The organism is Streptomyces sp. NPDC002499 (genome assembly GCF_053595415.1).
The window spans coordinates 227,262-284,101 of the sequence record NZ_JBSFXO010000017.1 but is presented as its reverse complement, the minus strand read 5'-3'; the positions used below and the strand labels follow the sequence as shown (position 1 = coordinate 284,101).

Below are 56,840 nucleotides of genomic sequence, written 5' to 3'. Positions count from 1 at the left end.
TGCGCGACAGATCGAGATTCCCGACCGGCTCGCGGCCATGTCCTTCCACGTCCACCAGCAGGTCCGCGGCCTCCGGTCGCCACCGGCCCACCGCCCCGGCCAGCGTCGACAGCAACACCTCGTGCACACCGCAGTGGAACGCCACTGGAGTCCGGCCCACCACCGTCGCCGCCGTGTCGGCGGGCACCACCCACTCCCGGCGTCGCAACGTGCCGGCCACATCCACCACCGGATCAAGCGACCGACGGCCCAGTGCCGGGTGCTCTTCGCCCAACACTCGCAACCAGCCGTCGAGTTCGGTGGTCCGCTCGGGGCTGACGGCCTGCTCGGCGAGAGCCCCGGCCCAGCGGCGGAACGACGTCCCCACCGGGTCGAGCGTCGCCTCCCGCCCGGCCACCAGAGCCTCGTACGCGCCCTGCAGATCCGGCAGCAGAATCCGCCACGACACCCCATCGACCACCAAGTGGTGCACCACCAACACCAGTCGACCCACCCGGCCAGTACCGGCGTCCACCCACACCACCTGGAGCATGACCCCGGCCGCGGGATCCAGCCGCCCCACCGCCTCACGAGCCGCACGCCCCGCCACCGCGTCCAGATCCTCGGCAGCAGCCGCATCAACCCGGGTGATCAAACCCGCCGCATCCACCGAACCCGGCTCGCTCACCAGCAGCTTCAAGTCATCGCCGGCCACCCGCGCCCGCAACATGCCGTGACCGTCGACCACCGCTCCCACAGCCCGGCCCAGCACCGCCAGGTCGAGGTCCGCCGGTGCACCGGCCACCACCCACTGGGTGAAGTGCGGTCCGACGATCCGTTCGCCCAGGGCGCGCATGACAGGCGTCCAGGGCACGTCGCCCACACCCGTGTCTCCCGTGGGTTCGCCGTCACCACTGACCAGAGACTCCGCGACGGTCGCCAGTCGCTCGACGGTCTTCTCCTCGAACACCTGCCGGGGTGTGATCACCAGCCCCGCGCGGCGTGCCCTCGACGCCAACTGCATCGACATGATCGAGTCGCCGCCCAACTCGAAGAACCCGTCGTCGGCGCCCACCCGCTCCAGCCCGAGGATCTCGGCGAACAGGCCGGACAGCAGGTCCTCGACGGGGCCCACCGGCGTCCGCCCGGACACCTGGCTCGCGAAGTCCGGCACGGGCAGAGCCGCGCGGTCCACCTTCCCGTTCACGGTCAGCGGCAAGGCGTCCAGGACGACCAGTAGCGCCGGGACCATGTACTCCGGGAGGGCTTGGGCCACATACCCCCGTACCTCCGCCGGCTCGACGTCCGGGTCCTCGGGGACCAGGTAACCGACGAGCCGCTTCTCTCCGGGACGGTCCTCCCAGGCCACGACCACGGCCTGGCCCACGGACGGATGAGCGGTCAACACCGCTTCCACCTCACCGAGTTCCACCCGGAAGCCGCGCACCTTCACCTGCGCGTCCACCCGGCCGACGAAGACCAGCTCGCCGCCGGTGGTCCGGCGCACCTGGTCTCCGGTGCGGTACATGCGCTCGCCGGGGACGAACGGGCAGGCCACATAGCGTTCCGCGGTCAGCGCCCCGCGCCCCAGGTAGCCGCGCGCGACCCCCGCGCCGGCGACGTACAACTCCCCTGACACGCCGGCGGGAACCGGTCGCAGGAACGTGTCCAGGACGAAGGCGCGCATGTTGTCCAGCGGACGTCCGATGGGCATGGCCGGCGGCACCGGTGCCATCGGGTCCAGGCGGTGGGAGGTGGCGAAGGTCGTGGTCTCGGTGGGGCCGTAGCCGTCCACGACGACCAGGCCGGGGCAGGCCTCGCGCACCCGTCGGACCGCTTCGGACCGCACGGCGTCCCCTCCGGTCCACACCTCGCGCAGTCCGCGCAGGCAGCCGGGGTCGTCCTGGGCGAACAGGTGAAACAGGGCGGCGGTGAGCCACATCGCGGTGATCCCGTACCGGTCGATCCACTCGCGTGCGAGCGCCGGGGTGAGGACACCGGGCGGGGCGATCACCGCACGTCCGCCGTTGAGGACGGGTACCCACAGTTCGTATGTGGAGGCGTCGAAGGTCCGCGCGGAATGGATCAGGACGGTCTCGTGCCCGTGTGTGAATCGGCGGTCGTGTGCGAGGGCCACCACATCGCCGTGCGTGACCACAACTCCCTTGGGAACACCGGTCGATCCGGACGTGTACATCACGTACGCCGCGTCCTGAGCGGTCAGGCGTATGTCACTGGTTCCGGTTCGGGTGATCGCGTCGGTTTCCGCGAGCAGCGTTGCGGCCGGTACGACGTCCACGTCCTCGTGGGTGTACGCGTCCGCCGGGTCCGTCTCCGTCACGGTCAGGACCGTGTCCCGCAGCATCAGCCGCAGGCGCTGCTCCGGCCAGTCCGAGTCCACGGGTACGTAGGCCGCCCCTGCCTGGAGGACGCCCAGCACCACGGCCATGAAGGCGGGTGAGCGCTCCAGTGCCACCCCGACCAGGTCGCCGCGGCGCACCCCTCGCGCGGTGAGTCCGCGGGCCACCCGCTGTGCCGTCGTGGCGAGTTCCGCGTACGTCCAGTCGCGGTCCGAACCGGTCACGGCCACCGCGTCCGGAGTTTCCGCCGCTCGCGCGCGGAACAGCTCCGGCAGGGAGTACGAGGGGATCGGCCGGGTTGTGGTGTTCAACTCCCCCGTGAGCGTGTGCCGTTCGTCGTCGTCCATGAGCGTGAGGCGGCCGACGGGTGCGTCCGGGTGGGCGGCGAGTTGTTCCAGAGCGTGCAGGAAGCGGTCGAGCAGGGAGGTCGCGGTGGGGTGGTCGAGGACGTCCGTCCAGTAGGTCAGGCGTGCGCGGAGTCCGTCGAGCGGGTCCACCACCAGGCCGAGCGGGTAGTTGACCGACTCGCGCATCCAGGCCTCGGTGAGGGACACGCCGTCGGGGGCCTGTCCGTCGGTGCCCGTGGCCGTGGCGGGGTTCATGCGGGAGGGGTAGTTCTCGAAGGCCAGCAGCGTGTCGAAGGCGGCGCCCGGTCCGGCGAGGCGGTGGATCTCGCTGAGGCGGAGAGTCTGGTGGTCGAGCAGGGCCGACTGGTGCGCCTGGAGGGCGGCAAGGGTGTCGGCGACGGTCTGTCGCGGGTCGAGGCGCACGCGGACCGGGACGGTGTTGATGAACAGGCCGAGCATGGTCTGCATGCCCGGCAGGTCGGCGGGCCGGCCCGCCACGGAGGCGCCGAAGACCACGTCGTCGCGGCCGGTCAACTGGCCGACCACCAGAGCCCACGCGGTCTGGACGACGGTGTTCAGCGTCACGCCCCGGCCGCGGGTCAACTCGCCGAGGGATTCTACGAGGTGGTACGAGGCCTTGCGGGACACGGTCTCGGACGTGGCACCCGGGTCGCGGTCCGCGGGCGCGATCCGGGTGGGCTCCTCGAGTCCGGCCAGTTCCGCGCGCCATGCCTCCCGGGCCGCTTCCTCGTCCTGCCCGGCCAGCCAGGACAGATAGGTCCGCTCGGAGGTCACCGGGGGCAGGTCCGCCGCGCTGCCGCCCGCCGCGTAGCAGGCCCACAGCTCCCGGCGCAGCACGGGCAGGGACCAGCCGTCGAGCACCAGGTGATGCAGCGTCACCAGCATGCGGTGGCGATCGGGTCCCGTCCTGACCAGGAGCACCTTCAGCAGCGGCGGCCGTGTCACGTCGAAGCGGCGGGCACGTTCCTCGATCGCGAGACGCTCCGACTCCGCCCAGGCGTCGGCCTCGTCCCGTCCGGAGAGGTCCTCCTGTCGCCAGGGCAGCACGACCTCGTCCACCACGACCCGCACCGGACGCTCCGACCCGGCGACCTGCCGGAATCCGGCCCGCAGGCTCGGGTGCCGGCCCAGCAGGGCCTGCCAGGAGGCCCGCAGGACCTCGGCGTCCAGTGGGCCCTCGAGGCCGAGGACCATCTGCTCGACGTAGACGTCCGCGGCCTGTTCGTCGTACAGGGCATGGAACAGCAGGCCCTCTTGAAGCGGCGCGAGCGGCCAGACGTCGGTGAGCCCTTCGACGTCGGACTCCAGCGCCTCGACCTGATGCTGCCCGAGTGCGACCAGCGGGAAGTCGGACGGGGTACGGCCGCCGCCGCCGGAGCGGGTCACATGCGCGGCCAGACCGGCCAGCATCGCCGCCCAGCCGTCCGCCAGGGCGCGTGCCGCCGCTTCGTTGAGCAGCCGTCCCGGCGCGGCGACGGTGAGAGTGAGCTCGGGTCCGTCGGCGCGGTCGTGCACCTCGCCGAGCGCCTCGACCGCGTGCATCACGGGAAACTCCCCGTCGGAACCCGCGGTGAGCGCGAGTTCACCGGTCGGCGTCCAGGCGGTCGCATCGGAGGACGCCTGTGCCTGTGCGGGTGTTCCCGTGGGCGTCCGCGTGGCTGCCGTGGAACGGCCCAGGTAGTTGAAGCCGATCTGGGCCGACGGCAGCTCCGCCAGTACGGCCGCGGTCTCGGGGTTGAGGTACCGGAGCAGGCCGTGGCCGAGGCCGTCGCCGGGTATCGCCCGCAGCTGCTCCTTGACCCGCTTGAGCGCCTGCCCGGCCGCCGGACCGCCAGACCGCAGCTCGGCCGGATCGGTCGTGCCGAGGTCGAGCCGGACCGGATGCACACCGGTGAACCATCCGACGGTGCGCGACAGATCCATCCCCTCGGTCAGCGGCTCCCGCCCGTGGCCCTCGACGTCCACCAGCAGTCCGCCGTCCTCCGGCGCACCACGCCACTCGGCGACGGCCGCGCCCAACGCGGTCAGCAGCACGTCGTCGACGCCGGCGTGGAAGGCGGTCGGTACGGCGGTCAGCAGCGCGGTCGTCACCTCGGCCGGCACGGTCACGGAGACCCGCCGTACGGTGTTGACGAGATCGCGGCCGGGGTCGACGGGCCGCTCGGTGAGGAGCGGCTCCGCCGTGCCGAGCAGCCGCGTCCACTGCGGCAGTTCCGCCGACCGGGCCTCCCCGGCGGCCTGTTCCGTCAGTCGGCGCGCCCAGTGCCGGAACGACGTGGGCACCGGTGTCGGCACGGGCTCGCGTCCGGCCGCCAACTCCGCGTAGGCATGGGCGAGATCGGGCAGCAGCACGCGCCAGGACACGGAGTCCACCACGAGATGGTGCGCGGTCAGCAGCAGGCGCCCGGGAGCGTCCGGCCCGCAGTCGAGCCACACCACCTGCGCGACGGTTCCGGAGAGCGGGTCCAACCGGCTCACGGCGTCTCGTATCTGACTTTCCATCAGGTGGGTCAGGTCGGCAGCTGTCGCATCGACACGGCGGACCCACTCAGCGGCCGACACCGCGCCCGGCTCGGCCACGACCAGCCGCTGCGGCTCGGTCTCCAGCCGGGCACGGAGTACGTCGTGGTGGTCCACCATCGTCTGGACCGCGCGAACCAACGTGTCGTACCGCAGGCCGGGCGGAGTGGACACCGCGCCGGACTGCACGACCCCGCTCAGTCGGTCGAGGCCGACCCGGTCGATCAGTTCCCGCATGACCGGGGTCAGCGGTATCTCGCCCACACCGGGGTCCCCGCCGCCCACGTGGACGTCCGGCGCGAGGACGGCCACGGCGGCCAGAGACGTCGGAGTACGGCACTCGAAAACCTGCCGGGCAGTGATGGCCACCCCGGCCCGCTGAGCCGCCGACACCAGCATCATCGACATGATCGAGTCCCCGCCCAACTCGAAGAACCCGTCGTCCGCACCCACCCGCTCCAGCCCGAGAACCTCGGCGAACAGCGCGCAGAGCAGCTCCTCGACCACGCCCTGCGGCGCACGACCGGCGCCACCTCCCTCACCGCGATCGGGAGCCGGCAGAGCAGCCCGATCGACCTTGCCGTTCGGCGTCAGAGGCAGCGCGTCCAACGACACGAAGGCCGCCGGCACCATGTACTCGGGCAGGGTCGCACCGACGTACTCGCGGAGCTCCGGCACCTCGGCACCGTGCGTCTGTGGGACGACGTAAGCGACGAGTTGTTTGTCGCCGGGGCCGTCCTCACGTGCGACGACCGCGGCTTGGGCAATGGCCGGGTGGGCGGTCAACACGGCCTCGATCTCGCCGAGTTCGATACGGAAACCCCGCACCTTCACCTGGGCGTCCGCCCGGCCGATGAACGACAGCTCGCCGTCGGTGTTCCAGCGGGCCAGATCCCCCGAGCGGTACATGCGCCCCCCGTCCGCGAACGGGCAGGCCACAAACCGCTCCGACGTCAGATCGGCACGGGCGATATAGCCGCGGGCCAGACCCGCACCCGTGACATACACCTCGCCGGTGATCCCCGGAGGCACTGGACGCAGGAAGGAATCCAGCACGTACACACGGGAGTTGGACAACGGACGGCCGATGGCCGGTGCCTCAGCGGAAGACGTGACGGTCCCGGCCACTGCACCGGCCGTCACCATGACCGTGGCTTCGGTGGGCCCGTAGGTGTTCCATATCTTCGCCGTGGGCGCCCACTTGGCGGCCAGGTCGGCACTGAGGCGCTCCGCGCCCAACACCCAGGACTTCATGCCGGAGACCTGCTCCGGGTCGAGAACTCCCAGCAACGACGGCACGACACTGGCCGTGCTCACCCCATGCGCGGCGATCATCCCGGCCAGCGCGCCGGGCTCCGCCCGCTCTTCGCTGGTGGCGATCGCCAGCGTGCCACCCGAACCCAGCACCACCGCCACGTCCAGGATCGCCGCATCGAAACTGAACGATGCGAACTGCAACGTCACCACACCAGGACCCGCACCCAGAGCAGGCGCCATCGCCTGCACCAGGTTCACCACACCACGATGGGCGACCGCCACACCCTTGGGACGGCCCGTCGAGCCCGACGTGTAGATGACGTAGGCCAGTTGACTCGGATCCGTCACACCCGGCAGTGCACTCGCACGGGGTGCCTCAGGCACCTCTTCGAGCAGAACGACACGAGCCGGGCCGGCCGGCACCCGGGCGAGGGTCTCCGCCGTGGCCAGGACCACACCCGCACCACTGTTCTCGACCATGTACCGAAGCCGGTCCGAGGGATAGTCAGCGTCAAGGGGTACGAAGGCGCCCCCGGCCTTCCACACCGCCAACTCCGCGACCACCATGTCCACACCGCGTGGCAGGCACAGACCCACCACCCGCTCACGACCTACACCAGCACCCACCAGGAACCGCGCAAGACGATCCGACCGCGACTCCAACTCCGCATACGACAACACCTCGTCGCCCGAGCGAACTGCCACCGCCCCCGGCGTCGCCCGCACATGAGAACCGAACAGATCCAGCAGCGAACCCCCGACCACGGGTCGCCGCGTCTCGTTGAACTCCCCCACCACCAGCTCGCGTTCACGCTCCGCCAACGTCTCGACCCGGCCCACCGGCGACGACGGGTCCGCCACGACGCGCTCGAGGAAATGCAGGAACGAGGCGTGGGCGGAGCGGAGCCACTGGGCGTCGTAGAGGGACGAGTTGGCCTCGAAGGTGACCCGCATTCCCTCGGCGTCCGACCAACCGCTGACCAGGACGCCGAACTCCTCCACGCGTCGGCTGGACCGCTCGTGCACGACAGCGCGGTGCTCGCCGAAGCGGAGGGTCTCGCCGATCGGCATGATGTTGACGTACGGGCCGAACTGCCAACGGCTGCCCGTGGGCCAGCCGGCGCTGCGGCGGAGCCATTCGCCGCGGAAGCGCTGGTGCTCGACGGCTCCGTCGACCTCCCTCTCGGCACGGCGGGCGAGTTCCGCGAACGTGGTGTCGGCGGTCACGGGCAGGCGCAACGGGAGCACGTTGGCCGTCGTCACCGGGGTCCGTCGGGCCTGCGCGGTGGTGCGGACGGACACCGGGAGGCTGAGGAGCGCCTCGTCGGTGTCGGCGAGTCGGCTCGTGAAGGCGGCCACCGCGGCCACGACGAGGCGTGGCCAGCTGACGTCGGTGAGAGCGGCCGCCCGGTGCAGCGCCTCGACGGCGGCGGGAGGGAGGTGGCCGGTCTGTCGCAGCACTCCGTCGGAGCCGTCGGAGCGCCGTCCGGGGATGCTCGCGGGTTCGGGCCGGTCCGCGAAGTGGTCGGTCCAGTACCGGAGATCGCCGCGGTACTCCTCGGAGGCGCGGTACGCGGATTCCTGGCGGCGCAGTTCGCGGAGGGGGGCGTGGCTGGGGGGCGGGCAGGTGTCGCCGGTCAGGAGGGCCGTGTAGATCTTCGCCACGCGGCGGCCGATTAGGGAGCAGCCGTAGGCGTCCATGAGGAGGTGGTTGTAGCGCTGGAACCAGCCGTACCGCTCGGGGGCGAGGCGGAGGAGGGTGTGGGAGAAGAGCCGGCTCTCGGTGGGGTCGCCGACCTGGTGCAGTTCGGCGCGTATCCACGCTTCGGCGGCTTCGTCGGGGGCGCTTTCCGCGCTCAGATCCACGTGGTGCAGGGCTTCTTGGTGCAGCGGCTCGTGTCCCGCCCGTGTTTGTGGCTCGGCACTGAACCGTTGGGTGACCCGATCGCCGTCCGTCACGAGTTTCACGCGCAGGATCTCCGCCTCGGCGACGGCCTGTCGTACGGAGCGTTCGAAGAGATGCGGATCCACGGCCCCGGCGATTTCGACGTACTGGCCGACGTTGTAGAGCCGGCGCGATTCTTCCATGCGCTGCGCCAGCAGAATTCCCTCTTGAGAATCGAAGAGAGGCAGTTCGTAATCAGCCTGACCGTTCATCATTCCCCCGGGCCTGAAAATCCGAGCAGGGCGCGATTCGTGTTTCGCGGATGAGCAATCGATATCGGGTATCGACAACGGGCATGATCCAGCCCGCGTTCATGCTCTCACGGACATTTGATTGGCGACAGTGTGTGCGGATTCGGGACGGAGGAGTGTGTCCAACAAGCTGTTTTACTCAGTTGGACACATGAGAAAGCGCCCGGTCCGCGAGGGTTCGCGGGCCGGGCGCGTATGCCGGAAAGGGATTCTCCGGTTCAGGTCTCCTACAGGCGGGCGACCACTTTGCGGACCGGGTGTTGGCCGATGCCGGTCGGCGGGGCGGGTACGCGTCCTGGGAAGTACGTCTCCATGACCAGGCCGCCTCCGGGGCGGGCGCGGGCGACGAGTTCGGCTCCGTGGGCGGTGACGATGGCGCGGACTATGGAGAGGCCGAGGCCGTGATGGCCGTCGTCCGGGGTGCGGGCGAGGCGTTGGAAGGGTTCCAGGAGTCGGTCGACCTGTTCGGGCGGGATGTCGTTGCCGGAGTTGGAGACGGAGACGAAGGGGCGGCCGGCGGGGTCGGTGCCGGTGGCGATCTCGACGCGGCCGACGGGCACGTTGTAGTCGATGGCGTTGTCGAGGAGGTTGGCGACCAGGCGCTGGATGAGGGCGGGGTCCCCGGAGATGCCGGTCGGCCGGATGTCGGTCTCCAGTGTCAGTCCGCGCCGGTCGATCTCCGCGTCGAAGGACAGCAGGACGTCCTCGGCGAGTGCGGCCAGGTCCAGTGGTTCGGGGTGTTCGACACCGCGTTCGCTGCTGGCGAGGGTGAGCAGTGACTCCAGCAGGCGGGCCTGCTGCCTGCTGATGACGAGCAGGCGGTCGAAGGTGGTTCGGAAGGTGTCGGTGTCGTCGTCCATGAGGGCTTCTTCGAGCAGCGCGTGTTCCAGGGTGAGCGGGGTGCGCAGTTCGTGAGCCGCGTTGGCGACGAAGCGTTTGTGGGACTCCAGGGCGGTCTGGAGGCGGCCCAGGAGCCCGTCGACGGTGTCGGCGAGGTCCTTGAGTTCGTCGGAGGGACCCTTGGCGTCGAGGCGTTCGTGGACGTTGCGCGCGGAGATCTGCCGGATGGTGGAGGTCATCGTGCGCAGGGGCCGCACGATACGGCCGGCCACGAGCCAGCTGAGCACGATGGAGATGCCGACCATCATCGCCAGGGAGATGCCGGACTGCACCAGGAGGTGGTGCATCTCCAACGCGTGCTGCCGTACGGCCTGTTCGCGCAGTTCCCGGGCGACACCCTCGGCCCAGGGGGGAGGTGACTGGCCGGGCATGACCTCCATGCCGCCCCTGCCGCCGTCGGGCATGGGCAGTCCGCCGACGCCCTGATTGAAGATGGTGATGTTGCCCTTGCGGCGGGAGACGAGGAAGTAGGTGATGGCGAGCAGGACGGCGCCGGAAGCGACGAAGAGCAGGCCGAACAGCACCGTCAGACGCATGCGGACGCGTCGGGGCAGGAGGCGTGCCGGGACGCCTGCGGTGATCGGACGGAGTGGGCTGGGCAGGCGCATCGGCATCTCAGATCCGGTAGCCGCCGCGGGGGACGGTCTCGATCAGGGGCGGTGACCCGAGCTTCGGCCGCAGCCGGTTCACGGTGGTCTTGACGGTGTTGGTGAAGGGGTCCGCGGCTTCGTCCCAGACGCGTTCGAGGAGTTCCTCCGCGGAGACGGGCCGGCCCTGTGCGGCCAGCAGGCATTCGAGCACCGCGAACTCCTTGGGCGTGAGCCGCAGTTGGCTGCCCGCGCGGGTGGCCACCCGGCGGGCCGGATCCAGCCGCAGGTCGCCGTGGACCAGGACGGGAGGCAGTGCCTGCTCGGGGCGCCGGGCGACGGCGCGGATCCGCGCGACCAACTCGGCGTAGGCGAAGGGCTTGGGCAGGTAGTCGTCCGCGCCGCGGGTGAGGCCCTCCACCCGGTCGGCGATCGTGGCGGACGCCGTCAGCATCAGGACGCGGGCCCGGTGCTCCTGTTCCACGAGCACGCCGCACACCGCGTCGCCGTGGACTTTCGGGAGGTCCCGGTCCAGTACGACGACGTCGTAGTCGACGACCGTCGCGCGCTCCAGTGCGTCGGCTCCGTCGTAGGAGACGTCGACCGCCATCCCTTCGCGACGCAGCACGCGTGCCACCGATTCCGCGAGTTCGGCATGGTCTTCGACGACGAGAACCCTCAACTCTTCACCCCCGGCGCGGCACTTCATGACCGGAGAGCCGGGCGGGACAGGCTGTTCATGCCGGTCAGCCTGCCCGGACCGTGGTCACACCCCGGTCACAGCGTCCGCGTGTCGTGTCTGCGTGGTCGTATCCACGTGGTCTGCGCGGTCGTACCCACACAGTCGTCCCTGTGTGGTCCTGTGTGCGTGGCCACGTCCGTGTGTGTGGCCGGCCCGTACGTCGTTCAGCGTACTGCCGGGGCCGGTGCGGTGGCCCGGCTTTTCCTGCCGTGAACGGACCGTCACGGAAGGAAGGGCCGGGTCACGACACCGTGTCCGGAACGCGACGGGCGCGTTCCGGACACGGTTCCCGCGGGCGGGCGCGGCAGGGTTGCCGGTGCCGCTGGGGTCACCGCTGCGCCGGGGGTGGCCCGCCGAGGATCATCGGGGCGGGGCCGGACCCCGGGGGCGGGAGGGGCGGGAGGGGGTCGCCGCCTCCGCCGCCGAAGGACTGCGGCCCGACCGCCGGCTGCGGGACCGGCTTGGTGTGCCCGTTGGTGCGTCCGTGGCCCGCGAACTGGGTGCGGTAGAGCTCCGCGTAGAGTCCGCCGCGCTCCAGGAGTTCCTCGTGGTTGCCCTGTTCCTGGACCCGGCCCTTGTCGATGACGAGGATCTGGTCGGCGTCGCGGATCGTGGAGAGCCGGTGGGCGATGACCAGGGAGGTCCGGCCGATGAGCGCGGTCTTCAGGGCCCGTTGCAGGGCGGCCTCCGACTCCGAGTCGAGGTGTGCGGTGGCCTCGTCCAGGACGACGACGGGCGGGGCCTTGAGCAGCAGCCTGGCCATCGCCATGCGCTGCTTCTCGCCGCCGGAGAGACGGTATCCGCGGTCGCCGACGACGGTGTCGAATCCGTCGGGCAGCGCCTGGATCAGTTCCCAGATCTGTGCGGCCCGGCATGCCTCGACGAGCATCGCCTCGGTGGCGTCGGGGCGGGCGTAGAGCAGGTTCTGACGGATGGTCATGTGGAACAGGTGCGCGTCCTGGGTGACCATGCCGACGGTCTCGTGCAGCGATGCCAGGGTGAGGTCGCGCAGGTCCTGGCCGCCGATGCGGACGGTCCCTTCGACGGGGTCGTACAGGCGCGGCACCAGGTGCGTGATCGTGGTCTTGCCCGCGCCGGAGGGTCCGACCAGCGCGGTGAGTTTGCCGGCCGGCACGGTGAAGCTGAGGTTCCGCAGGGTCCAGGAGTCGTCCACGCGTTCCGGCGAGGGCAGGGCGATCGACTCCAGCGAGGCGAGGGAGACCTCGCGGGCACGGGGATAGCGGAAGGAGACGTCCTCGAACTCGATGTCCGGCGCGGTGCCGTTGCCGGTGCCCGTACTGAAGGTGGGCAGTGCCTTGGCTCCCGGCTTCTCGGAGATGAGCGGCTCGAGGTCGAGGACCTCGAACAGCCGGTCGAAGCTGACCAGAGCGGTCATCACGTCGGCCTGCGCGTTGGAGAGTTGGGTGATCGGGGTCATCAGACGGGTGAGCAGCGTCGCTAGGGCCACGAGGGTGCCGATGTAGAAGGACCCTTCGATGACGAGCTTTCCGCCTACGCCGTAGACCGCGGCCGTGGCCAGTGAGCCCAGGAGCATCATCGACAGGAAGAGCATCTTGCCGTGGACCGCGGTCTGGATGCCGAGGTCACGGCCCCGGCCCGCCTGCTCCGCGTAGAGGCCGGCCTCGGTGGCGGGGCGGCCGTAGAGCTTGGCCAGCAGGGCCCCGGTCACGTTGAACCGCTCGTTCATCAACGAGCCCATCTCGGCGTTGACCTGCATGTGGGCTCGCATGAGGCGCTGCAGCCTGCGCCCGATGATCTTGCCGGGGAGGATGAACAGCGGGACGATCACCAGGCCGATCAGGGTGATCTTCCAGGACAGCAGGAACATCGTCACCAGGACGAACGCCAGGGTCAGTCCGGCGGAGACGACGGTCGACAGCAGGGTGGTCAGGGCTCGTTGGGCTCCGACGACGTCGGTGTTGAGCCGGCTGACCAGGGCGCCGGTCTGGGCCCGGGTGAAGAACGCCAGCGGCTGGCGCTGCACATGGTCGAAGACCTCGGTGCGCAGTTCGTAGATGAGGCCCTCGCTGACCCGGGCCGAGTACCAGGTCTCCGCCCAGCCCACGACCAGTCCGACCACCGCGAGCGCACCGATCGCGACGGCGAGCCACATCACAAGGGAGGTGTCTCGCTTGGCGATGCCGTCGTCGATGAGGTACTTGAACATCACGGGGGGAGCCACGGTGATGGCGGCGTTCAGGGTCGTGATGACCAGGAGCAGGCCGATGCTGAAGCGGTACGGCCGGGTGTAGGGCAGAATGCGTTTGGCCGTGCCGGGTTTGACGCGTTGTTTGGCTCCGGACGGGTCCGGCCCCACTCCGCCGAAAGTCACCGGCCCGGAGCCGCCGATCATGGCCACGGGAATCTCCTCTTGTTCCGCGCCGTCAACGGGCGGCTTGAGCGGACTCGACGTCCTGGGTGTTCGCGGTGCTCTGCTTGTCCGCGGCGTCCTGCTTGTTCGCGGCGTCCTTGTTCATGGCGTCGATGAGACTTTGGGGACGCAGGTCCGTCCAGTTCTTCTCGACGTAATCGATGCAGTCCTTCCGCGGACTCTCACCGAACACCACCCGCCAGCCCTTAGGCACCTCGGCGAAAGCGGGCCAGAGGGAATGCTGGTTCTCGTCGTTCACCAGCACGAAGAACGATCCGTCCTCATTGTCGAACGGGTTTGCCATGACCACTCCCAATCAATTGGGGCCTGCCTGGACTCGCTCAAGATAGTCGCGGGTCACAGGGCACACAAGGTTGGACAAACCGAGGTCGCGCGTCACGAATTACGGGGCACGCAAAGGGCATTGGGATCGCGGTCAAAGGGTGCGGGAAATGATTTCCGGAGCACTGTCCAAGTGCCGGAGATGGACACTTGGACAGTCGGACAAAGGCTTTCGGCCGGCGCCTGTTTCCGGGAAAATGGTCAGCCGAGCCAGCCCGGGCGCACCAGCCCCGACTCGTAGGCCAGGACGACCAGTTGGGCCCTGTCTCGGGCGCCCAGCTTGACCATCGTGCGGCTGACGTGGGTCTTCGCGGTGAGAGGGCTGACGACCAGGCGGCGGGCGATCTCCTCGTTGGAGAGGCCGATGCCGACCAGGGCCATCACCTCCCGCTCCCGCTCGGTGAGTTGACCGAGCGCGTCCGCGGTGGCGGGTTCCTTGGAGCGGGCCGCGAACTCGGCGATCAGGCGGCGGGTGACGCCGGGCGACAGGAGCGCGTCGCCCTCGACCACCGCCCGTACCGCGCGCAGGAGTTCCTCCGGCTCGGTGTCCTTCACGAGAAAGCCGGAGGCGCCCGCACGGATCGCTTCGAAGACGTACTCGTCGAGTTCGAAGGTGGTCAGCATGACCACCTTGACGCCTTCGAGAGCGCCGTCGTCGGTGATGCGGCGGGTCGCCGCCAGCCCGTCGAGCAGCGGCATACGGATGTCCATCAGGACGACGTCGGGGCGCAGTTCGCGCACCTTCCGCACCGCCTCCTCGCCGTCGGAGGCCTCCCCGGCCACCTCGATGTCCGGCTGTGCGTCGAGCAACGCCCGGAAGCCGGCCCGCACGAGTGACTGGTCGTCGGCGAGCAGTACGCGGATCACCGGTCGTCCTCCTTGGCCTTCACCTTCAACGGCAGTACGGCGAGCACCCGGAAGCCTCCGTCAGGGCGCGGGCCCGCCTCGATCGTGCCACCCAGAGCGCCGGCCCGCTCCCGCATTCCGGCCAGCCCGTTGCCGCTGCCGCCCGCGTCGGCGCCGGTCGCGGGCCCGTCGTCGTCGATCCGCAGCCGTAGCTCCCGCGTGTCGTGCGTGAGGTGCACGCGCGCGTGGCGCGAGCCCGAGTGGCGTACGACGTTGGTGAGCGCCTCCTGGACGATGCGGAAGGCGGCCAGGTCCGTGCCGGGGGCGAGGCGGGGCGGTTCGCCCTCGACGTCGACCGTCAAGCCCGCGCTCCCGGCCTGCTCGACCAGTTCGGGCAGGCGGCTGAGGCCGGGCGCCGGTGTGCGCGGCGCGTCCCCGGGCGTGCGGAGCGTGTCGAGCACCTGGCGGACCTCGCCGAGCGCCTCCTTGCTCGCCGCCTTGATGGTGGTCAGCGCGGTGCGCGCCTGCTCGGGGTCGGTGTCGAGCAGGGCAAGTCCCACGCCCGCCTGGACGTTGATGACGGAGATGCTGTGCGCGAGGACGTCGTGCAGTTCCCGGGCCATCCTCAGCCGCTCCTCGTCGGCCCGGCGTTTCGCCGCCAACGTTCGCTCGGCGCGGTCGCGGACCCACTGCTCGCGCCGGGTCCTGGCCAGCTCGGCGACCGCAACGATCGCCACCACCCAGGTGGCGATGACGACCTCCTGGTTCCAGGGCGCCGCCGCGTCTCCGGACGGCGGGAGCCAGCGGTAGAGCCAGTGGGTCATGAGCACGTGCCCCGCCCACAGCATCCCGACCGCGCCCCAGGCGGCCCGTCGATGTCCGGCGACGACGGCACTGAAGCAGGCCAGGGCGACGGTGAGGAAGACCGGCCCGTACGGGAAGCCGGCGCCCAGGTAGACCATGGCGGCGGCGGACGTGCCGAAGACGACGGCCACGGGATGCCGCTGCCGCCACAGCAGCAGTCCCGACCCGACGATCAGCAGCACGCGCGCGAAGGCGTTGAGTTCGGCCCGCTCGTGCACCTGCTGGTGAGCCGCGTAGTTCGAGCCGGCCAGCACGAAGACGGTGAGCACCAGGGTGGAGCGCCACGGCCAGCGGGCGCCGCGCTCCTCCTCGTTCCAGCGGTTCGGCCACGGCGGCCCGTGCCGCCACCACTGGCGCGGGCCGCCCCCGCGCACACGCTGCTCTTCCATGACCGCCACGCTAGACGTCACCGGGCCGGCCCGGCGTCCGCCGGGCGTGGTGATCACGCGTACTCCCGGGGAAGTACGTCAGCCCTGACGAAGGGGAAGCACGTCAGCCCCGGCGAAGGGGAAGCACGTCAGCCCTCGGCAGCCGAGGTGTCGCCGAGGACCCGGTCCGAGGTCACCGCAGGCCCACGCTCGCGGCGAGCCGGCCCGCCCCGTGCCGGAAGAACGCCTCCCGGTCCTCCACCACCCGGTGGAACTGGCCGAACAGCTCGAACCCGATCAGCCCGAACATCTGCGCCCAGGCCGCGACCAGGGCCGTCGCCACGGCCGGCGGGAGGTCGGGGGCGATGTCGGCGGTCAGCCGCTCGGCCTCGGGGCGCAGTTCCGCGGACAGCGGGGGCATGGTGACGCCCGGGCCGCGGATGGCGTCGCGGACGATGCCGATCAGGACGAGGCCGACCCGGGAGGCGGGCGGGACGGTGGTGTCGGGGGCGACGTACCCGGGGACCGGCGAACCGTAGATCAGCGCGTACTCGTGCGGATGCGCGAGCGCCCAGCGGCGCACGGCCTCGCACGCCGCGACCCACCGCCGCACGGGAGCGGCCGCCTCGCCCCCCGCCTTGTCCGCCGCGTCGCGCGCCGCCTCCGCCACTTCCCCGACGGAGTCGTACGCGTCGATGATGAGCGCGGTGAGCAGGTCGTCGCGGCTGGGGAAGTAGCGGTAGAGCGCGGACGAGACCATGCCCAGCTCGCGGGCCACGGCGCGCAACGACAGCTTGGCGGCGCCCTCGGCGGCGAGCTGTCTGCGGGCTTCGTCCTTAATGGCCGCGGTGACTTCGATCCTGGCCCGGGCACGGGCGCCGTGTGCGGTGCTCATGAGAGCGAGTGTGCCACGAAACGAGAGCAGTGCACACAGACATGAGCGCCGCACTAAAAAGAGAGCACTGATCTTGCTTTGGATCGCCGCTCTCATGCAGACTGACAACGCAAGCGAGAGCAGTGCTCACAAAAGTGAGCGGCGCTCTCTCTCACTGGTTGGAGAGCAGCATGTCCGAGTCCTCGTCCCCGTCCGGGTCAGCGCCGTACTACCTCAAGGGCAGCCCGCTGACCGTCCGCTTCAACAGCGTCCTGGGCTGGATGGCCCGGCACGGCATCAGCCTCATGGGCTCCGCCGAGATGTCGGTGCGCGGTCGCAAGAGCGGCCGGATGCAGCGCATCCCGGTCAACCCGCACACCTACGAGGGCACGCAGTTCATCGTCTCCGCCCGCGGCCACTCCCAGTGGGTGCGCAACATGCGGGTCGCCGGCGGCGGCGAACTCCGCGTCGGACGCAAGGTCCGCACCTTCACCGCGCAGGAGCTTCCCGACACCGAGAAGCTCCCGATCCTGCGGACCTACCTGGAGAAGTGGGGCTGGGAGGTCAACCAGTACTTCCAGGGCGTCACCGCGAAGTCCACCGACGAGGAGATCATCGCGGCGGCGCCGGACCACCCCGTCTTCCGCATCACGGTCACGAAGTGACCCCGGTCCTCGGCGGCCCGGCCGGCGTCACGGCCGGCTCATGACCTCACCGCACGGTCAGGAGGAACCGCCCTCGCCGACCGCACCTGTTCCACCGGCCGCACCGCTCCCACCGGCCGCACCGGCCTCTCCCACCGCCCCCGCCTCCCCGTCCGCGTCGACCGCGCCGCCCTCCACAGGACGCCGGTCGAGCGCGGTCAGGGCGCGCTGGGCCATGGGGTGGGAGCGCATGAGCTCGGCGAGCGAGGTCTTGCCCTGGGTGATCTCCCGGAACGCGTTCCACGCCGGCCGGAAGCCGGTGAGCGCCGCGTGGAACAGGCCGGGACGGCGCTCGAAGATCGCCAGCATCCGCTTGCCGACGCTCATCTCGACCCCGAGCCCCGCCTTGATCGCGAACGCATAGTTCAGCGCCTGGCGCCGGGCGTCCACCGCGTCGTGCGCCTCACCGATCCGCACGGCCCACTCCCCCGCGAGCCGCCCCGAGCGCAGCGCGAACGAGATGCCCTCGCGCGTCCACGGCTCCAGCAGTCCCGCCGCGTCCCCGCAGACCAGCACCCGTCCGCGTGAGAGCGGCGAGTCGTCGGCCCGGCAGCGGGTCAAGTGCCCGGAGGAGATGCTCGGTTCGAAGCCCGCGAGACCGAGCCGGGCGACGAAGTCCTCCAAGTACCGCTTGGTGGCCGCGCCTTCACCGCGCGCCGAGATCACGCCGACCGTCAGGGTGTCGCCCTTGGGGAAGACCCAGCCGTAACTGCCGGGCATCGGGCCCCAGTCGATGAGCACCCGCCCCTTCCAGTCCTCGGCGACGGTCTCCGGCACCGGGATCTCCGCCTCCAGGCCGAGGTCCACCTGGTCGAGCTTCACGCCGACGTGCGCTCCTATGCGGCTGGCGCTGCCGTCCGCGCCGACCACGGCACGGGCGAGGAGCGTCTCGCCGCCCTGGAGCACCACGGCGACCGTGCGCCGGTCGGGCACGGACGAGCCGTGCTGCTCGACGCGCTGCACGGTGGCGCCCGTACGCAGCTCGGCGCCCGCCTTCTGCGCGTGCTCGACCAACTGCTGGTCGAACTCGGGCCGGTTGATCAGCCCGAACATCATCTGCCGGGAGCGGCGCGTGCGCGTGAAGCGCCCGTTGTTGGAGAACGTCACCGCGTGCACGCGGTCGCGCAGCGGGAGTTCGAAGCCCGGTGGCAGGGAGTCGCGGGAGGGTCCGATGATGCCCCCGCCGCACGTTTTGTACCGGGGCAGCTCCGCCTTCTCCAGCAACAGCACGCTCCGCCCCGCCACCGCGGCCGCGTACGCGGCGGAGGCCCCCGCGGGCCCCGCACCCACCACGACGACGTCCCACACCCGCTGTCCGTCGTCCGCCGAAGAGTTCTCGCTGCTCACGATGGTCCGTTACTCCCGATCACGCCGCCTGCCGCACCTGTCTCCCGCATCCTACGGCGGGCGTCGCCGCGGACCGCTGTGGGAGGATCACAGCACTTCACCAGTACAACGTCGCACCCACAAGGAGCGTGCCCATGTCGTCGAATCCGGTCGCCGAGACCGTCGCCTCGCTGATGCCGAGGGCCCAGGCGGAACTCGCCGAACTGGTGGCGTTCAAATCGGTGGCCGACTTCGAGCAGTTCCCCAGGAGCGAGAGCGAGGGCGCCGCGAACTGGGTCGCCGACGCCCTGCGCGTCGAGGGCTTCCAGGACGTGGCCCTGCTCGACACCCCCGACGGCACGCAGTCGGTCTACGGATATCTGCCCGGCCCCGAGGGCGCGAAGACGGTCCTGCTCTACGCCCACTACGACGTGCAGCCCCCGCTCGACGAGACCGACTGGACCACTCCGCCCTTCGAGCTGACCGAGCGCGACGGCCGCTGGTACGGGCGCGGCGCGGCCGACTGCAAGGGCGGGGTCATCATGCACCTGCTCGCGCTGCGCGCCCTGAAGGCGGACGGCGGTGTCCCGGTCCACGTCAAGTTCATCGCCGAGGGCTCGGAGGAGCAGGGCACCGGCGGTCTGGAGCGGTACGCCGAGGAGCACCCGGAGCTGCTGACGGCCGACACCATCGTCATCGGTGACGCGGGCAACTTCCGCGTCGGTCTGCCCACGGTCACCTCCACGCTGCGCGGCATGACCCTCCTGCGCCTGCGGATCGACACCCTCGAAGGCAACCTCCACTCCGGCCAGTTCGGCGGCGCCGCCCCCGACGCGCTGGGCGCCCTGATCCGCGTACTGGACTCGCTGCGCGCCGAGGACGGCTCCACGACCGTGGACGGGCTTGCCCCGGCGGCCGGTTGGGAGGGTCTTCAGTACGAGGAGGAGCAGTTCCGGCAGGACGCCAAGGTGCTGGACGGTGTGCGGCTGATCGGTTCGGGCACGGTCGCCGACCGGATCTGGGCGCGCCCCGCCGTCACCGTCCTCGGCATCGACTGCCCGCCGGTCGTCGGTGCCACGCCGTCGGTGCAGGCGAGCGCGCGTGCGCTGGTGAGCCTGCGGGTGCCGCCGGGCGTGGACGCCGCCGAGGCGACCAAGCTGCTGGAGGCCCACCTGGAGGCGCACACGCCGTGGGGCGCCCGGGTGCACATCGAACAGACCGGCCAGGGCCAGCCGTTCAGCGCCGACACGACCAGCCCGGCGTACACGGCGATGGCCGAGGCGATGGCGGTGGCCTACCCCGGCCAGGAGATGCAGTACGCCGGCCAGGGCGGCTCCATCCCGCTGTGCAACACCCTCGCCTCGCTCTACCCGAGCGCGGAGATCCTCCTGATCGGCCTGAGCGAGCCGGAGGCGCAGATCCACGCGGTCAACGAGAGCGTGTCTCCGGAGGAGTTGGAGCGTCTGTCGGTGACGGAGGCGCTGTTCCTGCGGAACTACGCGGCGAGCTGACTCCCTTCGGATTCCGGCAGGTCGGCGGACGTCACGGCGTGGGGATGCCGCGCTCCAGATAGAGCGCGGCGCCCCGCTCCCGGGCCCGCAGCGCCCAGCGCAGCCGCTCGTAGCGGACCGGCGGGAGCAGGTCCGCCGCCTCCTCCTCGGTGACGAAGCGCCACTCGCGCAGTTCGGGTCCGGGCAGCAGCAGCCGGGCGGCCTCGGTGGAGTCGAGCCGGCCGCCGTCGTAGAGGAGCCGCAGTCCGCCGTAGCCGGGCGGTGCGGGGGCCTCCCAGTCGACGACGAGCAGATGCGGTACGTCGGTGAGGCGGATGCCGGTCTCCTCGGTGACCTCGCGCATGCCGGCGCGGGCGGGGGCCTCGCCGGGTTCGACGACACCGCCGGGGAACTCCCAGCCGGCCTTGTAGGTGGGGTCGACGAGCAGCACCCGGTCCTGTTCGTCGAAGAGCAGCACACCGGCGGCGAGCGTCTCGGCGGTGGGCTCGGGCGTCTGCACGATGTCGCAGACCGGCACCTCACCCCGCCCGCAGGCCTCCGCGATCCGCACGGCGCTCTCGTACGGGGTGAGGGCGCCGGTGTCGACGGGGTGGGCGTCGGCGGTGAGCCAGGAGGCGAGGGCGGCGCGGTACGGCTCGATGTGGTCGTAGGCCCACTGCCGTTGCCGCAGTTCGCCGTCGGGGAGGTCGGGTGGGACCTCCCGGCGGGCTATTCGCTCCCGCAGGATCGTTTCCGCCGGAGCCAGCAGGACGTGCTGGACGGCGATGCGGCGCGCGGCCAGACCGCCGAAGATCTCGTCGCGGTACTCCTGGCGCAGGAGGGTCATCGGGACCACGAGGGTGCCGCCGAGTTCGGCGAGCATCGCGGCCGCCGTGTCGATCACGAGGCGTCGCCAGATCGGCAGGTCCTGGAAGTCGCCGACCTCGGCGAGGTGCTTGGGCGGCAGCAGATGCGTCATCGCCGCGCCGATGACCTCGGGGTCGAAGAGCGTGCTGTTCGGGATCAGGTCGATCAGTTCCCGTGCGGTGGCGGTCTTCCCGGCACCGAACGCTCCGTTGATCCAGACGATCACGGACAGTTCCCCCTCTTCTATTGGCCCCCTGAGGCTTGCCCGTTTCACCCTGCCACGGAAACCAGCCCCAGTTGAGGGCGCACGAAGAGGGGCGCCGATGCCCACCGCAACGGCGGGGACACCGGCGCCCTGTCGGGACGGAGAGTGACGTCAGCCGTTCTGCCCCAGGGTCTTGCCGGCGTCGGCGAAGCTGTCCTTGCTGATGGTGTCGGTGACCACGCCGAGGGTGTCGTCGACGCTCAGGCCGCCCAGTGCCTGTTGGTCACCGAGTACCTGGTGGTCGCCTCCGTGGGTCGGGCTGATCGCGGCGACGACGAACCCGGTGGCGAGGGAGGCGATGGCGAGCATGCTGCGCTTCTTCATGCCCGGTTCAACTGCGCGGACCGGGCAGGGGTCACGCACCCGTTGCGGCCGGTGCCCGAGCGGGCATCCTGGTACGGGCGACCGGGCGGACCAGGGAGGCGGGCGGATGGACGCGGGCGACGGACACATCCACGTCGACTCGAAACTGCTCCGCGACAACGCCGCGGTACGGGGCGCGCCGGCGGCCACCTTCGGTCTCGTCGGCGACGCGCCGAGCACTGTCACCGCGGGCTGCGGCCTCCGGGTGCCGTACGCGATGACGTCCGGACGCCCGGAGAGCGTCACCTGCCTGCCGTGCCGCGAACACGCCGGCCGTGAACACCGGCGCCTGGCCGCACAGTTGGAAGGGCTGGTCGGTACGCCCGGGGTGCATGTCGAGGAGGACCGGGTGCGACGGGCCTCGGCACACCATCGCGACCTGGCACGGAGGTTCGCGGAGGGCTGAGCGCACCTCCGAGCGGTCAGCCCTCCGATGCCTGTGACCTGACTGTCAGGACGATCCGACGCAAGGGCCGACCCAACACAACCGAACGTCACATCGGATCGAATCCCCGTCTGACGTCGTTGTCAAGGGCTATGACGGGATATCGAACACCACTACCGCATGTCTTCCAACAGAGTCCGACACGTCCTACCGTAAACGCTCAGGGGTGACGCGGACATGCTGTCATCCCATCTTTCGCGCGTTCGGAGGACTGCAACGATGCATCACCTCGACACCCGCACCACCCGCCGAAGACTGGTCGGAACACTCACGGCGGGCCTCCTGTGCGCGGCCGGACTCGCCGCGCCGGCCATGGCCGCGCCCACCGCCGAGCCTCCGGCCCAGCCCGCCGCGCCGGCCCTCGCCGACGGTCTCGCCCTCACCCCGCCGATGGGCTTCAACAACTGGAACTCCACGAACTGCCGTCCGGAGTTCAACGAGGCCATGGTGGAGGGAATCGCCGACCTCTTCGTCGCGAAGGGTCTCAAGGACGCCGGCTACCAGTACATCAACCTCGACGACTGCTGGGCACTGCCGAGCAGGGACGCGAACGGCAAGCTCGTACCGGATCCGGTGCGGTTCCCCCATGGGATCAAGGCCGTTGCGGACTATGTCCACTCCAAGGGCCTCAAGCTCGGGATCTACACCAGCGCGGGCACGAAGACGTGCAACGACGCGGGATTCCCCGGTGCGCTGGGCCATGAGTACAGCGACGCCCAGCAGTTCGCCGACTGGGGCGTGGACTACCTCAAGTACGACAACTGCAACAACCAGGGCGTGGACGCCAAGTTGCGCTACAACACCATGCGCGACGCGCTGAAGGCGACCGGCCGGCCCATCGTCTACAGCCTCTGCGAGTGGGGCGAGAACAAGCCCTGGGAGTGGGCGGCGGACGTCGGCCATCTGTGGCGCACGACCGGTGACATCAGCGACAACTGGGGCTCGATGGTGTCGATCCTCAAGCAGAACCTGCCGCTCGCGCAGTACGCGGGACCGGGGCACTGGAACGACCCGGACATGCTGGAGGTCGGCAACGGCGGCATGACCGACACCGAGTACCGCTCGCACTTCTCCATGTGGTCGATCATGGCGGCCCCGCTGCTCATAGGCTCCGACCTGCGCAAGGCCACCCAGGCGACCTTCGACATCCTCGACAACAAGGAGGTCGTCGCGGTCGACCAGGACCCGCTGGGCAAGCAGGGCACGGTCGTCTCCTCCGAGGGCGGACGCTGGGTCGTCAGCAAGCAGATGAAGGACGGCAGCCGCGCTGTCGCGCTCTTCAACGAGTCGGGCAGCGCCCAGCGCATCGCCACGACCGCCACCGCCGTCGGCCTGCCGCGCGCCCACGCCTACACGCAGCGCGACCTGTGGCAGCACAAGAGCTTCAACACCGCGGGCACCATCGCGGCGACCGTCCCGGCGCACGGCACGGTCCTGCTGCGCATCTCCGCCGACCGCAAGTGGGCCACCAACCCGCCGGCCGTCGAACTCGGCCTGAACGGCAGCCCGTTGGTCGAAGCCGGCAAGAAGGTCTCCCTGACCTCCACGGTCACCGACCTCGGCCGCACGTCGGCCGAGCACGTCTCGGTGGCACTGACCGGACCCAAGGGCTGGAAGATCAAGGCGACTTCGTCGACCAAGGCCAAGGAACTCAGGACAGGCCGCTCGCTGCGCAGCAAGTGGTCGCTCACCGCGCCGAAGGGGACGCCGACAGGGTCGTACGACCTGAAACTGAAGGCGAGTTACCGCTCACCGACCGGCAAACGCGTCGACAGCGTCCTGCCGCTGACCACGACCGTGGTCGTGGCGCCGCCCGCGGGTGTCTCCGGGCTCGGGGATCTGCCGTGGCTGTCGGCCACCAGCGGCTGGGGACCGGCGGAGCGCAACACCAGCAACGGCGAGAGCGACGCCGGTGACGGGAATCCGATCACCATCGGCGGTGTCGTGTACGCCAAGGGCCTTGGTGTGCACGCCGACAGCGACGTCGAGTTCTACACCGGCAAGGCGTGCGAGAAGGTCACCGCGGACGTCGGCGTCGACGACGAGAAGGGCGCCAACGGCTCCGTCGCCTTCGAGATCTGGGCCGACGGCACCAAGGTCGCCTCGACCGGCACGCTCACCAACGCGATGCCGGCCCAGTCGATCACCGCGGACGTGACCGGCGCCGAGGTGATCCACCTGGTCGTCACCAACGGCGGGGACGGGTACGACTCGGACCACGCGGACTGGGCGGGGGCGCAGCTGAGCTGCTGAGCCCGCTCGGGGCTCAGCAGCTCAGGGGAACGTTCCTGCTCAGAGCCCCTTCAGACCGTGGCCGCGTCCGCCCGCCGGGCGAGCGCGGCCGCGGCCGCTCCCACCAGACCGGCGTCCGTGCCCATCTGGGCCGGCGTGATCTCCAGGCCCTGCACGAAGGACAGCGTCGCGTAGTCGCCCAGGGCCTTGCGCAGAGGCGTGAACAGCACGTCGCCCGCCTTGCCCACGCCCCCGCCGATCACCGCGATGTCGATCTCCACCAGGGTCGCCGTGGCCGCGATGCCGGCGGCCAGCGCCTGGGCGGCCCGGTCGAAGGAGGCCACCGCGACCGGGTCGCCGGTGCGGGCGGCGGCGGCCACCGCGGCGGCGGAGGTGTCGCCGTCGGGGCCCGGCCGCCAGCCGTTCTCCAGGGCCCGCCGCGCGATGTTGGGCCCGCTCGCGATGCGCTCCACGCAGCCGCGCGAGCCGCACGGGCACAGGTCGCCGTCGAGGTCGACGCTGATGTGGCCGATGTGGCCCGCGTTGCCGGTCGGGCCGGGGTGCAGCTGGCCGTTGAGGACGAGGCCGCCGCCGACGCCGGTGGAGACCACCATGCACAGCGCGTTGTCGTGGCCGCGGGCCGCGCCCTGCCAGTGCTCGGCCGCCGTGATCGCCACACCGTCGCCGATCAGCTCGACCGGCAGCCCGCCGGCCGCCTCCTGGACCCGACGGACGAGCGGGAAGTCCCGCCAGCCCGGCACGTTCACCGGGCTGACCGTGCCCGCCTTGGCGTCCACCGGCCCTGCGCTGCCGATGCCGAGCGCCGTGGCGCGTGCCCACTCGGGTGCGGCGGTGAGTTCGCCGAGCACCTCCGCCACGGCTCCCATCACGGTCTCGCCGTCGTCCTGCGCGGGCGTCGCGCGCTGGGCACGCACCGCGATCCGGCCGTGGCCGTCCACCAGCGCCCCGGCGATCTTGGTGCCGCCGATGTCGAGCGCGGCCACGAAGTCGGTGTGCATCAGTGTCGGATCTCCCCGTAAACCAATAGTGTCCCCGTCGGCAAGGAGGGGGTTCCCCCTTCAACCACGGAGAAGTGCGGGCCGGTCTCGCGGTGGGGGCGCAGGCCGGAGATTGCGGTGGACAGTCTCTCTCGCATATGACAACGTTGTCCAGGCTCTATGCTCGACGCCACATCCTCATACAACCTCATGGTCCGACGCATCCCCATGGGACGAGACAGGACAGGACAGCGCATCGTGCCAGAGACCGCCCGTCGTTCAGCCCACCTCAACGCCACTCGTTACGGCAATCGTCCCACGATGAAGGACGTGGCCGCACGGGCCGGCGTCGGCCTGAAGACCGTGTCCCGCGTGGTCAACGGCGAGCCCGGCGTCACCCCGGAGACCGAGCGCCGGGTCCAGGAGGCCATCGACGCGCTGGGCTTCCGGCGCAACGACAGCGCGCGCGTGCTGCGCAAGGGCCGCACCGCGAGCATCGGTCTCGTCCTGGAGGACCTCGCGGACCCGTTCTACGGCCCGCTCAGCCGCGCGGTCGAGGAGGTGGCCCGCGCGCACGGCGCCCTCCTGATCAACGGCTCCAGCGCGGAGGACCCGGACCGCGAGCAGGAGTTGGCGCTCGCGCTGTGCGCGCGGCGGGTGGACGGCCTGGTGGTGATCCCGGCCGGTGACGACCACCGCTATCTGGAGCCCGAGCTCAAGGCGGGCGTCGCCACGGTCTTCGTGGACCGGCCGGCCGGGCGGATCGACGCCGACGTGGTCCTGTCCGACAACTTCGGCGGCGCCCGCGACGGCGTCGCCCACCTCATCGCCCACGGCCACCGCCGGATCGGCTTCATCGGCGACATGCCCCGCATCCACACGGCCGCGGAGCGCCTGCGCGGCTACCGGGCGGCCCTGGAGGACGCCGGGACCCAGGTCGAGGACGCGTGGATGTCCCTGGGCGTCACGGACCCGCAGCGGGTGCGCCGGGCGGCCGAGGAGATGCTCTCCGGTCCCGACCCCGTCACCGCGATCTTCGCGGGCAACAACCGTGTGACGGTCACCGTGGTCCGCGTGCTCGCCGAGCACAGCCGTCCGGTCGCCCTGGTCGGCTTCGACGACTTCGAGCTCGCCGACCTGCTCCAGCCGGGCGTCACCGTCATCGCCCAGGACGCGGCCGCCCTCGGCCGCACGGCCGCGGAACGCCTCTTCCGGCAACTGGACGGCACCCTCATCGCCCCCGAGCGCATCGAACTGCCGACCCGCCTGATCGCCCGCGGCTCGGGCGAAGTACCCCCGTCGGCCTGAGGCGCACATGCCCGACCGCACACTGGAGGCGCTGGGCCTGGCTCAGGCCCCGCGCGACCATCCGCTGCTCTACCCGGGGGCGTGGCCGACGGAGTCGGGCGTGCTCGACGGCGACCGGTTCCTGCCGATCGAGGACGACCGCTTCTTCCCCCTCCACCGCCTCGTGGACGAGAACCGCGCTCCTGTCCTCGCCGTCGGCTCCAACGCCTGCCCGGGTCAACTCCGGCACAAGATGGCCGCGTACGGGATCACCTCGCCCATCCCGATGGTGCAGACCCTGGTCACCGGCCTCGACGTGGGCGTCTCCGCGCACGTCAGCCGCATGGGCTACGTGTCGGCGTCACCGGTCGAAGCCCCGGGCACGGTACGGGAGTTGTTCGTGATCTGGCTCGACGGCGAGCAGCTCTCGGTCATCGACGCCAGCGAGGGCGTGCCGCTGATCGACGGCAACTACCGCCGGGCCTGGCTGCCTTCGCCGACGGTACGGATCGAGCAGCCGGACGGCACGGAACTGGCCGGTGCGTACGCCTACGTCAACCGGCGCGGGGTCCTGCACGACGGCACCGGCGCGCCGCGCCCGCACCCGGGCCAGCGGGAGCTGCTCACCGAACTCCTCGTGGGATCAGCGCGGTTGCGGGAGCTGTTCGGTGTCACGCCGGAGGAGTTCTGCGAACGGGCGCGTGCCGACCGCCGGTTGTGCGAGCGGGGCACGCGCCTGTTCGCGCGGGAGAAGCGGGTGACGGCTTCCGGTCTGGAGAGGTTCGTCCGGAACTAGCAGATCGGGAGCCCCGGGACCGGAGCGTCGTTGTCCCCGCCCTTGATGTAGACGTCGCTCACGTACACGTTCGCGTTGCCGCTGTCGTCGTCCGTCTTCGCCCACCAGACGTTGGTCCACTCGCCGTACGTCTCGCGGCGGCCCAGGTTCGCCTGGCAGAAGAAATAGTTGGTGCCCGAGCCCAGTACGCCGACCTCGGTGCCGGAGGCCGTGTAGGACTTGGCGGTGCGCCAGACCGTGCAGTTGTACTTGCCGCCACCTATGGAGGTGCAGGCCGGGTCCTGGGAGGGCTCGCTCCCGCCGGTCGTGCCGCCCGTGCCCGTCGTACCGCCGTCGCCGGAGCCGCCGCCCGTGGTCCCGCCACCACCGGTGCCGCCCGTGGTGCCGCCGCTCCCGGAGGTCTTGCCCGGGGAAGGAGTGCCGGAGTGGGTGGGAGCGTCGTCGCTCTTCTTGCCAGGTCCCTTGGACGCGGTCGGCGACTCCTTGTCGCCCTGCTCGCTGGGCTTGTCGTCGGCCGAGCGGGCGGTGTCGGGGCTGCCGGTCACGGCCGACGCGGGGGTGCCACCGGCGTCGACGGACGCGCCGGACCCGGTCCGCTTCGTGGCGTCGCTCTTGTTGTTCAACAGGGCGACGGAGGTGCCGGCCGCCGCGACGACGAGCGTGACGGCGACGGCCGCGAGCAGGACCTTGCCCTTGCGGCGCCTGTTGGATGCGGGGGTCATGGGGCCGGTGAGGGAGGAGTCCGGGGATCCCGGAACCGCGGGACCGAAGCCGTGCACGGCCGCACCGCCGACCGCCGGAGTCCGCGCCGACCCCGTCTCCGGTGATCCGAAGCCCTGGGCGGGCTGCTCGGCGGTGCCGAATCCTGCGGCGGCCGGGCCGAACTGCCCTGCTTCCGGGCCCACTTGGCCGTGCGTCCCGGAGTCCGTCGCGGCGGCCGGGCCGACGTCCTGCCCCGCCACCGGCTCGACCGGCCCGAATCCAGGCGGCACCGAGGGAAGACTGACCTCGGTCTCCGCGCGCGGCGGTGTCGTGGGCTTGTCGCTCCCCCGCAGGGTCGTGGTCTGGACGTCCGTGGGGACCGTGTCCGCCACCGCCTGGAGCAGGACACGGGCCGCCTCGGCGGTCGGGCGGTCCTCGGGTCGCTTGTCCATGAGCCGTCGCAGCACGGGCCTCAGCGGGCCCGCGGCACGGGACTCGGGAAGCGGCTCGTCGACTATGGCGGTGAGCGTCGAGTACGTCGACGTACGGCGGAAGGGCGAGGCGCCCTCGACCGCCGCGTACAGCGTGGCGCCCAGGGCCCACACGTCGGACGCCGGACCCGGGTCGGCGCCCTGGGCGCGCTCGGGGGCCAAGTAGTCGAGGGAGCCCACGAGTTCGCCGCTGCGGGTGAGGTGGGTGGCCGAGCCGTCGCCCGGGTCGTCCATGGTCGCGATGCCGAAGTCGGTGAGCACGACGCGGCCCGAGCGCTCGAGCAGGATGTTGCCGGGCTTCACGTCGCGGTGCAGGACGCCCGCGCGGTGGGCGGCGGCCAGCGCGTCCATCACCTTGGCGCCGATCCCGGCCGCCTCGCGCGGCTCGAGGGTGCCGCGCTCGCGCAGTACGTCGTCCAGGGACGGGCCGTCCACCAGCTCCATGACGATCAGCGGGCGCCCGTCGACCTCCGCCACGTCGTGCACCGCGATGACTCCCGGATGCCGCATCCGGGCCGCCGCACGGGCCTCGCGCTGCATCCGCAGCCGCAGATCGGCGAGTTCGGGCGCGTCCGCGTCGCTGTACGTGCGCAGTTCCTTGACCGCGACCTCGCGGCCGAGGACCTCGTCGATCGCCCGCCAGACGACGCCCATGCCGCCGCGCCCGAGCTGGGCGACGATGCGATAGCGCCCGGCGAGCAGCCGGCCTATCCCGTCCGTCTGGCCATTTCCGTTGAAGGAGTCCCCCGAAGACACCGCTGCCCCGTTCCTGTGACACGTCAATGCGTGCGGTACAGACTACGGGGCGCGGGTGACAACACCAGCCGCCGGTGACGGCTGTGACAGGGCCGCTACTTCGCCGAGACCGTGAGGTCGCCGCGGCGCGGCGCCGCGAAGCCTTCCAGGTCGGCCCGGGTCAGCCCGGTGGCGCGGGACACCTCGGCGATGTCGAGGGCGCCGCAGTCCAGACCGCGCAGCAGATAGCCGCCGAGGGCCTTGGCGGTCGCGGGCTCGTCCATGACGTCACCGCCGGCCCGGTTGACGTACCGGGTGAGCCGCAGGGCGGCCTGTTCGAAGCCCTCGCGGTAGAAGGCGAAGACGGCGGCGTAGCGGGTCGGGATGTGGCCGGGGTGCATGTCCCAGCCCTGGTAGTACGCGCGGGCCAGGGCCCGCCGGGTCAGCCCGTAGTGCAGCCGCCAGGCGTCGTGGACCTTCTCGGTCGAGCCCACGGGCAGCACGTTGGTCGACCCGTCCGACACCCGCACGCCCGTGCCCGCCGCCGCGACCTGCATGACCGCCTTGGCGTGGTCGGCTGCCGGGTGGTCGCTGGCCTGGTAGGCGGCGGAGACTCCGAGGCAGGCGCTGTAGTCGAAGGTGCCGTAGTGCAGCCCGGTGGCGCGGCCCTCGGCGGCCTGGATCATGCGGGCGACGGTGGCGGTGCCGTCGGTGGCGAGGATGGACTGGCTGGTCTCGATCTGGATCTCGAAGCCGATCCGCCCGGGTTCGAGACCGCGCGCCTTCTCGAAGGCCTCCAGGAGCCGCACCATGGCGGTGACCTGCTCCGGGTGCGTCACCTTGGGCAGCGTGAGCACCAGCCCGTCGGGCAGGCCGCCGGCCTCGATCAGGCCGGTGAGGAAGATGTCGAGGGTGCGGATGCCCCGGTCCCGCACCGGCGCCTCCATGCACTTCATGCGGATGCCCATGTACGGCGCCGCGGTCCCCTTCTCGTACGCCTCCGCGATCAGCCGCGCCGCGCGGGCCGCCGCCTCGTCCTCCTCGGCGTCCGGGCGGGGGCCGTAGCCGTCCTCGAAGTCGACGCGCAGGTCCTCGATGGGCTCGCGCTCCAACTTGGCCCGCACGCGCGCGTGGACGGGCTCGGCGAGGTCGTCGCTCAGGCCGAGGACGGCGGCGAAGGAGGCGGCGTCGGGGGCGTGTTCGTCGAGGGCGGCGAGCGCCCGGTCGCCCCAGGAGCGGACGGTGTCGGCGGCGAAGACGTCACCGGGCACGTACACGGTGTGGACGGGCTGGCGGGTGCCGGGGTCTCCGGGGTAGCGGCGCTCCAGTTCGGCGTCGACCGGGGCGAGGGAGGCGCTGATCTCCTCGCTGACGGCGCCCGCGAGGCTCGTCGACACGTTCTCCTGCTGGCCCTGACCCATCCCGCACCCTCCTGTTTTCCACTGTACGGAATCAACAATCCGTTGAATGAAGTTATCGGGGCACCTTCGGGATGGTCAACACCGTGTCCACGGGGAGCCACACGGTCATCCCGACATGTTCACGCTGATCTCATCCGGGGGTATCACCCCCGGGTACCACCCTTGTGCACGCACGACCCACCGCACGCACGACGCACCGCACACGCGACCCCGCACCCGCAGGACTCGCCGTACGCACGACTCGTCCGGCTTTTGCCACCGAAGGAGCCTCCGTGCCGAGCCCCCGCCGAGTCACCCGCCGTCTGGGCCTGAAAGCCGTGCTGGCCGCGGCGGTCACCGTGCCCCTCTCCAGCGCCGCGATCCCCCCGTCATCGGCCTCGTCGACCGCATCGCCCTCCACCGCGGGACCGCAGTTGCGCCGAGCGGGCACAGCACCCCTCCTCGATGTCATGACCTTCAACCTGCGCTTCGCCAGCACCACCGAGCCCAACAGCTGGCACGACCGCCGACCGGTGATGCGCGAACTGCTGCGCCGTGCGCGCCCCCAGATCATCGGCACCCAGGAGGGCCTCTACCAGCAACTGCGCGACATCGACGCCGATCTCGGACCGGACTACGACTGGGTCGGCACCGGCCGCGAGGGAGGCAGCCGCGACGAGTCCACGGCGATCTACTACGACCTGCGGCGCCTGCTGCCCATCGAGCACTACACCTTCTGGCTCTCCGACACCCCGGAGACCATCCGCTCCAACACCTGGGGCGCCGCCTTCCCCCGCATCGTCACCTGGGTCCGCTTCCGCGATCTCGCCGACGCCGGACAGGAGTTCTACGTCCTCAACACCCACTTCGACCACGTGAGCCAGTACGCGCGCGAGCGCAGCGCCACGCTGATGACCCAGCGGATCGCGCAGCTCGACCGCACCCTGCCCGTCGTGGTGACCGGCGACTTCAACGTCGCCGCGCACAAGAACCCGGCCTACGACACCCTGGTGCGCTCGGGGCTCGTCGACACCTGGGACGTGGCGGAACAACGCAGCGCTCTGTACGGGACGTTCCACAGTTACCGGCCGCCGACGCCGAACGGCGACCGCATCGACTGGATCCTGACCTCGCCGGGGGTACGGACGAGCAGGGCGACGATCGACACCTTCGCCGTGAACGGCCAGTTCCCCAGCGACCACCTGCCCGTACAGGCGTCCCTCACCCTGCGATGAGCAGAGGCCCCCGCGACCGTCGGTACGGTCGCGGGGGCCTCGTACAGCCGTCGCACGGATCGGGGGCAGCCCCCCAACCGGCTCAGCCCTTGCGGGTGTTGATCTCTTCGGTGAGCTGGGGGACGACGTCGAAGAGGTCGCCGACTACGCCGTAGTCGACGAGGTCGAAGATCGGGGCCTCGGCGTCCTTGTTGACGGCCACGATCGTCTTCGAGGTCTGCATGCCGGCCCGGTGCTGGATCGCGCCCGAGATGCCGTTGGCGATGTACAGCTGCGGGGACACGGACTTGCCGGTCTGGCCGACCTGGTTGGTGTGCGGGTACCAGCCCGCGTCCACCGCGGCACGCGAGGCGCCCACGGCCGCGCCGAGGGAGTCGGCGAGGGCCTCGATGACGGCGAAGTTGTCGGCGCCGTTGACACCGCGGCCGCCGGAGACCACGATCGCGGCCTCGGTCAGCTCCGGACGCCCGGTCGACTCGCGCGGCGTGCGGGCGGTGACCTTGGTGCCGGTCGCCTGCTCAGAGAAGGTCACGTCCAGGGCTTCGACCGCGCCCGCGGCCGAAGCGGGCTCCACCGGGGCGGAGTTGGGCTTGACGGTGATGACCGGGATCCCCTGGGAGACGCGGGTCTTGGTGGTGAAGGAGGCGGCGAACACCGACTGGGTGGCCACCGGGCCCTCGTCACCGGCTTCGAGGTCGGTGGCGTCGGTGAGGATGCCGGACTTGATGCGCAGCGCGAGACGGGCGGCGATCTCCTTGCCCTCCGCGGAGGACGGCACCAGCACCGCGGCCGGGGAGACGGCCGCGACGGCGGCCTGGAGGGCGTCCACCTTCGGGACGACCAGGTAGTCGGCGTACTCCGACGCGTCGTGGGTGAGGACCTTCACCGCGCCGTGCTCGGCGAGCGTGGCGGCGGTGTCGGCGGCACCCGCGCCGAGCGCGACCGCGACGGGCTCGCCGATACGGCGGGCCAGGGTCAGCAGCTCCAGGGTGGGCTTGCGGACGGCACCGTCCACGTGATCGACGTAGACGAGAACTTCAGCCATGGGAATGGTCTCCTGCGTGCTTGCGAAGTCTGAGGGGAGGTGAGCGAGTCGGGCCTGGGGCCTTAGATGAACTTCTGGCCCGCGAGGAACTCGGCGAGCTGCTTGCCGCCCTCGCCCTCGTCCTTGACGATCGTGCCGGCGGTGCGCGCGGGGCGCTCGGCCGCGGAGTTCACGGCGGTCCAGGCGCCTTCGAGGCCGACCTCGTCCGCCTCGATCTCCAGGTCGGACAGGTCCCAGGCCGCGACCGGCTTCTTCTTCGCGGCCATGATGCCCTTGAAGGAGGGGTAACGCGCCTCGCCCGACTGGTCGGTGACCGACACGACCGCGGGGAGGGAGGCCTCCAGCTGCTCGGAGGCGGTGTCGCCGTCACGGCGGCCCTTGACCACGCCGTCCTCGACCGTGACCTCGGACAGCAGGGTCACCTGCGGCACACCCAGGCGCTCGGCGAGGAGGGCCGGGACGATGCCCGCGGTGCCGTCGGTGGAGGCCATGCCCGAGACGACCAGGTCGAAGCCTGCCTTCTCGATCGCCTTCGCCAGCACCAGCGAGGTACCGATCGCGTCCGTGCCGTGCAAGTCGTCGTCCTCGACGTGGATCGCCTTGTCCGCACCCATGGAAAGCGCCTTGCGCAGCGCGTCCTTGGCGTCCTCGGGACCCACCGTCAGGACGGTGATCTCCACGTCGTCGTCGGAGTTCTCCGAGATCTGCAGCGCCTGTTCGACCGCGTACTCGTCCAGTTCGGAGAGCAGACCGTCCACGTCGTCCCGGTCGACGGTCAGGTCATCGGCGAAGTGCCGGTCGCCAGTGGCGTCGGGCACGTACTTCACAGTGACAACGATCCTCAAGCTCACGCCGGCTCTCCTACTGCTTCGTCTTTTTTTCGGCTGCCTCTTGCAGGCAGCATAGGCGCCCCAAGCGGCCGATCCCGGTCGGGGCGGGCTGCGCTCCGAACGAAATATTACTCGCCAGTACACCCAGTTCCTGCCCGCTAAGCAAGCGCTTTGAACTGTGACCTGTGCAACGCAGCGTAATCGGAACTCGACGGCTTCGCAGAACAGCGGCGGAACGACGGCCGAGCGACAGCGTGGACCTCAGTCCCGCAGACCGCTGAAGCGCCCTTGGTGGTAGAGGAGCGGACGGCCGGGACCGGCGGGATCCCCGAGCACGACCTCGGCCAGGACGACCCGGTGGTCCCCCGCGGGCACGCGCGCGTGCACCCGGCACACCATCCAGGCGAGGACGTCGTCCAGGACGGGAACTCCTTCGGGACCCTCGCGCCAGGCAGTGGGTGCGCCGAAGCGGTCGGCGCCGCTTCTGGCGAACGTGGCGGCCAACTCCTGCTGGTGCTCCCCGAGTATGTGGACGCCGATGTGCTCGGTGGCCGATATCGCCGGCCAGCTGGAGGCGCCGGTGCTGATGCCGAAGGAGAGGAGCGGGGGCTCGGCGGACACGGAGGAGAGGGAGGTGGCGGTGAAGCCGACCGGGCCGGTCTCACCCCCGGCGGTGATCACGGCGACGCCCGCCGCGTGCCGGCGGAAGACGGAACGCAGCAGGTCGGGAGAGGCGAGTTGAGGGGCACGGGCGCCGAGGTCGGGCGTGGCCGTCATGGAGTTGTTCCTTCTGGGAAGAGGGGCGAGCGGGTCCGTGGCTGCTCAGCAGCCCGGACAACGCGCACTCGCGGTGCGGGCGAGGTCCACATGGACCCGCTCGAAGAGAAGGAGTTCCGAAGGCATACGGTCAGGCTGACGATAGGTGGTGCGCACAGTCAAGTACGTTCCGGCATATGGGAGATGCCTCACCGTCCGCGACACAGTCGTCAAACCGCCTCCCCCAGCGCCGCGATGACGTCGGCCTTGCGCGGCTGACCGGTGGCACGCCGCACGACCCGGCCGTCGGCGTCCAGGACCAGGACGGTCGGGGTCTTGAGGATGTCCAATTCTCGGACGAGGTCCAGGTGCTCCTCGGCGTCGATCTCGACGTGGGTCACGCCCGGGACCAGTCCGGCGACCTCGCCGAGGACCCGTCGGGTCGCGCGGCAGGGCGCGCAGAAGGCGCTGGAGAACTGGACGAGCGTGGCGCGCTCGCCGAGTTCCGCGCCCAACTCGCCCGCGCCGAGCCGCTTTCCGTCGTCGCGCCCGCGCACCCGTACCCTCCCGCTCCGCCGCCGGTGCAGCACTCCGTAGGCGCTCGCCATCGCGAGCACCGCCACGCACACCACGAGTCCAGTCATCTCAGGTCCAAGCATTCACGAGACTGCAAAGATTCCCGTCGGCCGAAATCGTTCCCCGTGCGGAATGCTTGATTCATGGACATCGATGTGCGGGGCCCCCGCTTCGGAGCGGCCCTGACGACCGTGGTGCTGGCGGTCGTACTGATCACCGGGAACGTCTGGCTGCTCGCCTGGCAGACGCTCGCGTTCGCGCTGGGTGCGGCGGGCGGAGTGGGACGGTCGCCGTACGGCTGGCTGTTCCGCGCGGCCGTACGTCCCCGGATCGGGCCGCCGACCGAGTTCGAGCCGCCGGAGCCGCCGCGGTTCGCGCAGGCGGTCGGACTGGCCTTCGCGGTCGTCGGACTCGTCGGTTTCACGGTGGGTCCCGAGTGGCTCGGACTGGCGGCGACGGGGGCCGCGCTCGCGGCCGCTTTCCTCAACAGCGCGTTCGGGTACTGCCTGGGGTGCGAGATGTACCTGGTCCTGCGCCGCGCGACCGCCCGCGCGGAGTGATCGGGAAGTAAAGGGCACTTAAAAGCCCGAGGTGGATCACTGGGCGCCGACGTGACGAGGATCTCGCCGTTCACAGGCACTTGGGGTGGCTCCCCAGCCGTTCTTCGGGCACGATCTGCGAGATGCCGTAAACCTACGGCCGCGTAGCTTTCCCGCCGGGAGCTCCCTTCCCTGGCCGAGAAGGAAGGGCCCACTCCGTCCATGGCAGAGCTTGTCTACCGTCCCGTCGTTGGTTTCGCCCAGGCCTTGTTCAAGGCGTGGGACCTGAAGATCGACTGCCAGGGTTCGGAGAACATCCCGCGCTCGGGCGGCGCCGTGCTGGTGAGCAACCACATCAGCTACCTGGACTTCGTCTTCGACGGCTTGGCGGCCCTCCCGCAGAAACGTCTTGTTCGCTTCATGGCGAAGGAGTCGGTCTTCCGGCACAAGATCTCCGGCCCGCTGATGCGCGGCATGAAGCACATCCCGGTGGACCGCAAGCAGGGTGAGACGGCCTACGCGCACGCGCTGGAGTCGTTGAAGTCCGGCGAGGTCATCGGGGTCTTCCCGGAGGCCACGATCTCGCCGTCGTTCACGCTCAAGAGCTTCAAGTCGGGTGCCGCGCGCATGGCGCAGGAAGCCGGCGTACCGCTGATCCCGATGGCGGTCTGGGGCACGCAGCGCCTGTGGACCAAGGGGCAGCCGCGCAACTTCAAGCGCAGCCACATCCCGATCACGATCCGCGTGGGCGAGGCGATCGAGGCCTCCCGCGACAAGTACGCGGGCGCCATCACCCGCCAACTGCGCGAGCGCGTCCAGGAACTCCTGGAGGCCGCCCAGCGCGCCTACCCCGTCCGCCCGAAGGACGCCAACGACACCTGGTGGATGCCGGCCCACCTGGGCGGCACGGCTCCTACGCCGGAAGAGGTGAAGGCGGCCGAGGCCCGCTGACGTAGGACCGTCGGTCCCACTTCTGTCGGCCCGCCTCCGCCGATCGGCCCGATTTCAGGCGCCGCACGCCGGACGCACGTCGATCCGCGCCCCTGGGCTGAACTTCCCCAACAGTTCGGCCAGTTCGGCACCGGCCGACTCAACTTCCTTGACCGGCATGGGGGCCAGGCTCTCCAGCAGGAAGAGCGCCGAGACCGTGTTCTCGGTGAGGCGGGTGCGGGGGCCCTGGCGCCAGTTCCAGCGGCGGCAGGTCACGCCCTTCTCGTCGCGCCACACCACCTCGCCCGCGTCCGGGTGCTCGACGGTCTCCTCGCCCCCGGCCACGGTCACGAAGTCCTCGTCGCCGGTGGCCCGTACGAGGTGCATGCCGCCCTGGATCCGGTCGAGGTCCTCGCCGCCGACGGGGATCAGGTGGGCGACGCTGATGGCGTTGTAGAGGTCGACGAGCACGTTGATCCGGGGCAGGCCGGCCTCCGAGAGGGCCCGCTTGGCCAGCGCCTCCGCCGAGTTGCGGGTGCGTGAGGGCTTCGAGCCGAACGCCGTGTAGACCTCGCGCCAGGCGGCCATGTGCGGGTCCTCGTGCGGGGCGCGGCCGTCCAGGCGGGCGGCGAGGCGGCGGGCCGCGTCGTCGAGGAGGGCCGAACTCTCCTCGGTGCTGGGGCCGTTGACGAGTCCGTGGGCCTCGATCGCGACATGGGTGAAGCCGGGGGCGATGGCGCGGACGTCGGGGGACACGGTCAGCGAGAGGGTCATGGCTTGCCTCAGAGTGCGGTCGGGAGCGTCTTCCACAGGTGGGGCCGGTCGGGTGCGGCCTTGAGGGCGTTCAGCACGACCGGATGTGGTTCAGCGTACAGTACCGGATAGTCCAGCTCATTGAACTCGGGGTCGGGTGCGAAGGCCAGCCGTTCACCGTCGAGGGAGAACTGCGCGTCGACGCCCGGTTTGTTGCCCCGAGGGTCCTGCCGGTGCCAGGCGCCGTTGAAGCGGACGGCGACCAGACCGTGGACCACGTCGAACTTCTGGTAGCACAACGCCGTCGGGATGTCCTCGGCCCGCAGCAGCGCGGTCAGGGCGTGCGCCTTGGCGTAGCAGATGCCGGTGCCCTGCTCCAGGACGTCGGAGGCGCGCCAGGTGACGCGCGGGTCGCCGGAGTCCTGCGAGTGCGGAATGGTGTCGCGCACGAACTCGAACGCGAGCCGTGCATAGGCATACGAGTCCGCCGCATCTCGGGCCAGGCGTGCGGCCGTCTCCCGTACCAGCGGGTGCTCATGATCGATGGCCTCGTCAGCGGCCAGGTACGCGGACAGGTCGGGCGTGTTCTGGATCAGCTCCATGCCTGCAGAGCATAGAAATGCGATCACCCGAACGTCAATGACTTTTCAGGCGACCGCATATCTATTCATCGAGATCCTCGGTACGGCTACCGGGCCATCTCCTCCTTGAGCGCCGCCAGGAACGCGTCCACGTCGTCCTCCGTCGTGTCGAACGCGCACATCCAGCGCACGACCCCCGCCGCCTCGTCCCAGAAGTAGAACCGGAACCGCTGCTGGAGCCGCTCGCTCACGTCGTGCGGGAGCTGGGCGAAGACGCCGTTGGCCTGCACCGGGTAGAGGATCTCCACGCCGTGCACCGAGCGGACGCCCTCGGCGAGGCGCTGGGCCATCTCGTTGGCGTGGCGGGCGTTGCGCAGCCAGAGGTCCTTGGCGAGCAGCGCCTCCAACTGCACTGAGACGAAGCGCATCTTGGAGGCGAGCTGCATGGACAGCTTGCGCAGGTGCTTCATGTGGCTGACGGCGTCCTGGTTGATGACGACGACCGCCTCGCCGAAGATCGCGCCGTTCTTCGTCCCGCCGAGCGAGAGGATGTCGACGCCGACCGCGTTGGTGAACGTCCGCATCGGGACGTCCAGGGAGGCCGCCGCGTTGGCTATCCGCGAGCCGTCCAGGTGCACCTTCATGCCGTGCGCGTGGGCGTGGTCGCAGATGGCGCGGATCTCGTCCGGCGTGTAGAGCGTGCCGAGTTCGGTGCTCTGGGTGATCGAGACGACCTGCGGCATCGCCCGGTGCTCGTCGTCCCAGCCGTACGCCTGCCGGTCGATGAGTTCGGGAGTGAGCTTGCCGTCCGGTGTGGCCACCGTCAGCAGCTTCAGCCCGCCCATGCGCTCGGGGGCGCCGCCCTCGTCGACGTTGATGTGCGCGCTCTCGGCGCAGATCACCGCGCCCCAGCGGTCGGTGACCGCCTGGAGCGCGACGACGTTGGCACCGGTGCCGTTGAAGACCGGGAAGGCCTCGGCCGTGGCACCGAAGTGGCTGCGGATGATGCCCTGGAGGTTGTCCGTGTAGTCGTCCTCGCCGTACGCGACCTGGTGGCCGCCGTTGGCCAGGGCCAGGGCGGCCAGCACCTCCGGGTGGGCGCCGGCGTAGTTGTCGCTGGCGAAGCCGCGGAGCTCCGGGTCGTGACGGCGACGGGCGTCGGTCCGGGGAGGGTTCACGGCTGCTCGGTCAGCCACAGGCGCTTTCCGTTCACTTCGGCGGCGGGCTCGCGCCAGACGCCGACGATGGCGTCGGCCAGGTCCTTGACGTCCGTGAAGCCCGCGAACTTCGCGTTGGGCCGCTCGGCGCGCATCGCCTCGTGCACCAACGCCTTGACCACCAGGATCGCAGCCGCGGAGTCCAGCCCGTCGGTGCCCCCCGCCTTGCGGAAGGCGTCGGCGAGCGCGAGCGTCCAGGCCTCGGCGGCGGCCTTGGCGGCGGCGTACGAGGCGTTGCCCGCGGTCGGGTTGGTCGCGCCGGCGGCGCTGATCAGCACGTACCGGCCGCGGTCGCTGCGCTGGAGGCCCTCGTAGAAGGCCAGCGAGGTGTGCTGGACCGTGCGGATCAGCAGCAGTTCGAGGAAGTCCCAGTCGTCGAGGCTGGTCTTGGTGAAGGTCTCGCTGCCGCGCCAGCCGCCGACGAGGTGGACCAGGCCGTCGACCCGCCCGAACTCCTTCTCGATGTGGTCGGCCCAGTCGCGGGTGGACTCCAGGCTCAGCAGGTCGACCGGCTCGCCGGTGACGGTGGCGCCGCCCGAGGCGTAGCGGGCCGCGTCCACGGCCTCCGCGAGCCGCTCCGGGTCGTTGTCCGCGCCGACGACGGTCGCGCCGGCCTCGGCCAGGCGCAGCAGTGCCGCCCTGCCCGCGGGTCCGCCCGCGCCTGCCACCGCGATCACCGCACCGCTGAGAGCGCCGTTCCCCATGTTCTTCGCCTCCTGAGCAGTGGTCCTGGTGGTGCGGTCGCTCACGCGGCGATCCGCTCGGCGCTCTCCGCCGTGATGCCCTTGGTCTCGGCGATCACGTTCTTCAGCTTCTTGGAGAGGGCCTCATAGAACATGCTCAGGGGAAACTCGTCCGGAAGCACGTCATCCACGAGTTTCCGCGGCGGCAGGCTCAGGTCCAGGGCGTCGGGGCCCTTGGCCCAGCGGGAGCCCGGGTGCGGGGCGAGATAGGTCGCGACCAGCTCGTAGGCCTTGAACCAGTGGACGAGCTTGGGGCGGTCGATGCCGGCGCGGTAGAGGTCCTCGATCTCGGCGCACAGCTGGTTGGTGACCTCGGGGGCGCGCTGCCAGTCGATGTGCAGCTTGTTGTCGGTCCAGCGGACGACGTCGTGCTTGTGCAGGTAGGCGAAGAGGAGCTGGCCGCCGAGGCCGTCGTAGTTGCGCACGCGCTCGCCGGTGACGGGGAAGCGGAACATGCGGTCGAAGAGGACGGCGTACTGCACGTCACGGGCCTGCGGGACGCCGTCGGCCGACAGCTTGACGGCCTCCTTGAAGGCGGTGAGGTCACAGCGCAGCTCTTCGAGGCCGTACATCCAGAACGGCTGGCGTTGCTTGATCATGAACGGGTCGAAGGGCAGGTCCCCGTGGCTGTGGGTGCGGTCGTGGACCATGTCCCACAGGACGAAGGCCTCCTCGCAGCGCTTCTGGTCGTGGACCATCGCGGCGACGTCGGCGGGCAGTTCGACGCCCAGGATGTCGACGGCGGCCGCGGTGACCCGGCGGAAGCGGGCGGCCTCGCGGTCGCAGAAGATGCCGCCCCAGGAGAACCGTTCCGGCGCCTGGCGCACGGCGATCGTCTCCGGGAAGAGGACGGCGGAGTTGGTGTCGTAGCCGGCCGTGAAGTCCTCGAAGGTGATGCCGCAGAACAGCGGGTTGTCGTAGCGGGTCGCCTCCAGCTCGGCCAGCCAGTCCGGCCAGACCATGCGCAGCACGACCGCTTCCAGGTTGCGGTCCGGGTTGCCGTTCTGCGTGTACATCGGGAAGACGACCAGGTGCTGGAGGCCGTCCGCGCGGTTGGCGGCGGGCTGGAAGGCCAGCAGCGAGTCGAGGAAGTCGGGCACCTGGAAGCCGCCGTCGGCCCAGCGGCGCAGGTCGGCGGCGAGAGCCTCGTGGTAGGCGCGGTCGTGCGGAAGCAACGGGGACAGCTCGTCCACCGCGGACACGACACGTCGTACGACGTCCTCCGCGTCCGCGCGGTCCGGCGCGCCCTCGGCCTCGAAGTCGATCGACCCGTCCTTGGACTGCCATGGCCGGATCCGTTCCACGGCATCCTTGAGCACCGGCCACGCCGGGTGCTCGACCACCCTGGTCGCGGGAGCGATCCGCTCTCCCTCAGCCGACCGCACAAGAATTTCCGTCATGTCCCACCCTCCACAGGAGAACCTCGCGTATGGAAACCGTATACATACGAGCTTCCTTCCAGCAAGGGGGATCTTGGGAGATTATCCTGCCGCGCCTGTTCGTAACGAAACTTTTTCCCGCCGGAAGCCTCGCAGGCCACCAAAGGAACATCGCGCCGCTACCCGGGGAGCCGGGTGCCGAAACCGGCCATCGGTCGATCCGCGCCTCAAGCCGTCACCCCGATCCCCTGTGTACGCACGGGTACATCGCGGGGCGTGGCCATTAGGCTGCGGATCTGCCCGCGCGGCCGTCCGCTCCGGTCCGCGCGGGCTTCGAGCCGCCGTCGACGGAAGCGAGTTGAACCTTGAACTTCCTTACCATCGGTCACCGCGGGATCATGGGTGTGGAACCCGAGAACACCCTTCGTTCCTTCGTCGCCGCCCAACAGGGCGGTCTCGACGTCATCGAACTCGACCTGCACCTGAGCAAGGACGGCGCCCTCGTCGTCATGCACGACACCGATGTCGACCGCACGACCGACGGCACCGGTCCGATCGCCGAGAAGACCCTTGCCGAGCTGCGCACCCTCGACGCGGGCCGCGGCGAGCGCGTACCGGTCTTCGAGGAAGTCCTGGACGCCGTGAAGGCGCCGCTGCAAGCCGAGATCAAGGACGTGGCGGCGGCGCGGGCGCTGGCCGAGGTGCTGCTGGCGCGGGATCTGGCCGGCCGCGTCGAGGTGTCCTCGTTCCACGACGAGGCCGTCGCCGAGATCGGGCGGCTGGTGCCGGGTGTACGCACGGCCCTGATCGGCAGCCGCTTCGGCCCCGACATCGTCACCCGGGCCGTCGACGCGGGAGCGACGACCCTCTGCCTCAACATCCGCCGGGTCACCCTGGAGGTCGTCGAGGAGGCCCGCAAGGCGGACCTGAGGATCATCGGCTGGGTGGTGAACACGCAGGATCACCTGCGGCTGGTGCGCGCCCTGGAGCTGGACGGCGCGACCACCGACTACCCCGAGATCAAGCGCACCGGCCGCTTCACCGCATGAACGTCCTCACCGCATGAACGTCACGCCAACTCCTTGACCAGCAGCTCGAACTGAAGATCCGCACGCTGCGGCACACCGAAGCGCTCGTCGCCGTACGGGAACGGCGTCATCCGTCCCGTACGGCGGTAGCCGCGCCGCTCGTACCAGGCGATCAGGTCGTTGCGTACGGAGATCACGGTCATGTGCATCTCCGTGACACCCCACATCTCGCGCGCCACGCGCTCCGCCTCGGCGATGATCACCTTGCCGAGACCGCCGCCCTGCTGTTTCGGGCTGACCGCGAACATCCCGAAGTAGGCATGGTCACCGCGGTGTTCGAGCTGGCAGCACGCGACGATCACGCCGTCGCGCTCGACCGCGAGCAACCGGCCGTCGGGCTTCTCGATGACGGCTAGCACGCCCTCCGGGTCGGTGCGCCGCCCCTCCAGGATGTCCGCCTCGGTGGTCCACCCGGCCCGGCTCTCGTCGCCTCGGTATGCCGACTCGATCAGCGCGACCAACGCGTCGACGTCGTCGTCCGTGGCATCACGGAAGGTCAGTCCGGTGGCGGCGGTGTCCATGGGGGCGGCTCCGATCAATGGCGTGGCACGAGCAAGGCCGAGCCTAACTCCGCCGCTAGGGTCAGGGTGCATGGTGCATGTACTGAGCAGCAGAATCCTCCTCCGCCCCACCGACCCCGAGCGCACCCGGGTCTTCTACGGCGATCAGCTGGGCCTGGCCGTCTACCGCGAGTTCGGCACGGGCCCCGAGCGCGGCACCGTCTACTTCCTCGGCGGCGGCTTCCTGGAGGTCTCGGGCCGCTCCGAGACCCCGCCCTCCCCCGCCGTGCGGCTCTGGCTCCAGATCGCGGACGCCGCGGCGGCGCACGAGGAGCTGCGGGCCAAGGGGGTCGCCGTTGTACGGCCGCCGGTGAAGGAGCCCTGGGGGCTGATCGAGATGTGGATCGAGGACCCGGACGGGACACCGATCGTGCTGGTGGAGGTACCGGCCGACCACCCGATCCGTTCCCGCCCCGGGATCTGACCTCACCCGGGCCTGTGCTCCCAGCGCCGGTCGGTACGGGTGAGCTCCCGGAATCCGGCGGTACGCAGCCGGTCGAGCGCCGCCCGGTCGGTGGCCGCCTCATAGGCGAGAAGACGGTCCACACCGCTCAGCCGGAGCCAGTCGGCGGCCTCGCCCAGCAGTCGGTGCTCCAGACCCGTGCCCTGCGCGCCCGGTACGACGTACAGATTGCCGATGTCGGCGAGACCCGCCACGCGCGCATGCCGCTCGGGGCGGGCGAGGACCGTGTCGACCTCGACGAAACCGAGCGCGCGGTCGTCGGCGCAGGCCGTGATGCGGGTGCCGCACTCCCCCAGGGTGCGCTCGTACGTCGTCCCGGGCTCGGGCGCGGACGCCGGCAGGTCGGCCACGTGGGCGATCAGGACGACCTCCGTGTCGCCGACGTGCCGGAAGCCCGCCCGCTCGTATACGGCCCTGATGTGCGGCCAGTTGCGCGGCAGCCCGTAGACGGCGGGCGCGGGCACGGAACCGTCGGCGTACCGAACGCGCACACCCCACCTGGCCAGTTGGGCCAGACACGCGGTCATCAGCTGGTCGGCGGCCCGCTCCGCGTCCGGACGGAAGGAGGCCGGCGGATGGCAGACGAACCAGTCGATCTCGCCGGCGTCCCGGTAGGTCTCGCCGACCTCGTCGTCGGCGCGGTAGCGCAACAGGTGCGCGGCGCCCACGACATGGCGCCGCGACTCGACGACGAGCGTCACCCGCTCGCTCACCCACGGATCGGTGATGAACTCGCCTGGCTGCCGTTCCAGTCCGCTGAGCACGGTGTTCACCGAGACGGAGACACCGGGCAGGACGGCGGAGACATGGGCGTTGACCAGATCGGTGAGCTGGTCGCGGTCGGCGCGGTGGAACGGGCGCACGGTGGGCGCGGGCATGCGGGACCTCCGGGGCGTGGTGCTGGACTGGAGGCCGCCATGCGATGCGGTACGGGAGCGAGGCTACGCCGGTCGGGCGAGCGGTGTCACCGTGACCTGGTCGATGACCGGGGCGTGGGCCGAGCGTTGGCCGTACGGGTTGGTCGATCGGCCGTCGAAGTCCGGGAGTTCGTCGGCGGTGAAGGTGACGGTGTTGGTTCCTTCGTCGAGAGTGACGGGGACGGAGAGGTGCCGGAAGTCGTTGAAGTGGAAGGTGGTGGGGAACAGGGCGCGGTGCGCGGCCACCCCGTTGACGGCGATGTCGGCGTGGCGGCAGATCGGGTCCGGGTTGTAGTGGGTCGCGGGGCCCTGTTCGCCGTTGGAGTACCGGATCGTGAGGGCGTGCCGACCGGCGCGCGCGGCCGTCACGGTCAGTGTGAGCGCGTTGCCCGGTCCCGCGCCGATGCCGTCGACCGCCTTGCCGCCGGTCGCGCGGGAGTGTGCGGCCGTCTTCGCAGTGCCGGTGAGGACGCCCTCCTCGGCCGCGTACACAGAGGTGGGCAGCAGCCCGCGCGAGGGGCCGACCCGGAGCCGGTCGACGACCAGGTTCTCCGAACTCCCGGTGACCGTCACCTTGTTGATCCCTCCGGCCAGGAAGAGCGGGACCGAGCCGCGCTCCACCGACCCCAACTCCTCGCCGTTGACCGCGAGCAGGCCCTCGCCGGGGCCGAGCAGGTCGACGGTCACGGTCGCCTCGCCGTCGTCGGCCGCGTGCACCCAGAAGGTGGCGGTGCCGCCGCGCGGGAGTACGGCGGTGCCGGGGCCCGAAGCGCCGAGGTGGCAGTAGTCGATGCGGGCGCCCGCGCCGAGCGCCGCGTACTCGGCGTCGTACGCCTCCGAGTCCTGGTCCTCGCGCAGGATCAGGTCGAGTTTGTCGATGAAGGCATCGCCCTCGGTCGTGCCGAGTTCGGGGTCCCGGGCCGCGAGCGTGATGCGGTGCGGGCCTGCCGTGAGGTCGACCTGAGTGTCCGTGTGGCCCCAGACCGCCCACTTGTAGCCGAGGGGCAGCAGCAGCTCGCGCGGCCGTTCGCCGTCCACGCGCAGGAAGACGTTGGTGGGCCCGTGCTCCCGGACCAGGTCGGCCAGGTTGTGGGAGTTGGCGAAGACGCGCACCTCGTACGTGCCGTCCCGCGGGACCTCGACGTCGAAGCTCAGCACGCCGTCGGAGCCGGTGCGCAGGCCGCCCACGTGGAAGCCGCCCGACGTGGCGAACTTGTCGACGTCGGACGGGGATCCTTCGGGACCGTTCCTGGAGTAGCCGGAGCCCGTGTACGTCGCGTCCTCGGCCTCGTACGTCCGCCGCCAGACCAGTGAGGGCGGCAGCGGCTCGGCTCCGTTGCCGCCGGGTGCCAGGATCAGTTGGTAGGCGGACATCGCGTCGAGGTCGGTCAGAGACAGGGCCACCGTGCCGTCCACGACGGGCAGTTCACCGTCCAGCAGGTGCAACGGCCCTTCGGAGGCGCCGACTTGACCGCTCCAGGGGATCTCCAGCAGCCGCGCGTGGACCGTCGCCCCGAAGACGTCGGCGTCGACCCCCTCGACGACCAGGTCGGCCGCGCCCGCCGCGCCGCCGAAGACCACCCTGGACTGCCGCTTCTCCCGGTCGAGTACGGCGACGCCCTGGAGCGTGTACTGCACGTTGGGATGCGGCGCGGTCACGCGCACGGTGTTCCCGGTGAACTGCCCGTAGGCGTTGAACAGCCACCACTGGCCGTTGCCCTTGTTCGCCTCGACGGCAGAGTCGTTGAGGTTGCCGGCGATGTTCCAGTACGCCATGTCGGCGTCGACCTTGGACTCCTCGACGGCGGCGATCCACTGGATCATCTGCCCGGGGACGGACAAGTGGTAGTTGTGCGCGTACTCGTTGAGGTTGACCGGCAGCGGGCCGATGCCCAACTCCCGTTCCAGCTCGCGGTACTTGGCGACGTTCGTGCGGACCTCGTCCGGCGAGGACAGCTCGTGCCAGGTCATCACGTCGGGGAGCACGCCCTGTTCCTTGGCGAACTCCAGGAAGCCGCGTATCTCGGGATACAGCTCACAGGTGTTGGGTCCCGCGATGCGCGCCTCGGGGTCCAGGCCCTTGATGAGGTGGTGGATCTGCTGCCAGGCGGCGAAGTAGGGGCCCGGCTCGGTCCGCCAGGAGACCTGGTCGTAGCTCCACTCCTCCGTGCCGAACATGTTGCCCTCGGGCTCGTTGAACGGGACGTACACGACATGGGACTTGAGCGCGCCCAGCGTCAGCACCTGTTCGACCTGACGGCGGACGCTCGCCAGGTAGGTGGCGAGCCGTTCCGCGCCGGTGGCGCCCGGCCATTCGTAGGGGAAGCCGCGGTGGATGTCGGGAAAGTAGATGTAGACGTCCCGGCCGCCCGCCGCGACGAAGGACGGCAGGATCTCCAGGGCGTCGGCGCCGGGGTGCTGGACGCCGTCCTGGGCCTTGGTGGTGACCGTGCGGACGTACATGCCCTCGATGACGGCGCGGCTCGGCACTCCGTCGCCGTACAGCCCGTAGAGCGTGCCACTGGCGCCGCCGTGGAAGGGGCCCGTCTCCGTGCCCAGGTCGACGGTGAGCCGGTCCACTGCCACGGCACCCCTCCTTTGTTCGACATCTCGTACGCCAGTCGATTTTCCGAACCGGCCTGGTCGAAGGTAGGGACAGCGCGTCGATCACGTCAACGGTGGGGCGACCCGCGGAAGCCTCGAAAGCCAGGTCCGCCGGGGGCGCTCAGACCCGCAGCGCGCCCAGGGTGCCCTCGAGCCGGCTCAGCAACTCGCCCAGCAGTCCGGCGAGTTCGCTCTGACCCTGGGGGTCGAGGACGGAGAGTACGGCGGTCTCGTACGCGAGCTGCTCGGGCATGATCTCGTCGACGAGTTCACGGCCCGCGTCGGTGAGGCGGAGGTGGGCGACGCGCCGGTCCCGGCTGTCGCCGCGGCGCTCGACCAGGCCGCGCTCGGTCAGCTGCTTGAGGCGTTTGGTGACGGCGGCGCCCGAGGAGAAGGTCTCGCGGGCCAGTTCGCCGGGGGTCAGCTCGTGGCCGGTGCGGCGCAGCGCGCCGAGCAGGTCGAACTCGGGGCGGCTGAGGCCCGCCCGGCGCAGCGGTGCGTCCTCGGCCTGCTGGAGGAGGGCGGCGCAGCGGTTGACCCGGCCGATGATCTCCATGGGCCCGGTGTCGAGGCCGGGACGGACGGTCTGCCACTGCCGGACGACCGCGGAGACGGTGTCGCCGCCCTGCGGGCGAGGGTCCGTCTCCCGGTTGGTTGCCGTCATGGTCGTACGTCCTCCGCACTCGTGCTCCTACGCGCGTCCAGGTGCCGTCCCCGGGCGCCGTGCCGTCTCGGCGAGGGTACGGTGTCCGGCCTGTTCGGCGCGCACGACCCGCTCCTGGGGCAGGGCGCGCTGCCACCACTCGCCGGACGCGGCGTCGAAGGTGGCGCGCAGGTCGACCAGTGCGGCGGCGAGGCCGCGACGGGCGGATGCCACGGCCGCGGGGGCCGGGCTCGGCGTCGCGAGAAGGCGGGCGGTGCGTTCGCGGGCGCCCTCCACTGCGGACAGCGCCGTTTCGACCCGGTCGCCCGCGCGCCGGTTGGTCACCGCGACGGCGGCGGCGAAGCCGACCAGCGCGCCGACGAGCGTGTCGACGACCCGCTCGGTGATCAGCCGCCCGGGCTCCTGGAATCCGGCGAACTCGACGACGAGCAGCGCCATCGGGGTCACGCAGACGCTGCCGAGCCAGTAGTTGCGGCTCATCAGCGCCTCGGCGCCGAAGTTGAAGGCCAGGCAGCACAGGACGAGGGCGGCCGGGGCGAGGTGCGCGAGCGGCACGACGGCGGCGAAGACGAGGACACCGGCGAGATTGCCCACGACCCGCTGGACACCGCGCGTCCAGGTGAGGGCGATGTTGGCCTGATAGAGGGAGGCTGCGGTCACCAGCGCCCAGTAGGGGCGGCCGACGCCGAGGGCCAGGGAGACGTAACCGGCCAGGGCGCAGCCGAGTGCGGTGCGCATGGCGAGCGGGGCGAGGGGGCCGAGGCGGTGCCACAACGGGCGGGCGGGGACGGCGAGTTCGACTTCGGCGCCGAGGAGTTCGTCGGCGGCTTCGGGGGTCTCGACCGCGGGTACGGGTCCGCTGCCGCACAGGTCGCGTGCCCAGGTGCGCAGCCGCTGCGGGTCGGTGTCGGCGGGCGCGGCGAGGGCGATCTCGGCGCGGACGAGGAGGCGTTCGAGGGCGCGCCGGGTGCGGGCGGAGCGGGGGCCGGTGGCGAGGAGGGACTGCCATGCGGCCTGGACGGCGGCGGCCGCTGCGGCTCGGGGGCGGTCGTGGCCTTCGCCCGTGGCACCGGTGGCGTGGGCGTCGACGTACGCGGCGGCCGCGTCGAGCGCCTGTGCCGTGGCCCGGCGTTCCGGTCCGTGCGGGCGCAGCAGGACCGGTGCCATGCCGACGAGCCAGGCCCAGGCACCGGCCGCGGCGGCCAGGGCCAGGTGACCGGGGACCTGGCCGAGGGTCTGCGGGGCGAAGAGGGCGGCCGAGGTGATGAAGGTGAAGATCACATGGGCGGGCGGGCCGATGCGGGTCGCGTCGCACACCGCCTTCTGCGCGGCGGCCAGCAGGGCGCCGACGGCGACCAGCACGACGGCGCTGCCGGCGAGGGAGGCCGTGGTGAGGGCGACGGCGAGGCCCGCGACCATGCCGAGCACGACCCAGGCCAGGGCGCGGGCCCGGGCGGCGTAGGGGCGGTTGTGGGCGTACAGGGCGCAGAGCGAGCCGGCCATCGTGTACATCGCCAGATCGAGCCGGCCGAGCACCAGCAGGGTCAGGTTGGGCGGGGCCGTCGAGACGACAACGCTCAGCGCGGGCTTGAACCAGATGTCCGAGGGACGGCCCATGCGCAGCACACCGACCAGCGGGAGACGGCGGACGCGGGGGGTGACGGGGGCGGGGGTCGCACTGCTCATGGAAATTACTTTAGCAGGTGTTTTACTCGTAAACGATAATTGTCGCGCTCCGTCGAATGCTCCCCGTGTACACCCTTGCGCTCGCGTGCGCGCCGCGTGTCGTGGGCATCGACGGACTGTCCGACACCGTCGAGCGGGGAGGTGCGCGTGCACGGACCGGCTTCGCCCGGCTGGCTGCTGGTCGCGCTGTGCGCGGCGACCGGGGCCTACTGTCTGCTGCGGATGCGCAGCAGGGTCGAGGAGCAGCGCAGGGCCGCAGGCGGCGAGGCGCTGATGGGCTTCGGGATGGCCGCGATGGCCGTACCGGCGGCGGTGTTCAGCCCGCCGTCCTGGGCCTGGCCCGGTTACGCCGCCCTGTTCGGCGCCGCCGCGTTGCGCGCGCTGTGGGCGGCGCGTACGAGTCCGCACCATCTGCATCATCTGGTGGGCGTCTCGGCCATGGTCTACATGGCGGTCGTGATGGCCGTCTCCCCCGGACACCACGCCGAGCACGGCGTCTCGTCCGGAGTCCCTCTGGTGACCGGGGTGTTGCTCCTCTACTTCACGGGGTACGTCCTGCTCTCCGGCGTCCGTCTGATACCCGTGACCGCCGGTGGCGGCAGCGTCGGCTGGGGCGACCGGCCGGAGTTGGCGCGGGCGTGCCGGCTGTCGATGGGGATCGGGATGGTGGCGATGCTGCTCACCCTCTGACGCGCGGTACCTCAAGGGACACGGAACCGTTGCCTGCGTCACTTCGGCGTACGGAACCGTGTGCCGAGCGGCCCCCCGCTCATAGGGTGATCGTCATGATGGTCCCCGCAGCACTGTTGCTGCTCGGCGCTCTCGCCGCCGTGGTCGCCCCGAGGCTGCTCGCCCGGGCCGACTGGCCGGACCGTGAACCCGTGGTCGCCCTGTGGGCGTGGCAGTGCGTGGTGGCGGCCGTCCTGCTCTGCTGCGCGCTGTCGATGACGCTCAGCGCGGCGGCGGCCTGGCAGGCCGTGCGCGGCCATGTGTTCGCCGGCGCGCCGCGGGGTGTGATGGAGGCGTACGCACCGGGGGCCACGGGTCCCTGGGCCGCGGCGACCGCGGTCACGCTGGCGTGTGCCGGGGCGTGGAGCGGGGCGATGCTGGTCCGCGAGGTCGTACGGGCGCGGGCGCGCCGTCGGCGACACCGGGCCGAACTCCTCGTGCGGGCACCGCTGTTGCCGGGCGAGGAGCCGATGCGGGGTCGGCTGGTGGTGCTGGAGGCCGAGCGCGCGGACGCGTGGTGGTTGCCGGGCACGACACCGGGGCTCGTCGTGACCACCGAGGCGCTGCGTCGGCTCAAGGGGCGGCAGTTGGACGCCGTCCTCGCGCACGAGCGGTGGCACGAACTGGCCCGGCACGACTGGCTGTTGCACTGTTCGGGGGCGCTGGCGGGCGGGTTCCCGCAGGTGCCGGTGTTCGCCGCGTTCCGCGACGAGATGCACCGCCTGGTCGAACTCTCCGCCGACGACATGGCCTCCCGCCGCCACGGCCGCCTCACGACCGCGCTCGCCCTCGTCGAACTCAACGAGGACCGGGGCGTGTTCGGCCCCTCCCCCACCCCGCAGACCCACGTCCCGCACCGCGTCAACCGACTCCTCGCCCCGCCCGACCGCCTCACCGCGGCCCGCCGCCTGGGCCTGACGGCGACGGCGGCGCTGGTGCCTGTGGTGCCGGTACTGGTGGCGTTCGTACCGGGGCTGCGGGCGCTCGGATAGCCACGACAGCAGACACAGGGACACCGCCGGGAGCAAACACCGGGGCAGCCCCGGCATTGGCCTCCCGCCCCGCTCATCGGCGAGGATCGCTGTATGCACACCCTGCCCGTCGACTCTCCGCCCCGGCACAGCACCGCCGTCCGCAGCGCCACCGCCCTGGCCCTGTGCTCCGCGCTGCTGCTGGTCCTGGTCGCGGTCGAGTGGCACCCCCTGACCGGCCTCGACGACGACATCGCCCGCACGACCCACGGCTGGGCGGTCGACGAACGGGGCGTGACCCATGCCTTCCGCATCCTCACGGACTGGGTCTGGGACCCCTGGACGATGCGCGTCGCGTGCGCGGCGGTCGTGGTGTGGCTGGTGTGGCGCCGCTCGGCCTGGTGGACGGCTCTCTGGCTGACGGCCACCTGCGCGCTGGGCACCGTCCTGCAGCAGTCCCTCAAGGCCGCCGTCGACCGTCCGCGCCCCGTCTGGCCCGACCCCGTCGACTCGGCCCACTACGCGGCCTACCCGTCGGGCCACGCCATGACCGCCGCGATCACCTGCGGCCTCCTCCTGTGGCTCCTGCACCGCCACGGCCCCGGCCGCACCCTGTGGCGTACGGCCCTGGCGACGGCCGTGCTCTCCGTCCTCGGCGTCGGCCTGACCCGGATCTGGCTCGGCGTGCACTGGCCGTCGGACGTGCTGGGCGGGTGGTTGCTGGGGGCGATGGTGGTGGCGGTCGCGGTGGGGGTGCATGAGCGGTGGGGGCCGTCGCGGTCCGACCGGTTCCACGGCGATGATCCTTCCGCGCGCCGGAATCCCGCCCCGTAAGATCCACTCATGACCGCAGTCCTCTTCGACTTCTCCGGCACCCTCTTCCGCATCGAACCCACCGACGCCTGGCTGCGTGCCGTCCTGGACGAGGCCGGGATCCCGCTCCCGGAAGCGGAGTTGGCGCAGGCCGCGAAGGCGCTGGAGGTGGCGGGGGCACAGCCCGGCGGTGCGCTGCCGGAACGACTGCCCGCGGAACTGCGCGAGTTGTGGCGGATCCGGGACGAGAGCGCCGAGCTGCACCGGACCGCGTACACCGCCGCTGCCCGCCAAGTGCCGCTCCCCGCCCCCGGGTTGTACGACGCGCTGTACGAGCGGCACATGGTGCCGGCCGCCTGGTCGCCGTATCCCGACGCCGCCGAGGTGCTGCGCGCGCTGCGGGAGCGTGACATCGCCGTCGGTGTGGTCAGCAACATCGGGTGGGATCTGCGCCCGGTGTTCCGGGCGCACGGCCTCGACCAGTACGTGGGCGCGTACGTCCTGTCGTACGAGCACGGCATCCAGAAGCCGGACACCCGGCTGTTCGCCCTCGCCTGCGACGAGCTCGGCGTCGCTCCCGAGGACACACTCATGGTCGGCGACAGCCCGGAGGCCGACGGGGGTGCGGCGGCGCTGGGCTGCCGGGTGCACCTGGTGGAGCACCTGCCGGTGGAGCGGCGGCCGGACGGGCTGCGTCCGGTGCTGGGGCTGGTGGGCTGAGCCCGGCGCGGCCGGGCACGGTCACGGACCGTGCGGGACCCGACCGCGACCGCACGGTCAGCCCTGGTAACCCTCCACCTGCGAGGCCGGGCGCGCGCTCGCCTCGTCCGGGTTCTCGCCGTATTCCGTCTTCGCGCGCCGCTGCCGCAGCAGGTCCCAGCAGCGGTCGAGCTCGCGCTCCAGCTCGCCCAGCCGCTGGTGTTCCGTCGTGTCGTCGATCTCGCCGGACGCCAGCGCGGCGCGGAGCTTGTGCTCGTCCTCGACCATCGCCGTGATCCTGGCCAGGATCTGCTGGTCCTGTTCCATTTCCCGCACTCCTCAGCTCGGCACTCGTGCCCACTCTAGGGACGGATCCGCAGCCCTGCGACAGAAGTTCCGCAGGTCGCCGCGGGTCCCGGAAGTCGCCTCAGGACACCATCGGAGCGAAGAGGCCGCCCGCCTGAGACGATCCCCCGCGTCGCCCCAGACGGACGGCAGCCCTGACCAGGCCCTATGGGGGGCGCCGGACGGGACGTGCTGAGTATAGTTGGCTGGTAGCCAGTCAACACAGGAGTTACAGCATGTCTCCGCGCAGCGCCTCGGTCAATGAAGAGTTGCGGAGGCGTTCCCGGGAGCGGCTCCTCCAAGCCGCCCTGGAGGTGGTGGGCGAGCGCGGGTACGAGGCGACGACGCTCGCCGACATCGCGGACAGAGCCGGCTCGGCGCGCGGTCTGGTGTCGTACTACTTCCCGGGCAAGCGCCAGCTCGTGCAGTCCGCCGTGCACCGGGTGATGCACCGCACGGTGCAGGAGGGACTGGAGCGCGAGCCGCACACCGAGGACGGGCGCGAACGGATGGCGCGGGCCATCGACGCCGTGCTGATGCTCGCCCGGGACCGGCCCGTGCTGATGCGCCAGCACATGGCGGGGCTGCTTCAGTCGGAGGGTTTCGTGCAGTGCCCGGAGCAGAAGCGGCTCGCGGAGCTGCTGCGGGACACCGTCGTCCGGCACGGTTCGCAGAACGTCGAGGGGGACTATCCGATGCTGCGGTCCCTGCTCATGGGGTCCGTCTACGCGATGGTGCTGCCGAACGTGCCGATGCAACTCACCACGCTGCGCGCCGAGTTGTTCAAGCGCTATCGGCTGGACTGGGAGATGGGGTTCCCGCCGGACGCCCAGGAGGCGTCCGGCGAGAGGTGCGAGACCGATCTTTCACGCTTCTTCGCTACCGGCGACGGGCCGGCCGAGCGGGCCGACCCGTCGCGACGGTCAGGTCAGTCGAAATAGTCCGGCTGCGACTGGACGTTGAGCTCGTCCAGCCTGACCCGGCCCGCCTGGTCCGTACGCCGGTCGCTGAGCTTGAGGACGTCGAAGCCCTTGGCGATGTCGTTGGAGTAGATGTAGCCGTTGTAGTAGTACGCCGACCACGAGCCGCCGACCTGGAGGGTCGTCGTGCTCAGCGGGCCGCGCTCGAAGTAGGCGATCTCCTTCGGCTTGGCCGAGTCGGTGAAGTCCCAGACGGAGACGCCGCCCTGGTACCAGGCCTGGACCATGAGGTCCTTGCCCTTGACCGGGATCAGCGAGCCGTTGTGGGCCACGCAGTTCTCGGTGTCGGCCTGGGCCCGCGGGATCTTGTAGTAGCTGCGGAAGACCAGCTTGCGCTTGTCGCCCTTGCCAACGATGTCGTAGATGCCGTCCGCGCCGCGGTTGGGACCGATGGCCGCGTTGCAGGTGGCCGCTCCGCCGCCGCCCAACTCGTCCGTGAAGACGACCTTGTTGGCCTTCTGGTTGAAGGTGGCCGAGTGCCAGAAGGCGAAGTTGACGTTGTCCTGGACCCGGTCGATCACCTTCGGGTTCTCGGGGTCCTTGATGGAGAACAGGATGCCGTCGCCCATGCAGGCGCCGGCGGCGAGGTCCTTGGACGGCAGGACCGTGATGTCGTGGCAGCCCGTGGTCTTGGAGACACCCGGGTTGGTGGGGCCGCCCGGGTTGCCGCCGCCGTCGGGTCCCTCACCGGGGAAGAGCACCGGGAAGCCGACGACCGCCGCCTTCTCGGGGTGCTTGCGCGGCACCTTGATGACCGAGATGCCGTCGTGCGGCGGCTGGCAGTCGGGGTACGTGGCGCTCGGCGAGTACGAGGAGACGTACACGTAGACGTTCTTGCGCTCGGGCACCAGCGTGTGGGTGTGCGAGCCGCAGGCGGTCTCGACGGCGGCGACGTAGCGCGGGTTGCGCTTGTCGCTGATGTCGAAGACCTTCATGCCCTCCCAGGAGGACTTCTCGGTCGCGGGCTGCGTGGTGCTGTTGCAACTGCTGTCGCTGCGCGAGGAGTCGGTGGAGAGGAAGAGCAGGTCGCCGGAGACCGAGATGTCGTTCTGCGAGCCCGGGCAGAGCACCTGGGCGACGGTCTTCGGGGCCTTCGGGTTGCTGATGTCGAAGATGCGGAAGCCGTCGTAGTTGCCGGCGAAGGCGTACTTGCCCTGGAAGGCGAGGTCCGAATTGAGGCCGGTGAAGGCTTCCTTGGGGATGTTCGCAAGGGGCTTGATGTTGTCCGAGTGGACGATCTCGTCCTGGCCGGGTATCTCACCGCTCGCGATGGCGGTTCGCGCCTCGGCCTGCGCGCTGCGGGACACCTCCTTCCCGGCAGCCGTGCCGTCCCCGGGGTCGGGGGTCGCGGCGGCCGGGACCGCGGTCAGCAGCGCCGCGAGCAGTCCGGCGGCGGCTGTGGCAACTCCCACGCGTCTGAGCCGCGTTCGGGAATCGTTGAACAGGATCACTGTTTCCTCCCTGGTTCCGTTCGTGTCGGAACGGTTCACGCACCCCCGAAGTATCGTCTTCACCATGCACATATCAACAGTGGGCAACGTACTCGTAATGAAGGTTTTTGATCATCCGACTGCGGAAGCGTGCTAGGACGTTCATCAGCACTCACGAGGTGTCCCCCAACACACCCGCCACAGGAGGTCGTTGTGCCCATGCGCCGAGCGTCCCTCGTCACGGCCGCATTGGCCGCCCTGGCCCTGCTCGCGGTCGCCGGCTGCGACTCGGGCTCCGGCTCGGACGCCAAGTCACCGGCGGCGAGCGGCCCTTCGGTGATCGCGCCGGGCAAACCGGGCGAGGAGAACCGGACCCTGTCCGCCGCGGACGCCGCCGAGGAGCGCGTCGAGGACGACTCGCCCAACTCGGCCGACGTCGACTACGCGCGGATGATGATCCAGCACCACTCCCAAGCCCTGGAGATGACCGAACTCGTCGCCGACCGGGCCGAGTCGACGCAGGTCGAGAAGCTGGCCGCGCGGATCGCCGCGTCCCAGGGCCCGGAGATCACCACCATGCGGGCGTGGCTCAAGACGCACGGCAAGAGCGAGAGGGGCGGCGCGCACGATCACGCCTCGATGCCGGGCATGGCCACCGAGGCCCAGTTGAAGAATCTGCGCGCGGCCCGCGGCAAGGCGTTCGACCAGCTCTTCCTCACCTTGATGATCACCCATCACCAGGGCGCGATCACCATGGCCACGGATGTGAAGGCACAGGGCAACAACATCCAGATCGAGGAGATGGCGGACGACGTGGTCGCCCAGCAGACGAGCGAGATCGCGCGGATGCAGGACATGGGCTGACGGCCCGGGCGCACGACCTGACGGCCGGGGTGCAGGCACCGACGACCGAGTCGCCCGAGCCTCAGGTCAGCGGCGGGCGTGACTCGGTGTCAGGAAGCCCGCGTCCCGCGCCTGCGAGATCAGCCTGAGCGACTTGCGGCGACTGTGACCCGTCGCGGACATCACGGCGAGGACCGGGTCGACGCCCTCCTCCTGGGCCGCGCGGTACTCCTCCGCGATGAGCCAGCGGCCCTCGATGCCGCGCGGCCAGGCCGGACGGGCGCGACGGGAGGCGGTCGCGTCCTCGGATCCGTCGGCCGGTCCGGCGGGCAGGCCGCACGCCTCGAAGAGCGGGTCCTCGATCCAGTCGGCGAGGACCGCCAGGTCGTCCAGGGACAGCGCCGGCTGGGCCCGGACGTCCTCCACGGAGACGCCCGCCTCGCCGACCACGGCGAGCGCGTCGACCCGGGCGCCGTCCGCGAACTCCAGCCGGACGTTGAACCACGACGTGCTGCCCTCCTCCTCCCGCACTTCCCACGCGGGCCATACGGACACCGCGCCATCCGTCGGACAACGATCAGAAAGATTAAAAAAGGATGCTTCTAGCACATACGCAACGTAACCGCATGATCACATTCCATACGAACGGACACGCACGCCCGTCCCGCGCCTGCACCCTGTCAGCCGAGCACCACCGGTGCGATCCTGGAGACGTCAGCGAACTCCCGTCGTAAGACGTAAGGAGTACCGCCGTGCTGCGTGTCGCCG

At 70.9% G+C, this 56,840-nt stretch carries 48 protein-coding genes and 1 pseudogene (2 of these 49 cut by a window edge); 18 read left to right on the top strand and 31 right to left on the bottom strand.

Going from position 1 to position 56,840, the window contains the following annotated elements:
• The 8 genes and pseudogenes from ACWD5F_RS41585 to ACWD5F_RS41550 all read right to left on the bottom strand — a co-directional run.
• Nucleotides 1-8,641, bottom strand: partial view of an amino acid adenylation domain-containing protein gene (locus ACWD5F_RS41585; RefSeq protein ID WP_451261390.1) — the 5' portion only. It extends 5,219 nt beyond the left edge of the window; only the first 8,641 of its 13,860 coding nucleotides appear in the window; its start codon is at nucleotides 8,639-8,641; the stop codon falls past the left edge of the window.
• Nucleotides 8,642-8,907: 266 nt separating this feature from the next.
• Nucleotides 8,908-10,116: a sensor histidine kinase gene (locus tag ACWD5F_RS41580; protein ID WP_451261389.1), complete on the bottom strand. Its 1,209-nt coding sequence runs from the start codon at nucleotides 10,114-10,116 to the stop codon at nucleotides 8,908-8,910.
• 79 nt (nucleotides 10,117-10,195) lie between these two features.
• Nucleotides 10,196-10,849 (bottom strand): response regulator transcription factor, encoded by a 654-nt coding sequence (locus ACWD5F_RS41575; protein WP_401726206.1) that lies wholly within the window; start codon nucleotides 10,847-10,849, stop codon nucleotides 10,196-10,198.
• 388 nt (nucleotides 10,850-11,237) lie between these two features.
• Nucleotides 11,238-13,283, bottom strand: coding sequence for an ABC transporter ATP-binding protein (locus ACWD5F_RS41570; RefSeq protein WP_451261413.1), 2,046 nt, complete (start codon nucleotides 13,281-13,283; stop codon nucleotides 11,238-11,240).
• Between the two features lie 115 nt (nucleotides 13,284-13,398).
• A pseudogene (locus ACWD5F_RS41565) lies at nucleotides 13,399-13,605 on the bottom strand (MbtH family protein); the annotation flags it as partial.
• A gap of 239 nt (nucleotides 13,606-13,844) precedes the next feature.
• Entirely contained in the window at nucleotides 13,845-14,510 is a 666-nt protein-coding gene (locus tag ACWD5F_RS41560) for a response regulator (protein ID WP_451261388.1), read from the bottom strand.
• Complete coding sequence (locus ACWD5F_RS41555) at nucleotides 14,507-15,742, bottom strand: histidine kinase (RefSeq protein ID WP_451261387.1); 1,236 nt, start codon at nucleotides 15,740-15,742, stop codon at nucleotides 14,507-14,509. Before ACWD5F_RS41555 ends, ACWD5F_RS41560 begins: the two co-directional genes overlap by 4 nt.
• Nucleotides 15,743-15,914: 172 nt before the next feature.
• Complete coding sequence (locus ACWD5F_RS41550) at nucleotides 15,915-16,616, bottom strand: TetR/AcrR family transcriptional regulator (protein ID WP_451261386.1); 702 nt, start codon at nucleotides 16,614-16,616, stop codon at nucleotides 15,915-15,917.
• A gap of 170 nt (nucleotides 16,617-16,786) precedes the next feature.
• Between ACWD5F_RS41550 and ACWD5F_RS41545 the strand changes: the two genes are divergently transcribed.
• Nucleotides 16,787-17,260, top strand: a complete 474-nt coding sequence (locus ACWD5F_RS41545) for a nitroreductase/quinone reductase family protein (protein WP_401726214.1) — start codon at nucleotides 16,787-16,789, stop codon at nucleotides 17,258-17,260.
• Between the two features lie 57 nt (nucleotides 17,261-17,317).
• Here the strand turns inward: ACWD5F_RS41545 and ACWD5F_RS41540 are convergent, their stop codons facing one another.
• Nucleotides 17,318-18,646: a geranylgeranyl reductase family protein gene (locus ACWD5F_RS41540; RefSeq protein WP_451261385.1), complete on the bottom strand. Its 1,329-nt coding sequence runs from the start codon at nucleotides 18,644-18,646 to the stop codon at nucleotides 17,318-17,320.
• A gap of 134 nt (nucleotides 18,647-18,780) precedes the next feature.
• Here ACWD5F_RS41540 and ACWD5F_RS41535 point away from each other — a divergent pair, with 134 nt between their 5' ends.
• Nucleotides 18,781-20,136: a M20/M25/M40 family metallo-hydrolase gene (locus ACWD5F_RS41535; RefSeq protein ID WP_451261384.1), complete on the top strand. Its 1,356-nt coding sequence runs from the start codon at nucleotides 18,781-18,783 to the stop codon at nucleotides 20,134-20,136.
• Between the two features lie 31 nt (nucleotides 20,137-20,167).
• On the opposite strand, the gene ACWD5F_RS41530 is transcribed toward ACWD5F_RS41535, so the two are convergent.
• Nucleotides 20,168-21,208 (bottom strand): NUDIX hydrolase, encoded by a 1,041-nt coding sequence (locus tag ACWD5F_RS41530; RefSeq protein WP_451261383.1) that lies wholly within the window; start codon nucleotides 21,206-21,208, stop codon nucleotides 20,168-20,170.
• Between the two features lie 150 nt (nucleotides 21,209-21,358).
• Entirely contained in the window at nucleotides 21,359-21,571 is a 213-nt protein-coding gene (locus tag ACWD5F_RS41525; RefSeq protein ID WP_451261382.1) for a hypothetical protein, read from the bottom strand.
• A 106-nt stretch (nucleotides 21,572-21,677) separates the two neighbouring features.
• Between ACWD5F_RS41525 and ACWD5F_RS41520 the strand changes: the two genes are divergently transcribed.
• Nucleotides 21,678-22,016 carry a hypothetical protein gene (locus tag ACWD5F_RS41520; RefSeq protein ID WP_451261381.1) on the top strand — a complete coding sequence of 113 codons (339 nt, stop codon included), beginning with the start codon at nucleotides 21,678-21,680 and terminating at the stop codon, nucleotides 22,014-22,016.
• A 258-nt stretch (nucleotides 22,017-22,274) separates the two neighbouring features.
• Nucleotides 22,275-24,308, top strand: coding sequence for an NPCBM/NEW2 domain-containing protein (locus tag ACWD5F_RS41515; RefSeq protein WP_451261380.1), 2,034 nt, complete (start codon nucleotides 22,275-22,277; stop codon nucleotides 24,306-24,308).
• A gap of 50 nt (nucleotides 24,309-24,358) precedes the next feature.
• Here ACWD5F_RS41515 and ACWD5F_RS41510 read toward each other — a convergent pair whose 3' ends face one another.
• Nucleotides 24,359-25,306 carry an ROK family protein gene (locus ACWD5F_RS41510; RefSeq protein ID WP_451261379.1) on the bottom strand — a complete coding sequence of 316 codons (948 nt, stop codon included), beginning with the start codon at nucleotides 25,304-25,306 and terminating at the stop codon, nucleotides 24,359-24,361.
• 207 nt (nucleotides 25,307-25,513) lie between these two features.
• On the opposite strand from ACWD5F_RS41510, the gene ACWD5F_RS41505 reads away from it, so the two are divergent.
• Both ACWD5F_RS41505 and ACWD5F_RS41500 read left to right on the top strand, forming a co-directional pair.
• Nucleotides 25,514-26,593: a LacI family DNA-binding transcriptional regulator gene (locus ACWD5F_RS41505; RefSeq protein ID WP_401726226.1), complete on the top strand. Its 1,080-nt coding sequence runs from the start codon at nucleotides 25,514-25,516 to the stop codon at nucleotides 26,591-26,593.
• 7 nt (nucleotides 26,594-26,600) lie between these two features.
• Nucleotides 26,601-27,368 (top strand): hypothetical protein, encoded by a 768-nt coding sequence (locus ACWD5F_RS41500; RefSeq protein ID WP_451261378.1) that lies wholly within the window; start codon nucleotides 26,601-26,603, stop codon nucleotides 27,366-27,368.
• On the opposite strand, the gene ACWD5F_RS41495 is transcribed toward ACWD5F_RS41500, so the two are convergent.
• Nucleotides 27,365-29,317 (bottom strand): protein kinase domain-containing protein, encoded by a 1,953-nt coding sequence (locus tag ACWD5F_RS41495; protein WP_451261377.1) that lies wholly within the window; start codon nucleotides 29,315-29,317, stop codon nucleotides 27,365-27,367. The genes ACWD5F_RS41500 and ACWD5F_RS41495 overlap by 4 nt on opposite strands.
• 95 nt (nucleotides 29,318-29,412) lie before the next feature.
• The gene (locus ACWD5F_RS41490; RefSeq protein WP_451261376.1) at nucleotides 29,413-30,717 is read right to left on the bottom strand and encodes a DUF6986 family protein; all 1,305 of its coding nucleotides are present in this window, start codon (nucleotides 30,715-30,717) and stop codon (nucleotides 29,413-29,415) included.
• Between the two features lie 272 nt (nucleotides 30,718-30,989).
• On the opposite strand from ACWD5F_RS41490, the gene ACWD5F_RS41485 reads away from it, so the two are divergent.
• Nucleotides 30,990-31,931, top strand: a complete 942-nt coding sequence (locus tag ACWD5F_RS41485; protein ID WP_451261375.1) for an endonuclease/exonuclease/phosphatase family protein — start codon at nucleotides 30,990-30,992, stop codon at nucleotides 31,929-31,931.
• 82 nt (nucleotides 31,932-32,013) lie between these two features.
• On the opposite strand, the gene ACWD5F_RS41480 is transcribed toward ACWD5F_RS41485, so the two are convergent.
• The 4 genes from ACWD5F_RS41480 to ACWD5F_RS41465 form a co-directional block, all read right to left on the bottom strand.
• The gene (locus ACWD5F_RS41480; RefSeq protein WP_401726235.1) at nucleotides 32,014-32,976 is read right to left on the bottom strand and encodes an electron transfer flavoprotein subunit alpha/FixB family protein; all 963 of its coding nucleotides are present in this window, start codon (nucleotides 32,974-32,976) and stop codon (nucleotides 32,014-32,016) included.
• A gap of 62 nt (nucleotides 32,977-33,038) precedes the next feature.
• Nucleotides 33,039-33,827 carry an electron transfer flavoprotein subunit beta/FixA family protein gene (locus ACWD5F_RS41475; RefSeq protein ID WP_451261374.1) on the bottom strand — a complete coding sequence of 263 codons (789 nt, stop codon included), beginning with the start codon at nucleotides 33,825-33,827 and terminating at the stop codon, nucleotides 33,039-33,041.
• Between the two features lie 240 nt (nucleotides 33,828-34,067).
• The gene (locus ACWD5F_RS41470) at nucleotides 34,068-34,583 is read right to left on the bottom strand and encodes a flavin reductase family protein (protein ID WP_451261373.1); all 516 of its coding nucleotides are present in this window, start codon (nucleotides 34,581-34,583) and stop codon (nucleotides 34,068-34,070) included.
• A gap of 209 nt (nucleotides 34,584-34,792) precedes the next feature.
• Nucleotides 34,793-35,206 (bottom strand): TlpA family protein disulfide reductase, encoded by a 414-nt coding sequence (locus ACWD5F_RS41465; protein WP_450354828.1) that lies wholly within the window; start codon nucleotides 35,204-35,206, stop codon nucleotides 34,793-34,795.
• A 75-nt stretch (nucleotides 35,207-35,281) separates the two neighbouring features.
• Here ACWD5F_RS41465 and ACWD5F_RS41460 point away from each other — a divergent pair, with 75 nt between their 5' ends.
• Together ACWD5F_RS41460 and ACWD5F_RS41455 are read left to right on the top strand one after the other, a co-directional pair.
• Nucleotides 35,282-35,698 (top strand): DUF4395 domain-containing protein, encoded by a 417-nt coding sequence (locus ACWD5F_RS41460; protein ID WP_451261372.1) that lies wholly within the window; start codon nucleotides 35,282-35,284, stop codon nucleotides 35,696-35,698.
• Nucleotides 35,699-35,899: 201 nt separating this feature from the next.
• Nucleotides 35,900-36,628, top strand: a complete 729-nt coding sequence (locus ACWD5F_RS41455) for a lysophospholipid acyltransferase family protein (RefSeq protein ID WP_401726244.1) — start codon at nucleotides 35,900-35,902, stop codon at nucleotides 36,626-36,628.
• 54 nt (nucleotides 36,629-36,682) lie between these two features.
• On the opposite strand, the gene ACWD5F_RS41450 is transcribed toward ACWD5F_RS41455, so the two are convergent.
• The 5 genes from ACWD5F_RS41450 to ACWD5F_RS41430 all read right to left on the bottom strand — a co-directional run bounded on the left by ACWD5F_RS41450 (nucleotide 36,683) and on the right by ACWD5F_RS41430 (nucleotide 41,301).
• Nucleotides 36,683-37,381: a B3/B4 domain-containing protein gene (locus tag ACWD5F_RS41450; protein WP_451261371.1), complete on the bottom strand. Its 699-nt coding sequence runs from the start codon at nucleotides 37,379-37,381 to the stop codon at nucleotides 36,683-36,685.
• A gap of 8 nt (nucleotides 37,382-37,389) precedes the next feature.
• A complete protein-coding gene (locus ACWD5F_RS41445) occupies nucleotides 37,390-37,962 on the bottom strand; it encodes a transglutaminase-like domain-containing protein (protein ID WP_451261370.1) in 573 nt (190 codons plus the stop codon).
• Between the two features lie 86 nt (nucleotides 37,963-38,048).
• Nucleotides 38,049-39,119: a threonine aldolase family protein gene (locus ACWD5F_RS41440; protein WP_451261369.1), complete on the bottom strand. Its 1,071-nt coding sequence runs from the start codon at nucleotides 39,117-39,119 to the stop codon at nucleotides 38,049-38,051.
• Nucleotides 39,116-39,862, bottom strand: coding sequence for an SDR family NAD(P)-dependent oxidoreductase (locus tag ACWD5F_RS41435; RefSeq protein ID WP_451261412.1), 747 nt, complete (start codon nucleotides 39,860-39,862; stop codon nucleotides 39,116-39,118). The genes ACWD5F_RS41440 and ACWD5F_RS41435 overlap by 4 nt, the downstream gene beginning before the upstream one ends.
• Nucleotides 39,863-39,903: 41 nt before the next feature.
• Entirely contained in the window at nucleotides 39,904-41,301 is a 1,398-nt protein-coding gene (locus tag ACWD5F_RS41430) for a DUF6421 family protein (protein ID WP_451261368.1), read from the bottom strand.
• Between the two features lie 344 nt (nucleotides 41,302-41,645).
• On the opposite strand from ACWD5F_RS41430, the gene ACWD5F_RS41425 reads away from it, so the two are divergent.
• Nucleotides 41,646-42,329, top strand: coding sequence for a glycerophosphodiester phosphodiesterase (locus tag ACWD5F_RS41425; RefSeq protein ID WP_401726252.1), 684 nt, complete (start codon nucleotides 41,646-41,648; stop codon nucleotides 42,327-42,329).
• Nucleotides 42,330-42,349: 20 nt separating this feature from the next.
• Here the strand turns inward: ACWD5F_RS41425 and ACWD5F_RS41420 are convergent, their stop codons facing one another.
• Entirely contained in the window at nucleotides 42,350-42,889 is a 540-nt protein-coding gene (locus tag ACWD5F_RS41420) for a GNAT family N-acetyltransferase (RefSeq protein WP_451261367.1), read from the bottom strand.
• A gap of 70 nt (nucleotides 42,890-42,959) precedes the next feature.
• On the opposite strand from ACWD5F_RS41420, the gene ACWD5F_RS41415 reads away from it, so the two are divergent.
• Complete coding sequence (locus tag ACWD5F_RS41415) at nucleotides 42,960-43,352, top strand: VOC family protein (RefSeq protein WP_451261366.1); 393 nt, start codon at nucleotides 42,960-42,962, stop codon at nucleotides 43,350-43,352.
• A gap of 2 nt (nucleotides 43,353-43,354) precedes the next feature.
• Here the strand turns inward: ACWD5F_RS41415 and ACWD5F_RS41410 are convergent, their stop codons facing one another.
• From ACWD5F_RS41410 to ACWD5F_RS41395, 4 genes are all read right to left on the bottom strand, one after another.
• A complete protein-coding gene (locus ACWD5F_RS41410; protein ID WP_451261365.1) occupies nucleotides 43,355-44,269 on the bottom strand; it encodes an N-acetyltransferase family protein in 915 nt (304 codons plus the stop codon).
• 63 nt (nucleotides 44,270-44,332) lie between these two features.
• On the bottom strand, nucleotides 44,333-46,894 hold the full coding sequence (locus ACWD5F_RS41405) for a cellulosome protein (RefSeq protein ID WP_451261364.1): 2,562 nt from the start codon (nucleotides 46,892-46,894) through the stop codon (nucleotides 44,333-44,335).
• A gap of 139 nt (nucleotides 46,895-47,033) precedes the next feature.
• On the bottom strand, nucleotides 47,034-47,576 hold the full coding sequence (locus ACWD5F_RS41400) for a MarR family winged helix-turn-helix transcriptional regulator (RefSeq protein WP_451261363.1): 543 nt from the start codon (nucleotides 47,574-47,576) through the stop codon (nucleotides 47,034-47,036).
• 27 nt (nucleotides 47,577-47,603) lie between these two features.
• Nucleotides 47,604-49,262: an FUSC family protein gene (locus ACWD5F_RS41395; RefSeq protein WP_451261362.1), complete on the bottom strand. Its 1,659-nt coding sequence runs from the start codon at nucleotides 49,260-49,262 to the stop codon at nucleotides 47,604-47,606.
• 147 nt (nucleotides 49,263-49,409) lie between these two features.
• Between ACWD5F_RS41395 and ACWD5F_RS41390 the strand changes: the two genes are divergently transcribed.
• The 4 genes from ACWD5F_RS41390 to ACWD5F_RS41375 all read left to right on the top strand — a co-directional run bounded on the left by ACWD5F_RS41390 (nucleotide 49,410) and on the right by ACWD5F_RS41375 (nucleotide 52,495).
• Nucleotides 49,410-49,952: a DUF5134 domain-containing protein gene (locus tag ACWD5F_RS41390; RefSeq protein WP_451261361.1), complete on the top strand. Its 543-nt coding sequence runs from the start codon at nucleotides 49,410-49,412 to the stop codon at nucleotides 49,950-49,952.
• Between the two features lie 95 nt (nucleotides 49,953-50,047).
• Nucleotides 50,048-50,983, top strand: a complete 936-nt coding sequence (locus tag ACWD5F_RS41385; protein ID WP_451261360.1) for a M56 family metallopeptidase — start codon at nucleotides 50,048-50,050, stop codon at nucleotides 50,981-50,983.
• Nucleotides 50,984-51,076: 93 nt separating this feature from the next.
• Complete coding sequence (locus tag ACWD5F_RS41380; protein WP_451261359.1) at nucleotides 51,077-51,796, top strand: phosphatase PAP2 family protein; 720 nt, start codon at nucleotides 51,077-51,079, stop codon at nucleotides 51,794-51,796.
• Between the two features lie 9 nt (nucleotides 51,797-51,805).
• Nucleotides 51,806-52,495, top strand: coding sequence for an HAD family hydrolase (locus tag ACWD5F_RS41375; RefSeq protein WP_451261358.1), 690 nt, complete (start codon nucleotides 51,806-51,808; stop codon nucleotides 52,493-52,495).
• Nucleotides 52,496-52,552: 57 nt separating this feature from the next.
• On the opposite strand, the gene ACWD5F_RS41370 is transcribed toward ACWD5F_RS41375, so the two are convergent.
• Complete coding sequence (locus tag ACWD5F_RS41370; RefSeq protein WP_124000994.1) at nucleotides 52,553-52,801, bottom strand: DUF2630 family protein; 249 nt, start codon at nucleotides 52,799-52,801, stop codon at nucleotides 52,553-52,555.
• A 254-nt stretch (nucleotides 52,802-53,055) separates the two neighbouring features.
• On the opposite strand from ACWD5F_RS41370, the gene ACWD5F_RS41365 reads away from it, so the two are divergent.
• On the top strand, nucleotides 53,056-53,760 hold the full coding sequence (locus ACWD5F_RS41365; RefSeq protein ID WP_451261357.1) for a TetR/AcrR family transcriptional regulator: 705 nt from the start codon (nucleotides 53,056-53,058) through the stop codon (nucleotides 53,758-53,760).
• On the opposite strand, the gene ACWD5F_RS41360 is transcribed toward ACWD5F_RS41365, so the two are convergent.
• Nucleotides 53,748-55,250 (bottom strand): LVIVD repeat-containing protein, encoded by a 1,503-nt coding sequence (locus tag ACWD5F_RS41360; RefSeq protein WP_451261356.1) that lies wholly within the window; start codon nucleotides 55,248-55,250, stop codon nucleotides 53,748-53,750. The genes ACWD5F_RS41365 and ACWD5F_RS41360 overlap by 13 nt on opposite strands.
• 198 nt (nucleotides 55,251-55,448) lie before the next feature.
• Here ACWD5F_RS41360 and ACWD5F_RS41355 point away from each other — a divergent pair, with 198 nt between their 5' ends.
• Complete coding sequence (locus ACWD5F_RS41355) at nucleotides 55,449-56,093, top strand: DUF305 domain-containing protein (RefSeq protein WP_451261355.1); 645 nt, start codon at nucleotides 55,449-55,451, stop codon at nucleotides 56,091-56,093.
• Between the two features lie 66 nt (nucleotides 56,094-56,159).
• Here the strand turns inward: ACWD5F_RS41355 and ACWD5F_RS41350 are convergent, their stop codons facing one another.
• The gene (locus ACWD5F_RS41350) at nucleotides 56,160-56,627 is read right to left on the bottom strand and encodes a DUF6214 family protein (protein WP_401726277.1); all 468 of its coding nucleotides are present in this window, start codon (nucleotides 56,625-56,627) and stop codon (nucleotides 56,160-56,162) included.
• Between the two features lie 197 nt (nucleotides 56,628-56,824).
• Between ACWD5F_RS41350 and ACWD5F_RS41345 the strand changes: the two genes are divergently transcribed.
• Nucleotides 56,825-56,840, top strand: the start of a protein-coding gene (locus ACWD5F_RS41345; RefSeq protein ID WP_451261354.1) for an FAD-dependent oxidoreductase. It continues 1,328 nt past the right edge of the window; only the first 16 of its 1,344 coding nucleotides appear in the window; the start codon lies at nucleotides 56,825-56,827; the stop codon falls past the right edge of the window.

Coding starts and splice junctions, on each gene's coding strand:
- ACWD5F_RS41570 (WP_451261413.1), bottom strand. CDS start 13,283: ATGATCGGCGGCTCCGGGCCGGTGACTTTCGGCGGAGTGGGGCCGGAC.
- ACWD5F_RS41415 (WP_451261366.1), top strand. CDS start 42,960: ATGGTGCATGTACTGAGCAGCAGAATCCTCCTCCGCCCCACCGACCCC.
- ACWD5F_RS41525 (WP_451261382.1), bottom strand. CDS start 21,571: ATGAAGAAGCGCAGCATGCTCGCCATCGCCTCCCTCGCCACCGGGTTC.
- ACWD5F_RS41515 (WP_451261380.1), top strand. CDS start 22,275: ATGCATCACCTCGACACCCGCACCACCCGCCGAAGACTGGTCGGAACA.
- ACWD5F_RS41400 (WP_451261363.1), bottom strand. CDS start 47,576: ATGACGGCAACCAACCGGGAGACGGACCCTCGCCCGCAGGGCGGCGAC.
- ACWD5F_RS41435 (WP_451261412.1), bottom strand. CDS start 39,862: ATGGGGAACGGCGCTCTCAGCGGTGCGGTGATCGCGGTGGCAGGCGCG.
- ACWD5F_RS41445 (WP_451261370.1), bottom strand. CDS start 37,962: ATGGAGCTGATCCAGAACACGCCCGACCTGTCCGCGTACCTGGCCGCT.
- ACWD5F_RS41580 (WP_451261389.1), bottom strand. CDS start 10,116: ATGCGTCTGACGGTGCTGTTCGGCCTGCTCTTCGTCGCTTCCGGCGCC.
- ACWD5F_RS41465 (WP_450354828.1), bottom strand. CDS start 35,206: ATGACTGGACTCGTGGTGTGCGTGGCGGTGCTCGCGATGGCGAGCGCC.
- ACWD5F_RS41505 (WP_401726226.1), top strand. CDS start 25,514: ATGGGACGAGACAGGACAGGACAGCGCATCGTGCCAGAGACCGCCCGT.
- ACWD5F_RS41355 (WP_451261355.1), top strand. CDS start 55,449: ATGCGCCGAGCGTCCCTCGTCACGGCCGCATTGGCCGCCCTGGCCCTG.
- ACWD5F_RS41370 (WP_124000994.1), bottom strand. CDS start 52,801: ATGGAACAGGACCAGCAGATCCTGGCCAGGATCACGGCGATGGTCGAG.
- ACWD5F_RS41455 (WP_401726244.1), top strand. CDS start 35,900: ATGGCAGAGCTTGTCTACCGTCCCGTCGTTGGTTTCGCCCAGGCCTTG.
- ACWD5F_RS41420 (WP_451261367.1), bottom strand. CDS start 42,889: ATGGACACCGCCGCCACCGGACTGACCTTCCGTGATGCCACGGACGAC.
- ACWD5F_RS41410 (WP_451261365.1), bottom strand. CDS start 44,269: ATGCCCGCGCCCACCGTGCGCCCGTTCCACCGCGCCGACCGCGACCAG.
- ACWD5F_RS41480 (WP_401726235.1), bottom strand. CDS start 32,976: ATGGCTGAAGTTCTCGTCTACGTCGATCACGTGGACGGTGCCGTCCGC.
- ACWD5F_RS41490 (WP_451261376.1), bottom strand. CDS start 30,717: ATGGGTCAGGGCCAGCAGGAGAACGTGTCGACGAGCCTCGCGGGCGCC.
- ACWD5F_RS41430 (WP_451261368.1), bottom strand. CDS start 41,301: ATGACGGAAATTCTTGTGCGGTCGGCTGAGGGAGAGCGGATCGCTCCC.
- ACWD5F_RS41550 (WP_451261386.1), bottom strand. CDS start 16,616: ATGAGCACCGCACACGGCGCCCGTGCCCGGGCCAGGATCGAAGTCACC.
- ACWD5F_RS41375 (WP_451261358.1), top strand. CDS start 51,806: ATGACCGCAGTCCTCTTCGACTTCTCCGGCACCCTCTTCCGCATCGAA.
- ACWD5F_RS41535 (WP_451261384.1), top strand. CDS start 18,781: ATGTCGTCGAATCCGGTCGCCGAGACCGTCGCCTCGCTGATGCCGAGG.
- ACWD5F_RS41555 (WP_451261387.1), bottom strand. CDS start 15,742: ATGGAAGAGCAGCGTGTGCGCGGGGGCGGCCCGCGCCAGTGGTGGCGG.
- ACWD5F_RS41500 (WP_451261378.1), top strand. CDS start 26,601: ATGCCCGACCGCACACTGGAGGCGCTGGGCCTGGCTCAGGCCCCGCGC.
- ACWD5F_RS41460 (WP_451261372.1), top strand. CDS start 35,282: ATGGACATCGATGTGCGGGGCCCCCGCTTCGGAGCGGCCCTGACGACC.
- ACWD5F_RS41450 (WP_451261371.1), bottom strand. CDS start 37,381: ATGACCCTCTCGCTGACCGTGTCCCCCGACGTCCGCGCCATCGCCCCC.
- ACWD5F_RS41365 (WP_451261357.1), top strand. CDS start 53,056: ATGTCTCCGCGCAGCGCCTCGGTCAATGAAGAGTTGCGGAGGCGTTCC.
- ACWD5F_RS41510 (WP_451261379.1), bottom strand. CDS start 25,306: ATGCACACCGACTTCGTGGCCGCGCTCGACATCGGCGGCACCAAGATC.
- ACWD5F_RS41380 (WP_451261359.1), top strand. CDS start 51,077: ATGCACACCCTGCCCGTCGACTCTCCGCCCCGGCACAGCACCGCCGTC.
- ACWD5F_RS41520 (WP_451261381.1), top strand. CDS start 21,678: ATGGACGCGGGCGACGGACACATCCACGTCGACTCGAAACTGCTCCGC.
- ACWD5F_RS41545 (WP_401726214.1), top strand. CDS start 16,787: ATGTCCGAGTCCTCGTCCCCGTCCGGGTCAGCGCCGTACTACCTCAAG.
- ACWD5F_RS41395 (WP_451261362.1), bottom strand. CDS start 49,262: ATGAGCAGTGCGACCCCCGCCCCCGTCACCCCCCGCGTCCGCCGTCTC.
- ACWD5F_RS41385 (WP_451261360.1), top strand. CDS start 50,048: ATGATGGTCCCCGCAGCACTGTTGCTGCTCGGCGCTCTCGCCGCCGTG.
- ACWD5F_RS41470 (WP_451261373.1), bottom strand. CDS start 34,583: ATGACGGCCACGCCCGACCTCGGCGCCCGTGCCCCTCAACTCGCCTCT.